General features: G+C 59.0%; 51 protein-coding genes (1 of these 51 running past the window's edge). 24 read left to right on the top strand and 27 right to left on the bottom strand.

What is annotated here, in order from left to right; genetic code table 11:
* Positions 1–50: 50 nt before the first annotated feature.
* A complete protein-coding gene (locus tag BY454_RS01185) occupies positions 51–794 on the bottom strand; it encodes a hypothetical protein (protein WP_104414808.1) in 744 nt (247 codons plus the stop codon).
* On the bottom strand, positions 791–1,771 hold the full coding sequence (locus BY454_RS01190) for a substrate-binding domain-containing protein (RefSeq protein ID WP_104414809.1): 981 nt from the start codon (positions 1,769–1,771) through the stop codon (positions 791–793). Before BY454_RS01190 ends, BY454_RS01185 begins: the two co-directional genes overlap by 4 nt.
* Positions 1,772–2,103: 332 nt before the next feature.
* Here BY454_RS01190 and BY454_RS01195 point away from each other — a divergent pair, with 332 nt between their 5' ends.
* The 3 genes from BY454_RS01195 (at position 2,104) to BY454_RS01205 (ending at position 5,269) form a co-directional block, all read left to right on the top strand.
* Entirely contained in the window at positions 2,104–3,069 is a 966-nt protein-coding gene (locus BY454_RS01195; RefSeq protein WP_104414810.1) for an ABC transporter substrate-binding protein, read from the top strand.
* 96 nt (positions 3,070–3,165) lie between these two features.
* The gene (locus tag BY454_RS01200) at positions 3,166–4,200 is read left to right on the top strand and encodes an ABC transporter permease (RefSeq protein ID WP_104414811.1); all 1,035 of its coding nucleotides are present in this window, start codon (positions 3,166–3,168) and stop codon (positions 4,198–4,200) included.
* A 10-nt stretch (positions 4,201–4,210) separates the two neighbouring features.
* On the top strand, positions 4,211–5,269 hold the full coding sequence (locus BY454_RS01205; RefSeq protein ID WP_104414812.1) for a quaternary amine ABC transporter ATP-binding protein: 1,059 nt from the start codon (positions 4,211–4,213) through the stop codon (positions 5,267–5,269).
* Positions 5,270–5,297: 28 nt separating this feature from the next.
* Here BY454_RS01205 and BY454_RS01210 read toward each other — a convergent pair whose 3' ends face one another.
* Positions 5,298–8,360 carry a bifunctional diguanylate cyclase/phosphodiesterase gene (locus BY454_RS01210; protein WP_104414813.1) on the bottom strand — a complete coding sequence of 1,021 codons (3,063 nt, stop codon included), beginning with the start codon at positions 8,358–8,360 and terminating at the stop codon, positions 5,298–5,300.
* A gap of 195 nt (positions 8,361–8,555) precedes the next feature.
* Between BY454_RS01210 and nfsA the strand changes: the two genes are divergently transcribed.
* A complete protein-coding gene (gene nfsA / locus BY454_RS01215) occupies positions 8,556–9,293 on the top strand; it encodes an oxygen-insensitive NADPH nitroreductase (RefSeq protein ID WP_104414814.1) in 738 nt (245 codons plus the stop codon).
* Positions 9,294–9,298: 5 nt separating this feature from the next.
* Here the strand turns inward: nfsA and BY454_RS01220 are convergent, their stop codons facing one another.
* The 3 genes from BY454_RS01220 to BY454_RS01230 are packed head-to-tail and all read right to left on the bottom strand — an operon-like array spanning position 9,299 to position 12,248.
* On the bottom strand, positions 9,299–9,970 hold the full coding sequence (locus BY454_RS01220) for a LutC/YkgG family protein (protein ID WP_104414815.1): 672 nt from the start codon (positions 9,968–9,970) through the stop codon (positions 9,299–9,301).
* The gene (locus BY454_RS01225) at positions 9,967–11,424 is read right to left on the bottom strand and encodes a LutB/LldF family L-lactate oxidation iron-sulfur protein (protein WP_104414816.1); all 1,458 of its coding nucleotides are present in this window, start codon (positions 11,422–11,424) and stop codon (positions 9,967–9,969) included. The genes BY454_RS01220 and BY454_RS01225 overlap by 4 nt, the downstream gene beginning before the upstream one ends.
* On the bottom strand, positions 11,421–12,248 hold the full coding sequence (locus BY454_RS01230) for a (Fe-S)-binding protein (RefSeq protein WP_104414817.1): 828 nt from the start codon (positions 12,246–12,248) through the stop codon (positions 11,421–11,423). The genes BY454_RS01225 and BY454_RS01230 overlap by 4 nt, the downstream gene beginning before the upstream one ends.
* A 250-nt stretch (positions 12,249–12,498) precedes the next feature.
* On the opposite strand from BY454_RS01230, the gene BY454_RS01235 reads away from it, so the two are divergent.
* Positions 12,499–13,284 (top strand): GntR family transcriptional regulator, encoded by a 786-nt coding sequence (locus BY454_RS01235; protein WP_104414818.1) that lies wholly within the window; start codon positions 12,499–12,501, stop codon positions 13,282–13,284.
* Here BY454_RS01235 and BY454_RS01240 read toward each other — a convergent pair.
* Complete coding sequence (locus tag BY454_RS01240) at positions 13,281–14,036, bottom strand: putative 4-mercaptohistidine N1-methyltransferase (RefSeq protein ID WP_258075510.1); 756 nt, start codon at positions 14,034–14,036, stop codon at positions 13,281–13,283. The two genes, BY454_RS01235 and BY454_RS01240, sit on opposite strands and share 4 nt — an antisense overlap.
* A gap of 265 nt (positions 14,037–14,301) precedes the next feature.
* Between BY454_RS01240 and BY454_RS01245 the strand changes: the two genes are divergently transcribed.
* The 5 genes from BY454_RS01245 (at position 14,302) to BY454_RS01265 (ending at position 18,386) form a co-directional block, all read left to right on the top strand.
* The gene (locus tag BY454_RS01245; protein ID WP_104414820.1) at positions 14,302–14,625 is read left to right on the top strand and encodes a high-potential iron-sulfur protein; all 324 of its coding nucleotides are present in this window, start codon (positions 14,302–14,304) and stop codon (positions 14,623–14,625) included.
* A gap of 233 nt (positions 14,626–14,858) precedes the next feature.
* A complete protein-coding gene (locus BY454_RS01250) occupies positions 14,859–15,893 on the top strand; it encodes a TRAP transporter substrate-binding protein (protein WP_104414821.1) in 1,035 nt (344 codons plus the stop codon).
* 102 nt (positions 15,894–15,995) lie between these two features.
* Complete coding sequence (locus BY454_RS01255; RefSeq protein WP_104414822.1) at positions 15,996–16,589, top strand: TRAP transporter small permease; 594 nt, start codon at positions 15,996–15,998, stop codon at positions 16,587–16,589.
* Positions 16,590–16,625: 36 nt separating this feature from the next.
* Complete coding sequence (locus BY454_RS01260; protein WP_104414823.1) at positions 16,626–17,912, top strand: TRAP transporter large permease; 1,287 nt, start codon at positions 16,626–16,628, stop codon at positions 17,910–17,912.
* A gap of 30 nt (positions 17,913–17,942) precedes the next feature.
* Positions 17,943–18,386, top strand: a complete 444-nt coding sequence (locus BY454_RS01265; protein WP_104414824.1) for a universal stress protein — start codon at positions 17,943–17,945, stop codon at positions 18,384–18,386.
* Positions 18,387–18,391: 5 nt separating this feature from the next.
* Here BY454_RS01265 and BY454_RS01270 read toward each other — a convergent pair whose 3' ends face one another.
* The 8 genes from BY454_RS01270 to BY454_RS01305 all read right to left on the bottom strand — a co-directional run bounded on the left by BY454_RS01270 (position 18,392) and on the right by BY454_RS01305 (position 25,805).
* On the bottom strand, positions 18,392–18,721 hold the full coding sequence (locus tag BY454_RS01270) for an antibiotic biosynthesis monooxygenase family protein (protein WP_104414825.1): 330 nt from the start codon (positions 18,719–18,721) through the stop codon (positions 18,392–18,394).
* An 85-nt stretch (positions 18,722–18,806) separates the two neighbouring features.
* The gene (locus BY454_RS01275) at positions 18,807–19,004 is read right to left on the bottom strand and encodes a hypothetical protein (protein ID WP_104414826.1); all 198 of its coding nucleotides are present in this window, start codon (positions 19,002–19,004) and stop codon (positions 18,807–18,809) included.
* Positions 19,005–19,193: 189 nt separating this feature from the next.
* Entirely contained in the window at positions 19,194–20,234 is a 1,041-nt protein-coding gene (locus BY454_RS01280; RefSeq protein WP_104414827.1) for an ABC transporter substrate-binding protein, read from the bottom strand.
* Positions 20,231–21,001, bottom strand: coding sequence for a spermidine/putrescine ABC transporter permease PotC (gene potC / locus BY454_RS01285; RefSeq protein WP_104414828.1), 771 nt, complete (start codon positions 20,999–21,001; stop codon positions 20,231–20,233). Before potC ends, BY454_RS01280 begins: the two co-directional genes overlap by 4 nt.
* Positions 20,998–21,855: a spermidine/putrescine ABC transporter permease PotB gene (potB, locus tag BY454_RS01290; protein WP_181049620.1), complete on the bottom strand. Its 858-nt coding sequence runs from the start codon at positions 21,853–21,855 to the stop codon at positions 20,998–21,000. Before potB ends, potC begins: the two co-directional genes overlap by 4 nt.
* Positions 21,848–22,969: a spermidine/putrescine ABC transporter ATP-binding protein PotA gene (gene potA / locus BY454_RS01295; protein ID WP_104414830.1), complete on the bottom strand. Its 1,122-nt coding sequence runs from the start codon at positions 22,967–22,969 to the stop codon at positions 21,848–21,850. Before potA ends, potB begins: the two co-directional genes overlap by 8 nt.
* Before the next feature lie 74 nt (positions 22,970–23,043).
* Positions 23,044–24,114, bottom strand: a complete 1,071-nt coding sequence (locus BY454_RS01300) for a TRAP transporter substrate-binding protein (RefSeq protein ID WP_181049621.1) — start codon at positions 24,112–24,114, stop codon at positions 23,044–23,046.
* Between the two features lie 17 nt (positions 24,115–24,131).
* Positions 24,132–25,805 (bottom strand): methyl-accepting chemotaxis protein, encoded by a 1,674-nt coding sequence (locus BY454_RS01305; RefSeq protein WP_104414831.1) that lies wholly within the window; start codon positions 25,803–25,805, stop codon positions 24,132–24,134.
* 231 nt (positions 25,806–26,036) lie between these two features.
* Here BY454_RS01305 and BY454_RS01310 point away from each other — a divergent pair, with 231 nt between their 5' ends.
* Entirely contained in the window at positions 26,037–27,404 is a 1,368-nt protein-coding gene (locus tag BY454_RS01310; protein WP_104414832.1) for a CHAD domain-containing protein, read from the top strand.
* On the opposite strand, the gene BY454_RS01315 is transcribed toward BY454_RS01310, so the two are convergent.
* Positions 27,385–27,609 carry a DUF3565 domain-containing protein gene (locus BY454_RS01315; RefSeq protein WP_104414833.1) on the bottom strand — a complete coding sequence of 75 codons (225 nt, stop codon included), beginning with the start codon at positions 27,607–27,609 and terminating at the stop codon, positions 27,385–27,387. The genes BY454_RS01310 and BY454_RS01315 overlap by 20 nt on opposite strands.
* 29 nt (positions 27,610–27,638) lie before the next feature.
* On the opposite strand from BY454_RS01315, the gene BY454_RS01320 reads away from it, so the two are divergent.
* The 3 genes from BY454_RS01320 (at position 27,639) to BY454_RS01330 (ending at position 29,807) form a co-directional block, all read left to right on the top strand.
* Positions 27,639–28,370, top strand: a complete 732-nt coding sequence (locus BY454_RS01320) for a sulfite exporter TauE/SafE family protein (RefSeq protein ID WP_104414834.1) — start codon at positions 27,639–27,641, stop codon at positions 28,368–28,370.
* A 64-nt stretch (positions 28,371–28,434) separates the two neighbouring features.
* Positions 28,435–28,815 (top strand): rhodanese-like domain-containing protein, encoded by a 381-nt coding sequence (locus tag BY454_RS01325; protein ID WP_104414835.1) that lies wholly within the window; start codon positions 28,435–28,437, stop codon positions 28,813–28,815.
* Positions 28,816–28,829: 14 nt separating this feature from the next.
* A complete protein-coding gene (locus BY454_RS01330; RefSeq protein WP_104414836.1) occupies positions 28,830–29,807 on the top strand; it encodes a GGDEF domain-containing protein in 978 nt (325 codons plus the stop codon).
* Positions 29,808–29,827: 20 nt separating this feature from the next.
* Here the strand turns inward: BY454_RS01330 and BY454_RS01335 are convergent, their stop codons facing one another.
* The 3 genes from BY454_RS01335 to BY454_RS01345 form a co-directional block, all read right to left on the bottom strand.
* Positions 29,828–30,658, bottom strand: coding sequence for a substrate-binding periplasmic protein (locus BY454_RS01335; protein ID WP_258075511.1), 831 nt, complete (start codon positions 30,656–30,658; stop codon positions 29,828–29,830).
* Between the two features lie 57 nt (positions 30,659–30,715).
* Positions 30,716–31,141 (bottom strand): hotdog fold thioesterase, encoded by a 426-nt coding sequence (locus BY454_RS01340; RefSeq protein WP_104414837.1) that lies wholly within the window; start codon positions 31,139–31,141, stop codon positions 30,716–30,718.
* 84 nt (positions 31,142–31,225) lie between these two features.
* Positions 31,226–31,996, bottom strand: a complete 771-nt coding sequence (locus BY454_RS01345; protein ID WP_258075512.1) for a substrate-binding periplasmic protein — start codon at positions 31,994–31,996, stop codon at positions 31,226–31,228.
* A 177-nt stretch (positions 31,997–32,173) separates the two neighbouring features.
* Between BY454_RS01345 and BY454_RS01350 the strand changes: the two genes are divergently transcribed.
* The 4 genes from BY454_RS01350 (at position 32,174) to BY454_RS01365 (ending at position 35,185) form a co-directional block, all read left to right on the top strand.
* On the top strand, positions 32,174–32,857 hold the full coding sequence (locus BY454_RS01350; RefSeq protein ID WP_104414839.1) for a type 1 glutamine amidotransferase domain-containing protein: 684 nt from the start codon (positions 32,174–32,176) through the stop codon (positions 32,855–32,857).
* Between the two features lie 93 nt (positions 32,858–32,950).
* Positions 32,951–33,367: a YkvA family protein gene (locus tag BY454_RS01355; RefSeq protein ID WP_104414840.1), complete on the top strand. Its 417-nt coding sequence runs from the start codon at positions 32,951–32,953 to the stop codon at positions 33,365–33,367.
* Between the two features lie 66 nt (positions 33,368–33,433).
* Positions 33,434–34,210, top strand: coding sequence for a MotA/TolQ/ExbB proton channel family protein (locus BY454_RS01360; RefSeq protein WP_104414841.1), 777 nt, complete (start codon positions 33,434–33,436; stop codon positions 34,208–34,210).
* A gap of 3 nt (positions 34,211–34,213) precedes the next feature.
* Positions 34,214–35,185, top strand: a complete 972-nt coding sequence (locus BY454_RS01365; RefSeq protein WP_104414842.1) for a MotB family protein — start codon at positions 34,214–34,216, stop codon at positions 35,183–35,185.
* Positions 35,186–35,214: 29 nt separating this feature from the next.
* Here the strand turns inward: BY454_RS01365 and BY454_RS01370 are convergent, their stop codons facing one another.
* Positions 35,215–38,376, bottom strand: coding sequence for an efflux RND transporter permease subunit (locus tag BY454_RS01370; RefSeq protein ID WP_104414843.1), 3,162 nt, complete (start codon positions 38,374–38,376; stop codon positions 35,215–35,217).
* Positions 38,373–39,614 carry an efflux RND transporter periplasmic adaptor subunit gene (locus tag BY454_RS01375; RefSeq protein ID WP_104414844.1) on the bottom strand — a complete coding sequence of 414 codons (1,242 nt, stop codon included), beginning with the start codon at positions 39,612–39,614 and terminating at the stop codon, positions 38,373–38,375. The genes BY454_RS01370 and BY454_RS01375 overlap by 4 nt, the downstream gene beginning before the upstream one ends.
* Before the next feature lie 128 nt (positions 39,615–39,742).
* Here BY454_RS01375 and BY454_RS01380 point away from each other — a divergent pair, with 128 nt between their 5' ends.
* Entirely contained in the window at positions 39,743–40,189 is a 447-nt protein-coding gene (locus tag BY454_RS01380) for a potassium channel family protein (protein ID WP_104414845.1), read from the top strand.
* Here BY454_RS01380 and BY454_RS01385 read toward each other — a convergent pair whose 3' ends face one another.
* The 3 genes from BY454_RS01385 to BY454_RS01395 form a co-directional block, all read right to left on the bottom strand.
* On the bottom strand, positions 40,190–43,420 hold the full coding sequence (locus tag BY454_RS01385) for an efflux RND transporter permease subunit (RefSeq protein WP_104414846.1): 3,231 nt from the start codon (positions 43,418–43,420) through the stop codon (positions 40,190–40,192).
* A gap of 6 nt (positions 43,421–43,426) precedes the next feature.
* Entirely contained in the window at positions 43,427–44,494 is a 1,068-nt protein-coding gene (locus BY454_RS01390) for an efflux RND transporter periplasmic adaptor subunit (protein WP_104414847.1), read from the bottom strand.
* A 239-nt stretch (positions 44,495–44,733) separates the two neighbouring features.
* On the bottom strand, positions 44,734–46,740 hold the full coding sequence (locus tag BY454_RS01395) for a TonB-dependent receptor domain-containing protein (RefSeq protein WP_181049622.1): 2,007 nt from the start codon (positions 46,738–46,740) through the stop codon (positions 44,734–44,736).
* Between the two features lie 228 nt (positions 46,741–46,968).
* Here BY454_RS01395 and gdhA point away from each other — a divergent pair, with 228 nt between their 5' ends.
* From gdhA to BY454_RS01420, 5 genes are all read left to right on the top strand, one after another.
* Positions 46,969–48,318, top strand: coding sequence for an NADP-specific glutamate dehydrogenase (gdhA, locus tag BY454_RS01400; RefSeq protein WP_104414848.1), 1,350 nt, complete (start codon positions 46,969–46,971; stop codon positions 48,316–48,318).
* Positions 48,319–48,325: 7 nt separating this feature from the next.
* On the top strand, positions 48,326–50,917 hold the full coding sequence (locus BY454_RS01405; protein WP_104414849.1) for a PEP/pyruvate-binding domain-containing protein: 2,592 nt from the start codon (positions 48,326–48,328) through the stop codon (positions 50,915–50,917).
* Positions 50,918–50,960: 43 nt separating this feature from the next.
* Entirely contained in the window at positions 50,961–52,238 is a 1,278-nt protein-coding gene (locus tag BY454_RS01410; RefSeq protein WP_104414850.1) for a sensor histidine kinase, read from the top strand.
* Between the two features lies 1 nt (position 52,239).
* Entirely contained in the window at positions 52,240–52,773 is a 534-nt protein-coding gene (locus BY454_RS01415) for a response regulator transcription factor (RefSeq protein ID WP_104414851.1), read from the top strand.
* Between the two features lie 208 nt (positions 52,774–52,981).
* Positions 52,982–55,129, top strand: a complete 2,148-nt coding sequence (locus BY454_RS01420) for a putative bifunctional diguanylate cyclase/phosphodiesterase (protein WP_104414852.1) — start codon at positions 52,982–52,984, stop codon at positions 55,127–55,129.
* On the opposite strand, the gene BY454_RS01425 is transcribed toward BY454_RS01420, so the two are convergent.
* The 3 genes from BY454_RS01425 to BY454_RS01435 form a co-directional block, all read right to left on the bottom strand.
* A complete protein-coding gene (locus BY454_RS01425) occupies positions 55,050–55,709 on the bottom strand; it encodes an energy-coupling factor ABC transporter permease (protein WP_104414853.1) in 660 nt (219 codons plus the stop codon). The two genes, BY454_RS01420 and BY454_RS01425, sit on opposite strands and share 80 nt — an antisense overlap.
* Before the next feature lie 70 nt (positions 55,710–55,779).
* On the bottom strand, positions 55,780–57,522 hold the full coding sequence (locus BY454_RS01430; protein ID WP_104414854.1) for a SulP family inorganic anion transporter: 1,743 nt from the start codon (positions 57,520–57,522) through the stop codon (positions 55,780–55,782).
* Positions 57,523–57,529: 7 nt separating this feature from the next.
* Positions 57,530–57,671, bottom strand: partial view of an MBL fold metallo-hydrolase gene (locus BY454_RS01435; protein WP_104414855.1) — the end only. The gene runs 725 nt beyond the window's last position; only the last 142 of its 867 coding nucleotides appear in the window; its start codon lies beyond the right edge, outside the window; its stop codon occupies positions 57,530–57,532.

Raw genomic sequence — 57,671 nt, forward strand, 5'->3', positions numbered from 1 at the left:
CAGAAATTGCCAAAGCTATTGAAATCGTTTTTCGGTCATCCGGACCTGGCTTATATCTCCGGGTAATGTTCGCTTACTTTATTTCGGATTAGTAACCCACGAATCTCGCGATACTGCAGATCCGGCACGGGCTGAAGGGGAATACCTTCTTCGTCACGATGCCTTATCGCCAAATCAATCCGTTGTAGGGAATGCAGGAAATAACGTCGCAACACCGCGATTAACAACAGCGAAAGGGTCACCGAAAGAACGAGTATAGTGAGAAGCTCTTCAACAATAACCTTGTGAAGCTTCGCGACCAGAGGAGCATCCGACGCATATACCGACACCTGTCCAAGCGCCTCTCCATCTGCGCCGGTAATTGTAGCCGTATCCGACATGTAAGCCTGCCCCAATCGCTCATTCAGCGCGGCACTGTCTTTCTGATAGGCAACGTACCCACCCTCCTCTGAGCGAATCCGGCCGGAAACGTAATAGGGCTCGCCGATGATCTCCCCCATTTCCCGGTCCTTCACCACCACGGCGAAATGCTCTTTCAGTGCCGTTTCCGTAGCCACCAATTTTTCGTATTCATTGACAGAATAGGCGGCCATGAACGGGGCAATATTTTCGCTCAACCGCTGCAGGCTTTCGTTGATGTCATCTTTCGTCGCATCAATAATCTCGGCACGCTGTGAGGTGTACACGTAAACAGCGTGCAGCAGGAACACCAGCAGGATCACAGAAATCATCGCCAGCGTTGCCCGCACAATCAGGGAAGGCGCTCTGTTATCTCCCGCCACAGTCGAGTTCATTGCGATTCCATCCCATGACCCAACACGTTTCGCATTATCAGGGGCAACCACTGATCCAGGTTCCTTCCGGACACCGGCAGCACGTCCACTTGCTGAACTTTTTTGACCTTACGACCATGTAAATGAAGGTCCATTGTATCAACGGCTTTTTCGCCCATGAGGAACGGCTGCTGCATGCCAGCTCCCACCAGTTCACCACCGGCAATCATGTCCAAGAATTCCGGTTCAGCGTCAAAGCAGATCAACAGTAACTGGTCCGCCTTGCCAGCATCAGCCATGGCGTCCAGGGCTGCCTGGTATCGGTTCGACCCCTGCAGCCAAATAGCGCGAAGGTCCGCGTGACGGGCAATCAGCTTGCGAGTGAAATCGTAGGTTTCACGGTAGGAAAAGTCTGACTGTTGAAAGATGCCGGCAGAACCGATGCCCTGCTCTTCCAACGCATTCAGAAAGCCCCTGGTTCGAGCCTTACCATTATCCCGCTTTTGCGGAATCGCGATGATGCCCACGGTGCCGTTTGACCAGCCCTTGTCCTCCATCTTCAGAGCCAGCATCTCTCCAAGATCGTAGGCACCCTGGTAATTGTTGGACTGTATGTAGCTGACGTAATTATCGGAATCCGCACCAATATCCGAAATGACCATCGGAATCCCGGCCTGCTCGGCAAGCTTCAGGACAGTGACCGCCGCCGAAGAATTAGTAGGCGACAAAATGATGCCGTCCACTTCCTCCCGGATCGCCCTGGCGGTGAACTCCAGTTCTTTTTTGGCTTGGTTTTCGGCACTGTAAACAGAGATACGGTAATCAAGCTCTGCCGCCTCATGCCGGATACCATCTGCCATGATATTCCAGAAAGGGATCCGTGCGTCGGGCACCAGATAGGCAAGGTGTTTTTCCGCACCATGTACCTTAGACACAAAAAGCAGCACCACGAACAGAGGAAACACAAAGGAAAAACGGGAGGCTCGAATGGCTTTCATGCAAACATTTTCACGAGAACAAGGGGAGGTCTAATCTTATTCCTGTATCTTAAGAATACAGGGGGCACATAGTGAAACAGAAAACTAAGAGGGTAGGCCTACTCCCCACACCACAAGCAAAAAGCATGTCTGATTAAAGGCGCATCCGGAATACGCCCTTGCAACTACTCAGTGGTCCGTTATCCTAATTGTAGGTATTAACCGAGATTCACTGGTTTGTCACATCACATTCGTGAACAAAACATGGCAGTTATCCCGATCCGCCCGGATCGCGGCTTCCCATTATCGGAACGACATTCCAATCATAAAAAACCCGAAAGAGGAAAGTGACTATGCGAAAGCTTACGTCTGCTGCAATGCTGTGCGCGCTCTCAGTTCCCGGACTGGCACAAGCCGAGTGCGGCGAGGTATCCATCACCGAAATGAACTGGGCTTCCAACACCGTGGTGACCAACGTGGCCACCTTCATCATGGAGCAGGGCTACGGCTGTGACGTCACCATTGTGCCTTCCGACACCGTACCGGCGGTAACCTCCGTTGCCGAAAATGGTGAACCAGACATTATTACCGAACTCTGGCTGAACTCCGCTGGCGAAGCCTACCTGCGCCTCGAGGAACAGGGCAAAGTCGAGCGGGTCAGCAAGGTACTGGACCCGGGCGGCGTTGAAGGCTGGTGGATCCCCACCTATCTGGCCGAGGAACATCCGGAACTGACCACCATCGAGGGCGTCATGGCCAATCCTGAGCTGGTCGGCGGCACCTTCAATAACTGCCCGGATGGCTGGGGCTGCCGTGTGGTCAGCGACAATCTGATTCGCGCCCTGGATCTGGAAGAATCCGGCATTGAAGTCTTTAACCACGGTTCCGGCGAAACCCTGGCCTCGTCCATGGCCTCCGCCGTTCAGAACAAAGAGCCATGGTTCGGCTACTACTGGGGCCCGACCGTACCTCTCGGCAAGTACGACATGACCCGTGTCGAGCTGGGTGAGTACAAACAGGACGTTCACCAGAAAAACCAGACCCCGGATGCGGACAACCCCGGCGTTTCCGAATTCCCGGCAGCAACCGTCCTGACCTCGATCACCACCGACTTCAAAGAGCGTGAGCCGGAAGTCGCTGAGATGCTGAGCAAGATGACGTTCAAGACCGCCACCATGAGCTCCATCCTGGCGTGGATGGATGAGAACAACGCCACCGGCGAGGAAGCGGCCGTCTACTTCCTGAGCAACAACAGTGATGAGTGGTCCACCTGGCTGAACGATTCGGCAACAAAACGGCTGGCTAAAATCCTTAACTGATTAACCTGCCCTGCCCGGGGCATTCCCCTCCCATGCCCCGGGCTGTTTTCCGACAACCACCTAATTTCTGATGTGCGCAGGAGACACTGACCGCCCATGGCAACCTACGACCCCCTGTTTGAAACTCTCGGGCTCAAGGAATGGTGTTCCGAAGGCAAAAGCAGCGGCCCGATGTCGATGGCCGACCTGCTGAATAAAACCAGCGGAGGCAAAACCGAAGACACTTCGCTCTGGGATACGCCATTCCCTTCCATGGATGCGCTCAATGAATCCTGCGCCGCCTTTCCCCAGTCAAGAGAACTGACCAAAGGGCTGGAGCAAGGCTTCCTGGCCATCAAGGACAGCCTCAGCCTGGTGCTCGATCCACTGACCCAGCCCCTGAGCTGGTTTCTGGACGGCGCGCTTTACGCCATGCTCAACACCCCATGGTGGATTGTCATCCCCGTGCTGTTGGCCGTTGTATTCGTGGTCACCAAATCCTGGAAACTGGTGGCATTCGTGGGCGCCAGCATCGTCGCGATGGCGTTTATTGACCACTATGACTACGCCATGCAAACGCTGGCCATCATCATGGTGTGCGCCTTTCTCTGCGTACTGTTCGGGGTGCCCATTGGCATTGCCATGGCGCGGAGCGACGGCCTTCAGCGCATCGTCACCCCGATACTCGACATGCTGCAGACGCTGCCACCGTTTGTGTACCTGATTCCGCTGATTTTTCTGTTCAGCGTGACCGAATCCAAGCTCTACGGCATCGCGATTATTCTCTATGCGATCGTGCCCGTCATCCGCCTGACCAACCTGGGCATACGATTGGTGGACAAAGACGTAATCGAAGCCGCCGATGCCTTCGGCATGACGCCCCGGCAAAAACTGTACAAGGTGCAGATCCCACTGGCCCTGCCCAACATCATGGCGGGCGTGAACCAGACCATCATGATGAGCCTTGCCATGGTTGTTATCGCCTCCCTGGTATCCGCACCGGGTCTGGGCGTACTGGTACTGCGAGGCATCCGTAATCTGGAACTGGGCGTCGGCCTGGTCTCCGGCCTGGGCATTGTGATTCTGGCGGTCATCCTGGACCGGGTAACAAAAGCATCCCTTGCACGCATCGACGTGTCAAAAGAGCACTGAGGTACGGCACATGACACGCAACGTGAAGATTTCCATCAAAAATCTCTACAAAATTTTCGGCCCCACCCCAGAGGTGGCACTGGAATACGCACGTGAGGGCATGCATAAGGCGGAAATGCTTGAAAAGCATAATCACGTTCTGGGCCTGCGTGACATCAATGTGGATGTCCATGAAGGTGAGATTACCGTCATCATGGGTTTGTCCGGTTCGGGCAAGTCCACCCTGATCCGCCATCTCAACCGCCTGATTGACCCCACCGCGGGCGAGGTACAGGTGGAAGGCGATGACATCATGAACTACACCGAGGAACAGCTTCGCCAGTTACGACGGGAGCGCATGTCCATGGTGTTCCAGAAATTCGCTCTGCTACCGCACAAAACCGTGCTGGAAAATGCCGGCATGGCAAAAGACATTCGCGGTTATACCACCGACGATTTTGAAACGGACGCCAAAAAGTGGCTGGCCAGGGTCGGACTGGAAGGTAACGAGAACCAGTATCCTCACCAGTTGTCGGGCGGCATGCAGCAGCGGGTAGGCATCGCCCGCGCCCTGGTTTCCGATGCCCAGATCATGCTGATGGACGAGGCTTTCTCGGCGCTGGACCCACTGATTCGGTCCGACATGCAGGATCTGCTGTTGGAGCTTCAGGAAGAGCTGAAGAAGACCATCGTGTTCATCACGCACGACCTGGATGAAGCACTGAAACTCGCGGACCATCTGGTGATTCTCAAGGAAGGGGAGGTGGTTCAGCAGGGCGACCCGCAGGATATCCTGCTCCACCCGGGCGACCCGTACATTGTCGACTTCATCAGTGACATTAACCGGGCACGGGTGCTGCGGGTACGCTCCACCATGAGCAAGCCCGATCCTGAGGAAACCGAGTATGCCGGTGATATCTCCGAGAAAGACAACCTGGAGGAGGTACTGCGGAAATCCGGTGGCGATATGACGCTCAGGTTCCGCGTTATGCGCGGTGACGATCAGGTCGGCACGTTGCATATGAAAGACCTGGCACAGGCGCTGGTGCCAACGGACGCCTCGGAAAATCGCGGAAAAACCGCTGCCTGACCTCCCCGGCCGCCGGCAACCGAGTTCCTCAGTTGTCGGCGGGCAATGGTCCCGGCCGGCCAAACAGGTAACCCTGAAAATGGCGGCAACCGTGTTCCACCAGCCAGTCCCTCTGCGCCTCTGTCTCCACACCTTCGGCAATCACCTGCAAACCCAGGCCATTGGACAACCCGATGATCGAGTCAACAATGGCACCACTGGCGTTGTTCTCACCCAAATCCCGGGTGAAGGACTGGTCAATCTTGACCTGGTCCAGCGGCAGGCGCTTCAGGTAGCTGAGCGATGAATAGCCGGTACCAAAATCATCCAGGGAGAAACGGATGCCCAGAGCTCGTAAGTCATTCATTACCTGAGTGATGTACTCGGGATCGTCCATCAGCAAGCTCTCGGTCACTTCCAGCTCCAGCAGGTGGGGCGGCGCGCCGGTCTCCTCCAGGATGGCAGCCACCTGCTCGGTAAACTGACGGTTCTGGAACTGGTAAACACTGACATTCACGGCCAGGTAGAGGTCTTTCGTCGCCGGGTCGTCCTGCCAACGCGCCAACTGCTCACACGCCCGGCGCAGCACCCACTCACCGATCGGCACGATCAGGCGATTCTGCTCGGCCAGGGGAATGAATACGCCCGGCGAGATCAGTCCTTTCTCGGGATGCTGCCACCGCAACAACACTTCATACCCCTGCAACCGGTCCGGGTTACGTATTTGCGGCTGAAAAAACAGTTGCAGCTGGTCGGCAGACAGGGCATTTCGCAGCTCGTCTTCCAGGAGAATGTTCGCTACCGTACGGGCCTGTATTTCCGGATCGAAGAAGGCAACCGGTCTGGCACCCTGCTGCCTGGCTTGCTGTTTGGCCTGCTGGGTGGCCTGTTCCGCACGCTGGATCTGCTGATCCCATGGGGTCTGTTGACCACTCATCAACGTGATGCCAATGCTCACGCTGATCGGCACGTTGTAATCAGCCACCGCCACCGGGTGCTCGAACAGGTTCAGGACCTGATTTGCCATCAGCTCGGCCGCCCGGGCCGCCGCTTCCTCGGTGGGGCCAAGGCTGAGCAGGAGGATGGCGAATTCGTCGCCCCCGATACGGGCAAGGGTGTTACTACCACGCATCAGCTTACCGAGACGGTCCGCCACTGTTTTCAGCACCAGGTCCCCAACCTCGTAGCCACGGGTGTCGTTGATGGCCCGGAACTGATTCAGCTCCAGCTGCAGAAGGGCTGCGTAGGTTTTCTGCCGCACGTTGCTTTTCACGGCTTCGGCTATCCGGTCTTCCAGCAAAACCCGGTTGGCCAGTCCGGTCAGGGAGTCGTAAAACGCCAGCCGATGGGCACGGCGTTCGGCTTCCTTCCGTTTGGTAATGTCATGGAAGGTACCAACATAGTTGAGGACCTGGCCTTCCTCGCCCCGGACGGCGGTTACGGTCAACCACTCGGCGTAGATCTCGCCGTTCTTTTTCCGGTTCCAGATTTCTCCTTCCCAGGAGCCATTCTCCTTCACCCTGGCCCAGAAATTCTGGTAAAAGGCGCGGTCCTGCAGCCCGGACTGCAACACCGCCGGGGTTTTGCCCACCACTTCGTGCTCTTCATAACCGGTGATCTTGGTGAAGGCCCTGTTGGCCCGGAGAATCACCCCGTGCTCGTCGGTGATCACCATGCCCAGATGCGTTTCAAAGGCCGTGGAGGCAATGCGCAACTCCGCTTCCTGGATTTTGCTCTCGGTGACGTCCCGCACCACCGCCAGGAACCCGTTGTTACGGTTTTCCTGGTCCACCAGCACCGTGATCCTGGCGGAGAACTCTCGCACTTCCCCTTCGTGTTCCAACTGGTACTCCAGCTCCGCCGGCTCGCCGGTTCGCTCCACCTGCTCCCGGGTTGCATCAAGCCGGTTCGCCAGCTTCGCAGGCAGCACCTCCTGGTAATGGGCTCCCAGTAGTTCTTCAACCGGTCCCAGCAACATTGACTCATCGGAGGCATGAACAAACACAAACCGACCTTGCTGGTCGAACACAAAAATCAGGTCTGGAATGGAATGGATCAGCGCCCGCAGGCGGGCTTCGTTGGACTGCGCGGAATTCTGAAGTGCCTGACGCTCCCGGTTCTCGGAAATCAGCTTCTGCTCGGCGGCCTGGCGCCGCAGTAACTGACAAACGAGCACCAGGCCGACGATTCCCACCAGCAGAACCCCAATCACGATAACCCACAGGCTCTGCCACCAACCGTGCATTACCACGGACATTTTTTCGCCCACAATAACGATGTAGGGCGCGCCACTGACCCGTCGAAACGCATAGAACCGCTCTTCGGAATCGACGGGGGAGCTGGTCAACACCTGACTCCGGGCCTGGCCACTCTCAATAAACTCACTGGTATGGGGTTCCTGCACCCGGGTGCCGGTGTGCAGGGTTCCGGGGGTACCGGGAAGTCGGCCAACCACGGTCATGTTCTCATCCAGAACGGCGAGGCTCTGGCCCTCCGACAACGACAGATGGCCCATGGATGACGTCAGCAGCTCCGTTGTCTGTCTGGCAGCTAGATAAGCAGTGACGGCGCCGTTGGACGCATAAAGTGCCCGGAGGTGCCAGATCGACAACTGGCCCGTGGTGGGATCTTTATAGAGCGGTGTGATCAGTTGGCTACCGGACATCCCGCTTAACTGCTGGCGCAGGAACGACCAGCCGGGCACCTGGTCACCAGGCAGGCTCTCAGAGCTATACAGTGCCCGCCCCAAGGGACCCATGACAAAAAGCCCGTCCAGGTACTCCAGCAGATCCCGCTTCTGATCCAGCGTTTGCTCCAGGCTTTCCAGCCCGCTCCCAGAAACAATGCTGGCCTGCTCCGCCAAGGGTTCAATAAAGCCCGCGAGGGTACGCAGGCCGTAGTCGGACGTCATGAAGGCCTGGGTGACCAGCTCGGTCGCCAGATCCGCCCGGGCGTTCAGGCGGCTCACGGCCGCTTTCCGGGTCTGCTGATGGGTCTGGAAAACGACAACGGCGGCCCCCCCCACCAGAACCAGCATCATTAGCAGGTAAACAATGATCACTTTGTTCCGTGCTGAAGGGGTAGGAGTTGCTCGACTCGCCGATTCCGACATTTAAAAGCGTCCTGCGTATTTTTATTTGAATCTTAACCCACGGATATTACTACATTAGCAGTGATTCCCAGTAACCGCTTGCTGCTGGGAAACACCCGATGCATTACAGCCATTTCCGATGCATGGCCCTCTTCCCTTGCCTCCTGCCGGACAACAAGGCTATCGTTATCTTTTTCCTGACGAAGACGAGGACCCATGAACCCGACCATCGAGCTTCTCAAATCCCACCGTTCCATTCGCAAGTTCAAGGACCAGCCCCTGCCCGAAGGCGCCCTGGAAGAGTTCATCCGGGCCGGGCAGAGCGCCGCCACCTCCAACCAGGTGCAGGCCTACTCCATTATCCGCGTGACCAAACCGGAAAACCGGGAGCAACTGGCGGAGCTGGCCGGCGGGCAGCCCTGGATCAAGGCCTGCTCCGAGTTCCTGGTGTTCTGTGCCGACATGAAACGCGCCACCGAAGCCGCCGAGAGGGCCGGCGCCGATGTAGTACGCGGCATGACCGAGCAACTGCTGGTGGCCAGCATCGATACGGCGCTCATGGCGCAGAACGTGGTAACGGCCGCGGAGTCCCAGGATCTGGGCATCTGCTACATTGGCGGGCTGCGCAACAACCCTGAACAGGTCAGTGAATTGCTGAAACTGCCAGACCACGTGTTCCCGGTATTTGGCCTGTGCATTGGTTACCCGGACCACAACCCGGAGGTCAAACCCCGCCTGCCGGTGGAAACCATCCTCAAGCAGGACTACTACGACGACAGCCAGGATGAAGCGCAGGTTGCCGCCTTTGACGACACCATGCACCAGTATTACCTGGCCAGAACCGGGGGCAAGAAAGACAGCACCTGGTCCCAGGAGCTGAAGCCGCTGTTCACCAGCAAGCTTCGCCCCCACATGAAGGAATTCCTGGAAAAACGAGGTTTCGGCGTCAAATAAGCCGTCTACTGATCCTCAAGGATGAGGACCACCAGTTCCTTCGGGCCGTGGGCGCCATACGCCAATACCTGCTCAATGTCGGCGGTTTTCGATGGCCCGGATACCAGCAAAAGGTTAGTGGGCAGCCCCGCCGACCAGTTCTGCTTCTGCATGATGGCGTAGAGATTATCCTCAATCTCGCTGGCCTTGAGCAGCGCAATGTGCAGAGGCGGCAACAGACTCATCAACCGTGGCTCGTGCCGATCCGGCCACAACACCAGTGACCCGGTGGCCGCGATGCCTCCAACCGTGCCCGTGACACTGGCATCCACTTCCCAGAACAGCTCTTCTTTCCACGCTTCCACCGGCCGGTCGTAGGCCACCAGGTCCTGCCGTGCTCCATGGGCCTGCCAATGCTCGGCCAGTTTCTGGCCATGATCCGTACCGGGAGCGTAGAGGACGTTGGACAGATTTCGGCTTTCCAGCAACGCCTGTACTTTTGCCGGCCACTGTTCACCGGGCAGTTGATGGACTTCGGTCTGCACCGCTTCCATCAGTGCCCGCAGTCGCTGGATACGGCTATCCGGCGTGTACTGCCAGGGCTCGGTGACCAACGTTTCGTTAAAATCATCCGGCCGGGGTTCGGTGCCGGCCAGACTGGTCCGGAGCCGGTTCAGAATATTGTTCCGGGCGCTCATGACCGGCCTCCTTTTGTACCTTGCGAGCCCAGGTGATCCCGGGCCAGATCATGCAGGGATCGGCGGGCCGGGACAGGCGCCGAATGATTCTGGGTCCAGGGACCCACGTTTTTGGGCGTCAGTTTGCCAAAGCGCGTTGCACCCCAGAGGAACAGCCGGTAGATGGTTGGACTGGTATTCAAGCCGGCCCATAGTCTCCAGACGGCCCGCTCCGTACGCGAGTACTTCGCCCCGCCGTCTTTCACCTTAGGGTGCTCTTTGGGGCTCTTCACGTTTTCCTGGCGCAACCGCTGCAACAGTTCGGGAATGGGAATCTTCACCGGGCAGACTTCTCCACACGCGCCACAGAGTGAGGAGGCGCTGGGGTGATCCGGCACCTGCTTGAGCCCCACCATGTGCGGGGTCACGATTTTCCCGATAGGCCCGGGATAGACTTCGCCATAGGTGTGGCCACCCACCCGGGTATACACGGGGCAGTGGTTCATGCAGGCGCCGCAGCGAATGCAGTTGAGGGTCTGGCGCATCTGGGCGTCGGCAAAGGCGCGGGTACGACCGTTATCCAGCAGCACCAGATGTACCTCTTCCGGGCCGTCCAGTTCGTCGGGTTTTCGCGGGCCAGAAATGAGATTCACGTAGGTGGTAATGGGCTGGCCCAGGGCCGAGCGGGTCAGAAGGGATACCAGTGGCACCACATCCCGCAGGTTTTCCACCACCTTTTCAATGCCGGTCACCGCCACATGCACCGGGGGTGCGGTAGTGCTCATGCGGCCATTGCCTTCATTTTCCACCAGCAGCAGGGTGCCGGTCTCGGCGATGGCAAAGTTAACGCCGGACACCCCCACATCGGCCTCCATGAATTTCTTGCGCAGGGTGCGCCGGCCGATGCGGATCAGCTCGTTCACATCGTCGGTTTCCTCCACCCCCAGCTTGTCATGGAACAGGCGGGCGACCTGGTGCCGGTTCTTGTGGATGGCCGGCATGATGATGTGCGAGGGTTTTTCACCATCCAGCTGCACAATGTACTCGCCCATGTCCGACTCCAGGCACTCAATGTGACGCTCGGCCAGGTAGTCGTTCATCTCCATTTCTTCGCTCACCATGGACTTGCCCTTGACCACCTGTGAGCCCTTCTTGGCCTCGATGATCCCATGGACAATCTGGTTGGCTTCCTCGGTGGTTTCAGCCCAGTGCACCTTCACGCCGTTTTTGGTGAGCCTGGTCTCAAGCTGCTCCAGCAAATCCGGCAGTTTTGACAGGGCGCGTGCCTTGATGTGATTGCCCAGCTCCCTAAGGTCTTCACGCTCGTCCGGGTCGGAGAAGGCGTCCGCCCGTTTACGCATCAGCGAATCCATGGCGGTGCGGAAGTTGGTGCGCAACTGGCTGTCCGCCAGCGCCTCGCTTGCCCGACCGCGGAAGCTGTTCTCCAGTTCGGTTACCGGTATGCGCTGGCTCATGATGCTTTCTCCCCGCTGACACGCTCCCACAGGAAACTGGCCAGGTGCCGGCCCCGGAAAGCTACTTCCTGCTTTTCCAGTGAGCCATTGATGTTCATCAGGCAGCCGCCATCGGCGGTGACCATTTCCACCGCCCCGGAATCCATCAGCGAGCGGGTCTTGTCCTGAACCATGGCACCGGCCACCTCCGGCATGCGCACCGAGAATGTGCCACCGAAGCCACAGCACTCGCTTTCGTGGTCGTGTTCCAGTCTTTCCACTTTCTCGAGCTTGCCCAGCAGTTGCCGGGCGTGCAGGTGGGTGTTCATTTCCCGACGGGCGGAACAGGAGGTGTGCAGGGCGATCTGCGTGGGCTCGCCCAGATCCTGCCACTGCACCTGACACACGTGCAGCAGGAATTCGGTCAGTTCAAAAGTACGCTCGGCCAGATCCTCAACCCGTTTAAGGGTCTCGGGCTCGTCGGCAAAGACTTCCCGGTAGTGCTGTCGGAACATGCCGGCGCAGGAGCCGGAAGGCACCACGACTGGCCGGCCATTATCCAGCAGATTCAGCTGGGCCAGGGCCACCTCGCGGGCCTCTTTAACATAGCCGGACGTCCAGGCTGGCTGGCCGCAACAGGACTGCTCCTGGGGGAAATGCACCCGAATGCCTTCGCGCTCCAGCAGACGAATGGCGTCCAGGCCAGCTTCCGGGAAAAACAGGTCCATCACGCAGGTGCCAAACAACGTCACTTCGGGTGGCTTGTCCGGGTAGTTCCTGACTTTCGGCCGCTCGGGGGCCACACGGGTGGCGTTGGGAGCGGCATCGTAGAACAGTTCACTCATCAGTCATCGCCTCTGGGCGTTCCTCTAACAGGTGGGTGTCGCCGCCTAGTCGGGGCATGCCGGGCTCACCCACAATTGGTAAGACCACTTTACAGCTATATGGCATCTACATTATTGGAGGCGCCTCGGCCTGTCAAAGGTCAGCTTCAAGACCTTAGTCTAGGAATTATTCAAGAGACTGCAAAACAGAGCGCGAATGGCGTACCATTTATTGGTATGACCAATTTCAAGCAGTGAAGGAAGGCGACACATGCCCATCAATCAGATTGCCCCGAAACGGCTGGCCGACACCATTGTGGAACAGCTGGAAAGCATGATTCTGGAAGGCACCCTGCAACCTGGGCAACGGTTACCTCCGGAACGGGCCCTGGCGGAACAGTTCGGGGTGTCCCGACCCTCTCTTCGGGAGGCCGTGCAACGATTGACAGCCAAGGGCCTTTTGAACAGTCGGCAGGGTGGCGGCAATTATGTGACCGAAAACCTGGGCGCAAGCTTCAGTGACCCACTGATCACGCTGCTCGAAAGCCACCCGGAAGCGCACCGTGATCTGCTGGAGTTCCGGCGTACACTGGAAGCAGACTGCGCCTATTACGCCGCCCAACGTGCCACGGAGATTGACCGGGAGTACCTGGCGCAGGCCTGGCAAGAACTGGAAGCCTGCTACCAGAATACGACGGACTCGCAACAGGACCCTGAACGGGAAAGCATGGCCGATGCCCGGTTCCACCTGGCTATTGCCGAGGCCAGCCATAACGCCGTGCTGCTGCACACCATGCGCAACCTGTTCAGCATGCTCAAGAACAACATCCTGACCAGCATCAACGGCATGTACGCCCGGGAAACCAAAACCCGCCAGGAACTGATTGAGCAGCACCGCAAGCTGTACGCCGCCATTGGCGAAGGACGTGCCGATGACGCCCGCGCCATTGCCGGCCGACACATCGAGTTCGTGCAACGGGCCATTTCCGAGCACAGCGAAAGCGAACGCCGACGCGAACGGGCCCTACGGCGCGAAAGCCGGGGCAATACCCGCTAACCGGGCAGCTTTTCCCAGATGGTGAGTTCCGAAAAGCTGTGCTGGTACTTGTTCCGGGTCTCCCGAATAACAAACGGCAGACTTCGGGGGCCCGCAAGCAGCTGGAAGTGGGGCGACAGTGCGTCGGTCAAACCGTCCAGGGTGGTGTAGGGCTGGCCGTCTTTCAGGTAACCGCCCAACCACTCCTCCCGGGGCGTATGATCTTCCAGCCAGGTGTAGGGAGACGCAATCACCAATAGCCCCAGATCGTTAATACGGGAGCGGATGCTGTCCAGAAACGCGGTTGGTTTGTACAGCCGGTCAATCAGGTTGCCAGCCACCACCACATCGTATCCGCCAAGCTCCGGATCAAGAGCACAGGCATCGCCCTGGTGAAAAACCACCTTGTTGGTGTAGGGCTGCAGGCCCATTGAAGCCAGTGAGCGTTCCTGGTAACTGACCAGCTCTCCTTCCTCCGGACGGGCGTAACGGGCCACACCATCCCGGATAACCTCACGGCATTTGTCGATAAAACGATGGGAATAATCCACGCCGTCTACATGATCAAAATACCGGGCCAACTCCAGCGTGGTCCGGCCGCAGGCACAGCCCACATCCAGCGCCCGCCTGGTGGGCCGGCCATCCAGTGCGGCGACAGCGGCATCGGCAAGCTCTTTGGGGAAATTGCCCTCCCCGTGCCAGGACTCGCCGAAATGGAATTCGAGATATTGCGCCAGCGTGGTGTTGCTCTCGTAATACTCTGTATTGGACACGATAACTCCTCCAAAGGGTCGCCTATCCCCATGAGAATACCGATTCTCCAGGGCAATAAATAGCGAATACCGCCAAGCCTGGACCACCAGCTGAAGGATTACCCGCGCATTAAACATCGGAAATAATTGCCGTTTGAAGCCGCCACACTTCGCAAGCTATCAAACCAATTTGATACGGTGAAAAGGCGGCCCTCCCCTAGTAAAAATGAAAGCCCGGGTGGGGGCGACCGTTTGGCACAACCAAACCGATGAGAGAGGACCAACCATGAGTGATTTCAATAAAAGCCGCAGAGTGTTTTTGCGTACCGCCGCACTGGGTGCCGCTGCCGTCCCCTTGGCAGGTCTGGCCGTGGGTTCATCCAACGCCTACGCCGCCAAGCCTCACGCTGAAGACGGCCATGCACTGGGCTACGTGAACGATTCCACCACCACCGACAGCGCCCGCCACCAAAAAGGTCAACACTGCTCCAACTGTGTTTTCTGGGCCGGTGAAAATTCCGGTGGCTGGGGTAACTGTCGTCATCCCAAGTTTGCCGATGTTCAGGTCAACCAGAATGGCTGGTGTAACTCTTACGCCCCTGCAGCCTGACGTTCTCAGGGCGGCCAATACGGCCGCCTGTCTTACTTCCCCACAAGCCTCCCCGATAGCCGCAGCCCGGCATTGCCTTCTGAATAAATCGAAAATTCATGAACTTGCAAGGCGCATAAGACGAACCAATGAATTTCAGTTGTTTTCGCCATTTTCTTGCGAAACGGTCATTGTTTTGCCAATCTTTAAAAACGTAACAACAACTTAATCAAAAAAAGATCGGAGAGAAGACGATGAGCAGCACAGCGAAATTCCGTAAATTGGGCATCGTTTCCGCCGTGGCATTTGCCGGCCTGACGGCCGCGAACGCAGTCCATGCTGACAACTGGCGCTACGCCCACGAGGAATACGAAGGCGACGTTCAGGACGTTTACGCCTATGCCTTCAAGGAATACATCGAAGATAATTCCGAGCACACCCTGCAGGTTTACCGCTTCGGCGAGCTGGGGGAGTCAGACGACATCATGGGGCAGACCCTCTCTGGCATTCTGCAGTTCGTTAACCAGTCTCCCGGTTTTACCGGCTCCCTGATTCCTGAGGCACAGATCTTCTTCATTCCCTATCTGATGCCTACCGACATGGACACCGTGGTCGAGTTCTTCCGTGAGTCCGAGGCCATCAACAAGATGTTCCCGAAATTGTATGCGGACGCAGGCCTTGAGTTGCTGCAGATGTATCCGGAAGGCGAAATGGTGGTTACGGCCAACGAGCCCATCGAAAAACCGTCCGACTTCAACAACAAGAAGATCCGGGTGATGACCAACCCGCTTCTTTCGGCAACCTACGAGGCCTTCGGTGCCACACCAACTCCCCTGCCCTGGGGTGAGGTTTACGGTGCCCTGCAGACCAACATGATCCAGGGCCAGGAAAACCCGATATTCTGGATCGAGTCCGGCGGTCTGTACGAAGTATCACCGCACCTGACCTTCACCAAGCACGGCTGGTTCACCACCGCCTCCATGGCCAACAAGGATTTCTATGATGGCCTGCCTGAGGAAGATCAGCAGTTGATTCAGGATGCAGCGGACTATGCCTTCGACGAGATTATTGTCCACATCAACGGCCTGGCTGAGAAATCCCTCGAGAAGATCAAGGAAGCCAGCGATGAGGTAACTGTAACCCGCCTGAACGATGAACAGATCGAAGCGTTCAAGGCCCGTGCACCTCAGGTGGAAGACAAATTCATTGAGATGACTGGCGAGAGCGGCAAAAAGCTCTTGAACCAGTTCAAGGAAGACCTGAAAGAAGTTCAAAGCGACAAAGAGTAAATCAGAAGGAATGCCGGGAACCCATAGCGGTTCCCGGCTCGCTTTAACCCCGCCCCGCCGGGGACTTTCCCGCCGGGAGCGACATGTTCTGGAGCAGAATCCATGTCCGAGAAATCCCCGGAGATCGAAGACGATACCGGCCACTTTGAGTCCGGCTTGCCCGGTTTCCTGGGCACCATAGATGTCTGGATATCCAAAATCGAAGCCGTCATGCTGTCAGCCGGCGTCGTCCTGATGGCTATCAATACCTGTGTGAATGTGATCGCGCGATTCGTGTTCGGCGAAGGTCTGTTCTATACCGGAGAGGTCAACCGGATTCTGATCATCCTGATCACCTTTGCTGGCATCGGCTATGCCGCACGGCACGGTCGCCACATCCGCATGTCAGCGCTCTATGATTCCTTTCCTACCAAAGCCAGAAGGGTGCTGATGATCTTCATCGCTCTGTTTACCTCGATGGTGATGTTTTTCCTGTGTTACTACTCCTTTGAGTATATACAGACACTCTATCAACGAGGGCGGATCCTGCCGGCCCTGGGCTTTGAGATCTGGTGGATCTACATCTGGGCACCCGTTGGTCTTGCCATTACCGGGATCCAATATCTCCTGACCGCCATAAAAAACCTCACTAGTGAAGATGTCTATCTGTCGACTGGTGTGGCAGACGGCTATGCCGATACTGAAAAAGAAGTCTGAAGCAGCAAGAACGACCAAGGTTAAGGAAAGCACACCATGGCAACAATAATGATGATCGTCATGATCGGGCTGCTGCTTCTCGGCTTCCCGATGATGATTCCTCTGACCACCGCAGCGGTGATCGGCTTTGTAATGATGTTTGATGGCTTCGGCCAGATGAGCACGTTCATCCAGCAGATGATGGGTGGCATCCGGCCGGCGTCGTTGATTGCGGTCCCCATGTTCATTCTCGCCGCCGATATCATGACCCGCGGCCAATCCGCGGACCGGCTGATTAACATGGTCATGGCCTTTATCGGCCATGTGAAGGGCGGTCTGGCGATCAGTACCGCCGCCTCCTGCACCCTGTTTGGCGCGGTCTCCGGCTCCACCCAGGCGACGGTGGTGGCGGTGGGCTCCCCGTTGCGCCCCAAGATGCTGAAAGCGGGCTACTCAGACCCGTTCACCCTGGCGCTGATCATCAACTCGAGCGATATCGCCTTTCTGATTCCGCCCAGTATCGGCATGATCATTTACGGGGTTATCTCCGAAACCTCCATCGCCGAGCTGTTCATTGCCGGCATCGGGCCCGGCATCATGATCCTGATCATGTTCTCTATCTATTGCCTGATCTACGCTTATAAAAACGATGTCCCGACCGAGGAAAAGTCCACCTGGAAGCAGCGTGCGTTGTCGGTAAGGGATGCCTTGTGGCCCCTGATGTTCCCGGTCATCATCGTCGGCGGTATCTACGGCGGCATCTTCAGCCCGACCGAAGCGGCGGCGGTCTGCGTGCTGTATGCTTTCCTGCTGGAATTCATTGTCTTCCGGTCCCTGCAGTTCCCCGACATTCACAAGATCGCCAAGTCCACCGGCCTGATTACCGCTGTGGTGTTCATCCTTGTGGCGGTCGGTAATGGTTTCTCCTGGATTATCTCCTTCGCCCAGATCCCCCAGGCCATCATGGAAGCGGTTGGCGTCAACGAGGCCGGCCCGATTGGCGTCCTCATCGCCATCTGCGTGTCCTTCTTCATCGCCTGTATGTTTGTGGACCCGATTGTGGTGATTCTGGTGCTCACACCCATCTTTGCCCCAGCCGTGGCTTCAACCGGCCTGGACCCGGTACTGGTGGGTGTACTGATCACCCTGCAGGTGGCCATAGGCTCCGCAACGCCACCCTTTGGCTGCGACATCTTCACCGCCATCGCGATTTTCAAACGCCCTTACATGGACGTGATCCGGGGCACGCCGCCATTCATTTTCATGCTGGTGGCGGCAGCCGGTCTGTTGATTGCCTTCCCGGACATTGCCCTGTTCCTGCGTGACGTTGCGTTCAGAGACTAGTCCAGGCCAACTATCAAATAGGAGAAGACTATGTTCAATCGCATTCTGGTGGCGGTGGATGGTTCAAGGACGTCCCTCAAAGCACTGGACAAGGCCATCGAACTCCAGAAGCTGATCCCGGCGGCGGAGATCTTCATTCTGTGCGTCTACAAGCATCACAGCCTGTTCGAGGCATCGCTGTCCATCGGACGGCCGGATGACATGGATATTCCGGACAAGGTGTTGTCCCAGTACGCCAAAGATGTGGTGAATCATGCCAAGGAATTGGCCGTGGAACATGGCGCCACCAAGGTGCGGGGCTTCGTGAAAGCCGGCCGGCCCTCCAAGGTGATTGTCCGTTTTGCCAAGGAAAAGGAAGTGGACCTGATTGTGGTTGGCACCAAAGGTACCAACAGCGACAAGGACGGTATGTTTCTGGGGAGCGTGTCGCACCGGGTGGCATCCAACGCAAAATGCCCGGTACTCGTCGTTTAGCCTGGTTATGACTCCCGGGTCTTTCGGCCCGGGGGCATCACCACCCACTCCGGATCTTCGAACTCACCAATCGGCGTTATTTCCACATAGGGGGCAGCCCGCCGGATGATGTCATCCACTTCCGGGGAAGGCTCTTTCTCCATCGCATCCCGCTGCTCCTTGCTTTCCCAGGACGCAATCGCGATCAGCGTGTTGGGATCACCAATCTTTCGATGAAGCTCCGTGCCCCGGGCTCCCGGCGCCTGCTGAATAATTTTACTGGCCCGGACCCAGGCCTCGGCGTACTCCTCCGCCGTGTGGCCTTCCTTCACGCGCACTTCAAAAAGAAACTTCACGGGTTGTCACCGATAGGGTTGAGACTGCCGTTCGGCCGCCCTTTAACGTGCGGGCGGCGCGAAGGTCTGAGAGTGGGGTCAGGATTTATTCGTGCGTCACACCGTGACGATCAAAGATCTCATACACTTCCCGGGCCTCTTCCGGTGGCAGCATCACCCGGATCGTCTGCTCCCCTTCATCGATATAAATCAGATCCTGAGGAATTTCACTGCCAATAAGATCGTTTTTCGTGTTGCGTGCCTGATCCATGCTTTGGAATTTTCCGTTCACTGCCTTGCTCATAGACACTCTCCTTTTTGTTGGTTTCCTCCCTGAGTATAGAAACCTTGTGACTATGTGCAAAAAAACGACAGCCCGAACGCCCTAAATCGGTGCCAGAACAACAGCTTTTGTGCATCCATTAACAAAAAAGGGGCCGTTCGGCCCCCGAGTGTACGGCTCTCCGGCTGCTGCCGAATTGGCAACAACTATTTATTGGCCGGACTTCAACATTTCCCAGTACTTGGCATAAACCTGCAGGGCCTCATCGCCAATGTCGGTCTGAAACTCGGCATTGACCATATCCGTGGCGTTCGGATAGCTGGCCCGGTTATTGGCCACTTCCTCAGGCAGCAAATCCCGGGCCGCGAGGTTCGGGGTGGCGTAGCCAATCTCTTCACTGATCAGGGCGGAGATTTCAGGCTTCAGCACAAAATTGATGAACTTATGGGCCGCTTCGGGATTCTTGGCGTTTTTCGGAATCACGAAACTATCCAGCCAGGCAATGATGCCTTCTTCCGGATACACGTATTCCAGCGCTGGCATGGTGTCCTGGGCCATGACGGCCTCACCGTTCCAGATCATACCCACATCGGTTTCTCCTTCCAGGTAGGGCATGCGTGGGGCGTCGGAGTTGAAGGTGCGCACAGAGGGCATCAGCTCGGTCAGCTTCTCATAGGCCGCCTCGATCTCCTCCGGGTTGGTGCTGTTGCCGGAGTAACCCAGCACCCGAAGCCCCACGTGGAACACTTCACGCATGTCGTTGGTGAGCATCACGCGGCCTTCAAAACGCTCATCCCAGAGGTCTTCCCAGGCAGTCACTTCGCCTTCCACATCGGCGGTGTCCACGGCCAGGCCGGTGGTGCCCCACAGGTATGGCACGCTGTACTTGTTGTCCGGGTCGACATCCAGGTCCACCAGTTCCGGGTCCAGGTTATCGAAACCGTCGATCTTACTGCGGTCGATCGGCATCAGCAGGTCTTCCTGGCGCATCTTGCTGACGTAGTACGTAGACGGCACGGCCAGATCGTACGCGGCGCTGTCATCAAGCAGTTTCAGGCGGGCGTACATGGCCTCGTTGCTGTCGTAAGTGGTATAGACCACCTGGATACCGGTTTCCTCGGTGAACCGGTCCAGCACTTCCTGGGGCATGTATTCCGACCAGTTGTACAGATTCAGGACTTCCGGTTCCTCTGAGCCACCACAGCCTGTCAGGCTCACGGCCAGCAGGCCGGCGAGTGCGATCTTTTTCATTGCTTACTCCTTGTAAGTATCCATTGCGACATTATCAGCATGACCATCGAAAACATGAGCAACAGCGTGCCCAGAGCATTCACCTCGGGTTTCAGGCCCACCCGTACCATGGAGTAGATACGCAGGGGCAGAATTTCATAACTGGGCCCACTGACAAAGGTGCTCACCACCACATCATCCAGTGACAGTGTAAAACCCAACAGCCAGCCTGCCAGTAACGCGGGCATAATCACCGGAATCAGCACGGTGCGTGTCATGGTGAAGTCACTGGCCCCAAGATCCCTGGCCGCCTCTGGCAGCCGCTCATCAAAGCCACTGAGCCGGGCCATGACGGTAATCACCACAAAGGGAAGGCAGAAAGTAACGTGCGCCAGCAGGAGGGAGACATACCCCAACTGCAGCCCCACCAGGAGAAAAAGTGCGAGCAGGGAGATGGCCAGTACGATTTCCGGCGACATCATCACCACGAACAGCATACCGTTAAGCGCCTTCTTGCCCCGAAACCGGTAACGATGCAGCGCCAGGGCGGTCAGTGCACCGATCAGTGTCGAGATGGTCGCGGCAGACAGGGCCAGCCAGAGGGAATTCCACATGGCTTCGACCATGGCGCGGTTGTTGAACAGGGATTCGTACCAGCGCCAGCTTAGCCCACCCCACTCATAGCCGGTACGGGAATCGTTAAACGAGAACACCACCAGCACAGCAATAGGGGCATAAAGCAACAGGTAGACCAGGGTCAGGTAGGTTCGGGGCAGCCAACGGGTCATGCGCCTTCCTCCCCAATGCGACGTTTACTGAGCCGGTGGGCAAACATCAGGAAGGCCATGGTCAGAGTCAGTACGATACTGGCGGCGGCCCCAAACGGCCAGTTGCGGGCATCCAGAAACTGGTTCTTGATCACGTTGCCCACCAGCAGGTTTCGTGAGCCACCCAGGATATCGGGCACAAAGAACAGGCCCATGGCCGGCAGCAACACCAGCATGACCCCCGCCAATACACCGGGCAGGGTCAGAGGAACGATGACGTGCACAAAGGTGGCGAAATGTCCCGCGCCCAGGTCATGGGAGGCCCGCAGCAGGTCCTCGCGCAAATCCTCGAACACCGAATACAGCGGCAGGATCATGAACGGCAGCAGCAGGTAAACCAGCCCGATAATCACCGCCCCCTCGGAGTAAAGCAGCTTCAGGGGTTCTTCGATCAGCCCCAGGGACATCAGCGCATTATTCAGCAAGCCGTTCGTGGCCAACATCAGCTTCAGGGCATAGGTGCGGACCAGGGAGTTGGTCCAGAAAGGCACAATCAACAGGAAGATCAACAGTACCTGGCGCTGCCGGGGCACCTTCGACAATGCCCAGGCAAAAGGATAACCAATGACCAGGCACACGAGAGTGGTCATACTCGCCATATACAACGAGTGCAGGAAAACATCCAGGTACAGCGGATTAAGCAACTGCCGGTAGGCGTCGAGGGTGATGGGCAGTGATATAAAGGAGCCTGGGTCCCGGGTCATGACACTGGCACCCACTACCAGGAGGTTGGGTGTGAACACCAGGAACAGCAACCAGCCCCAGACCAGCACCAGCACCGCCGTCTTGAACGGCTGTTGCAGGGCGCTACGCATCAACGTTGGTTTCCTCGCCGACGGGGCTGGCCTCTTCCGGCAGCAGCCATTCCCAGCCATCGACCCAGCTCACCCGTACCGGTTCGCCCAGCCGGTAATCGAAAGCCGGATCGTCCTCATCGAAGAACTCCGAGGCCAGAACCTCGGTGCCATCGTCCAGGTGAATGACGGAATCCAGGGTACTGCCCTTGTAGTTACGCTCCACTACCTTGCCGGACACGCCGTCACTGGCTTCAGGAGACAGTACACGAATGTCCTCGGGGCGCAGGAGCACATGCAGCGACTGGCCATCCCGGAGGGGAAAATCCGGCTTGGCGAAGGTCCGCTTGAGGCCAAACACATCCACCGTCACGGTATCGTCGCCGTTGGTCTTCTCTACAAGCCCGGGGAATAGGTTGGTCTCGCCGACGAACCGCGCGGTAAACAGGTTGGCCGGCCGCTCGTAGACTTCCCGGGGGGTACCCAGCTGCTGGATCTCGCCATCTTTCATTACCGCGACACGATCCGACATGGACAGGGCTTCTTCCTGGTCGTGGGTGACAAAAACGAAGGTAATGCCCAATTCCCGCTGAAGGCGCTTGAGCTCCACCTGCATGGTGCGGCGCAGCTTATAATCCAGCGCCGACAGGGGCTCGTCCAGCAGCAGCATCCTCGGGCGCTTGACCACCGCCCGGGCGATGGCAACCCGTTGCTGTTGTCCGCCGGAGAGCTGGTGCGGCTTGCGTCTGGCGAAATCCTGCAGTTGCACCATGGCCAGCGCTTCCTGAACCCGCTCGCGGATTTCCTCCTTGGGACGCTTTTCCATTTTCAAGCCATAGGCAACATTGTCGAATACCGACATGTGCGGGAACAGGGCGTAGTTCTGGAAGACCGTGTTAAGGGGACGGTGTTCCGGGGGCGTGTGGGTCAGGTCCTGGCTGGCCAGGGTAATGGTGCCGCCGTCCGGATGCTCAAACCCGGCCATCAGGCGAAGGAGGGTGGTTTTGCCGCAGCCGGAGGGGCCCAGCAAGGTAATGAACTCCCCGTCCAGAATATCCAGATCCAGGGAGTCCAGCACCGTTTTGCCGTCAAATTGCTTGCTAAGGTTGCTCAGCGATAGCAGTGTCTGTTTCATGAGCCCGCCCCATAGGATGAGCGGCCTATTTTTCCAGAAACAGGAACAAACAAAAAGACTTGAGCCGCTTCTGGCTACTGATCAGCCACGCTGTTCAGATAAGCCTTATCGGAGATGTTTGTCCATTTGCGCACCTTTCTAAGGTACTCCTGCTGGGAGGCGATGATTTCCCGGGCCAGCGGATCGTTCTTCGCTTCTTCGTTCAGCAGCCGATGCGTCGTTTCACGCAGGGCGTTGATGACTTCCGGCGGGAACACCTTGTGCTCCACGTTCGGATACTCCTCCTTCATGCGGCCCCAGGCCTCGGCACTGTCGTTTATGCTCTTGGCGTACATGTCATAGGCAGCGGTGCGCATGGCCACCCGCAGGATTTCCTGAAGCTCTTTGGGCAGCTCGCTCCAGGTCTCCTGATTCACCAGGAACTGCACCTCCGCGCCCGGCTCCTGCCAGCCGGAATAGTAATACTTGGCGATCTGGTGGAAGCCCATGGGGAAATCCAGTGCCGGTCCCACCCACTCCAGGGCATCAATGGTGCCCCGTTCCAGCGCGGTATAAAGCTCACCTGGCGGCAGGTTGGTGACCGCTACGCCCAGTTCCGACATCACCTCACCGGCGAAGCCCGGGGTGCGCATTTTCAGGCCTTTCAGGTCTTCCAGGGAGTTGATCTCCTTGTTGAACCAGCCACCCATCTGATTGCCGGTATTGCCGCCCGGGAAGGACAGCAGGCCATAGGGCTCATACACCTTCTGCATCAGCTCCATGCCACCGCCATAGTAGAACCAGGCGTACTGCTCTGGCGCCAGCATGCCAAAGGGCACGGTGGTGAAATACATGGCGTTGGGAATGGTGCCCTTGTAGTAATAGGAGGCGGTATGGCCCATGTCGTACTGGCCATGGCGCACAAGGTCGAAAATGCCAAAAGGCGCCTTGTGCTTGTTGGACGAGTCAATGCGGATCTGAAGACGCCCACCGGACATGGTTTCCGCCATCTCCTCAAAGTGGCGGGTGGTCTCGCCCAGAATCGGCGAGTTTGGCCCCCAGGTCTCCGCCAGACGCAGGGTATAGGTTTCCTTGGAGACAGCGGGGCTGCTGACCGCCGAAACAGCAACGGCAGCAGCAGCCAGCAGGATGGTGCGAATGCTCATGGAACTCCCTTTATGAATCAGAACTTGAACTGGTTGACCAATTCTCGCAGATGCTCACCCAGCCGCGCCAGCTCGTTACTGGCTTCGTTGGTCTGAGTAACGCCGGTATCACTGCGCTGGGCGGCATCGACAATGCGCACCACGTTCTGATTGATTTCCTCGGCCACCTGGCTCTGTTGCTCAGCCGCCGTGGCGATCTGGGTCACCTGGTCGTGAATGTGGCCCACGGAGCTCACGATGGTATTCAAGGCACTGGTGGCGTGATTGATCCGCTCCACTGTCTCTTCCGAGCTCTTACGGGAGTGGCTCATACGCTCAACGGAAGCTTTGGACTCTTCAACAAAGCCATCGATCATCTCGCGAATCTGGTCAGCGGATTCGGCGGACCGCTTGGCCAGTTGGCGAACTTCATCCGCCACCACAGAGAAGCCACGGCCATGCTCACCGGCGCGCGCAGCCTCAATGGCGGCGTTCAGCGCCAGCAGGTTGGTCTGCTCGGTCACCGCATGGATCACGTCCAGCACCTGCTGAATATCGCCGGATTTCTCGGCCAGCGCGTCGATACCCTTGGCGGTGTTTTCAATCTCCTCTGACAGGTGATTAACGGAGTTCTGGGCGCTGGTAATGGTTTCGCCACCTTCACGCGCCATACGGTCGGCATCGGAGGCCGCACCTTCCACCGAGTTGGCGTTGCCGGCAATCTGCTGGATGGTCGCGGCCATTTCGTTAATGGCGGAGGCAATCTGGTCTGTCTCGCTGCCCTGCTCCTGCACCGACTGACGGGTTTCCGTGGCCACACTGCTCAGCTCTTCCGCTGCGGAGGCCACTTGATCGGTGGTCGCACCCACTTCCCGCACGGTGTCCTGAATCTTCACAATGAAATGGTTGAAGCGTTTACCCAGCACCGCCAGTTCGTCGTTGCCGTCTTCCGGCAGCCGGTGGCGCAGGTCGCCATCGCCATCGGCGATTTCACGCATCATCTCACTGACCTGACGGATCGGCCCGGTCACGGTGCGGCCTACCAGCATGCCGATGATGACAGACAAGACAATAACCGCCACGGTCACCATCAGGATAAAGCTGAGAGCCCGGGTCATGGCTTCATCGATTTCCTGCTTGGTCGCAGCCAGGACCTCCTGGATATCCGTCACGTAAACGCCGGCACCGACCATCCAGTTCCATTCCGGGATGATTCGGGCGTAGGAGACTTTAGGCTCGACATTACCGGAGGCGGGATTGGTCCACTCATAGCGGTGGAAACCATCACCCCCGGCGGCGTTATAGATATTCCGGAGCAGTTTGCGGGTATCGGGATTGGTCACCGGGCCTTCCTTGGAGGGATCCGGCGCATACGCCAGGTTATTCAGGTTTTCATCGTAGACAAAGATGTAGTTGGTCTCGTCGAAGGTAATTCCACGAATCCGCTCCCTTGCCTCGGCCTTGGCCTCTTCCTCTGTCCAGGCATTGTTCTTGGCCTCCAGCACAACGTCCCGGGCCGTCTCCACCAGGTTTTTCAGCCCTTTCTTGTGGGTTGCCAGCAACTGCTGCTCAAGCCGCTGAAGCTCTTCCTGGCCGTTGGCCTGGATCTGGCTGGCCGTGATCCAGGCAATGACGCCAGCGGTGATAAGCACCGGCAACACAATGCCGATCAACAACCGGGTTCGGATTGTGAAATTGTTCAGGAAGGACATGTTTCTTGCTCCGGATCAATGTTTCAGGCCGTGGAATTATGCACAGCTGCCCGCAAATGGCTATTCCAGTTTGTTAACAATTGTTCTTCAAAGTTACACAGCGTCGTCGACGCATCGGCCGCGAGGCCTGATATATCGAGTGTCACGTACAATTAGGCTATCGGCAGACCTGTAAACAACTTTAAGCTGTGTCAGACTAAAGTTACATGACACTCACTGCAGGAGAGCGCCATGAAACACCTGTTACTTGTTCGCCACGCCAAGTCCAGCTGGCAGGAAGAGGGCCTGCAAGATCGATGCCGCCCGCTAAACAATCGAGGCCAGGAACAACTGGAACCCCTTCATCGGGCACTATTACGTAGTGGCGCATTGGGAGGGGACATCTACTCCAGCGACGCCAACCGGGCCCGCAGCACGCTCGCCGGTATAGTGCCGCCGCAATTCCCTGAAAACCGGATTCACATCGACGCCGCTCTCTACACCTTTGATTGTCAACAATTATTGGGCTGGCTTAAAAGCCTTGATGATAAACAGGATACAGTGACGATAATCGGGCATAACCCGGCCCTGCTGGAGCTGGCATGCCACCTTTTGAAGCACCCGCCAGCCCGGCTACCTACCGCCGGCATCCTATCCATCGTTTTTTCAGACAAACCGTGGCGCAAGCTGGCCAAAAGCAAAGGCAAGGGCAAACTGGAGGCTTTCCTGACGCCCCGGGACTACAGCTATCGTGAGTTCAGCCGCAAAAGCCGGAAACGGGTTGCCGCGAAAGGCGAAGAGCCGGCAAAAAATCTCCAGGCCGAACTGCAACATCAATTAAAGCGACTTCGGGATCTGGAGTCAGGCGTCAGAACCGGCCTGGACGACGAATTCCTGCACCAGTTCCGCATTGCTATCCGTCGCAGTCGGGCGATTGCCGAGGCCTTGCTGGACGTTACCGACAACAAAACCCTGGCCAAAGCGTCAAAGCCGCTCAAGCGGCACGCAGCCCGCACCAGCGAGCTTCGGGATCTGCACGTTTTCCTGCAGGACCTGCCCAACCTTTGCCAGGGCAACGATGAGCTACACAGCGCCCTGGGCACCTGGGCACAGGGTGAGGCCGAAAAGGCACACCATGCCGTTGTAGAACATCTCGACAGTAAGTCCTATCGAGCCGACATGCACGACTGGGAAGACTTCATCCATTCCGGCACCCTGAAAAAACTGGCGACCCGAATGCAGACCGAAGACATCCGCCGGGCAGCTCGGAATCGGCTGGAAGGCTTCAACCGGCTTACCGCTGAAACACTGCATGATTCGCCGGATGAAGACATACATCGCCTGCGCAAACAGCTTAAGCGCATTCGCTACCTGATGGAGCTGGACGCCCAAAACTGGAAAAGTGCCCTGAAGGACCTGAAGTACCGCCAGGAGCTCTACGGTCGCTTCCAGGACCTGTGCGTCCAGATTGACCTGGTTCGCCACTTCCAGGACCAGGCCCCGGAAACCATGCCTGCCGCCATTCAGAACCTAATGGAACACCTTCGTGGGGCAAAAACGGACACTAGACGCCAGATTCTGTCGCTGGGGGGCCTGGGTATTAACGAGACGGAACGCTAGGCCAAGCGTCTGGAGGTGCGTGCTGGTCGCACTTCTTACAATTCAACTCAAACCCGAGCATCGATTCGCGCCCGGTTCTGGTCGTCACCCACGGGCGGTTCACCCAGGGTGGATCATGGCGAACATGCTGGTTATGGCCGCAGGCAAGCTGCGCCACCCAGTGGTTTTCATCGTCTTTGTGATAACCGATTATTGCTTGTTTCATTGCCTCCCCTTTTCAAAAGGATACTCGCCTTGCCAGACATTTCCCTGATTCAGCTTGTTCTAGCCAACGTAGCCATCGCTGCCGGTGCCTGCCTGCAAGGGGTGGCCGGTTATGGCATTGGCACACTCTCGGCACCGCTGCTGTTTTTGATCAGCCCAGTCTTGTTGCCCGCACCATTGGTTCTGAACGCCACCCTCCTGACCATTTTCATGCTGGTACGCAATCGGGCCGCGCTGGAAGTCCGTCAGGTACGTTTTGCCATTGGCGGCGGGGTGATTGGGGTCGTGCTGGCCGGCCTGACTCTCTCGGTGCTTTCATCCAAAGGCTTTGAGCTGATTTTCGGCATTCTGATCCTGGCTGGCGTGGCATTGAGCGTCGGCGGCCTCCGCCCACGGCTTAACGCAACCAGCAGCACCATCGCCGGCGCAGCCTCCACTTACATGGGAACTATTACAGCGATTGGCGGTCCTCCTATTGCCCTTATCTACCAGAACGAAAAGGGGCCGCTGGTTCGGGCCAACATGTCCGCCTTTTTTCTGGTCGCCAGTTTTCTCAGCCTGACAGCCCTGCTCTTTTCCGGTTATCTCGGGCGTCAGGAGCTGATCCTGTTCGCGGCAACCTTTCCCGGCGTGCTCGTAGGATTCTGGCTATCCGGGCGCTTGGTACACCGGGTACCGTTTGAGCGCCTGCGGCCGCTGATCCTCGGGATCGCGGCCGTGGCGGGCATCGCCGCCCTGACAAGGGGGCTACTGACACTCTGAGCCCACAACACTCGCATAATTAATCTATCTGGTTCATGCTGGACCAATCAAAAGGAGGTGCCTCATGAAAACAGCACATGACTTTGTAGAAGACGCCAAACAGCAGATTGAAGAAATCTCACCGGAACAGGCCGAAGGTGCCATCAAACAGGCCGACTTGCTACTGGATGTCCGGGATGGAGACGAGTACCGTGCCGGCCACATTCCGGGTGCGGTCAACATTTCCCGCGGCATGCTGGAGTTCAAATTCAGTAATGACCCATCCCTGGAAAACCGCGACATGAAGATTGTCCTGTACTGCAAAACCTCCGGTCGGGCCGCACTGAGCGCCAAGGTCCTGAAAGAAATGGGCTATCGCAATGTGCAATCCATTGCCGGCGGTTTTGATGGCTGGCAGGCGGAAGGCAGGGAAACCACCAAACCCGAATTGCCCGAATTCGAATAACGCCCCGGAGCTACATGACATCTGACACTACGCCCCTCAACCTGCCGACCCACGAGGGTCCGGCGGGTTCCAGCGAGATCACCTCTGCAGAGGGGCTTCAGGCCATCCTCGATAATCTGGATGCACTGGTTTACGTGGCCGATTTTGACACCTACGAGTTGCTCTACATGAATGCCTACGGCCGGCAGATATGGGGCACCATCAAGGGGCGCAAATGCTGGGCGGTGCTCCAGAATGGCAACGGCCCTTGCGAATTCTGCAGCAACCAACTGCTGATCAATGACGATGGCTCGCCCGCAGGCCCACACGTCTGGGAGTTCCAGAACCAGCTGGACAAACGCTGGTATCAGTGTCGGGACCAGGCCATCCGTTGGACCGACGGTCGCCTCGTGCGCCTTGAGATTGCCACGGACATCACCGAACGCAAGGAAATGGAGCTGGAGCTCCAGCGTGCCCACGAGAAGGCTCGCCAGGCCGCACTGACCGACGAGCTGACAGGCCTTCATAATCGTCGGGCGTTTTTCTCATTTGGGCGTCAACTGCTGAGCCAGGCCCATCGTTACAAGACACCCCTGGCGCTGATCACCATGGACCTGGATTTTTTCAAACAGGTCAATGACACCCACGGTCACGAGGCCGGCGATGAGGTGCTAAGGCATATTTCCGGCCTCCTGCGCGAACGCATACGGGAATCGGATTGCGCCGCCAGGATGGGCGGGGAAGAGTTTGCCCTGTTGCTGCCCGAGGCGGACACCGCCAGGGCGACAGACATGGCCGAGCGTCTGCTGCAGATGATCAGGGAGTCCCGCGTGCATTACCGGGGCCACCAGATTCAACCCAGCGCCAGCTTTGGCCTGACGGTGGCAACCGGCAGCGATCAACACCTGGAAGACCTTATGGTTCGTGCAGACCGGGCGCTTTACCGGTCAAAAGAGCGGGGGCGCGGGCAGGTCAGTGTCACCATTGCAGAGACGCCGCCATCCGGGCAGTAAAGGCTGTCGGATAATAAATCCTATGGGGTGTTGACCAGGTACTTTACAGCGTATTCTTCCAACAGACTGTCGATTCGCCTCTGACCGGTCAACACCTCCAGGCGCCGGGTAAAGGCGGCCCGGAAGGCCTCGGTGTTACAGGCTGACTCTTTGGCGAACGCAAAGTACAGCGGTTCGCTGCTGATTGGCGGCTGCAAATCCACGAATTCATCAGCAAGCCCCATCTTTTCCAGCTTGATGCGACCCTGCGGGCGCTCATAGAGCACGTAATCCACGCGACCGAGCCGGGCCATCCGGAACGATTGCTCAATCGTGCGGATACCTTCGATGGACAGATACTGTGCGGCAAACTCGTCAAAATCCTGGCCAGAACTGCTACCAATCAGGGTACTGCCCAACTTGCCCCGAAGATCCGTCCAGTAGCGATACTTGAACTCCTTGCCACGGGGCACCCAGATGTTGGTTGGCTGCCACGTGATAGGAGGCAGCACATAATCGAGGAATTCGCGGCGCTCGTCGGTCAGGAACGCCCCGGCCACCACGTCAATCTTGCCCTGGCGCGCCATGTGCAGCACCCGTGCCCAGGGGCCCACATCCCGAACGACTACTTTAACGCCCAATGGCTCCACAATTTCCTGCAACAGCGCCGGCACGGCGCCCGTGAGGAAACCCGGCTGCTCGACCGACTGCCAGAGCATCGGGGGATATTCGGGATTACCACCGACCACCAGGGTATCGCACAACCGATCGGTGTCCGCCTGAGCAAACGAAAACATACCTACGGCCACCAGCATCAGGGCGAATCGGAAACTGCGAAACACAAACCAATAAGCTGCGCGGCCCTCAGGCATCACGTTTTGAGCCTCCCAAACAATCCCATGATCTGATTGATAAACTCAATCACTTTATCAGTGTCGCTTGGTTATCGCCATGGTCAGGCGACACATACAGGTCAACTTGCCCTGTTCATTCTCCAGACGGATTTCCCAGACCTGGGTAGCAGAACCCAGGTGCAGGGCTTTTGCCGTGCCATAAACCCAGCCGCTGGCTGTCGGGCGAATGTGGTTCGCGTTGATATCCAGCCCCACGGCCATCATCCCCTTATCGCGGACACACCAGTTCGCCGCCATGCTGCCCAGGGTCTCCGCCAGCAGGACCGACGCACCCCCATGCAGAATACCGAAAGGCTGCACGGTGCGCTGGTCCACCGGAATGCGACCTTTCAGGTAATCATCACCAACTTCAAGATATTCAATACCCAAGTGACTGACCGCCGTGTTGCGGCTCAGTGCCGTCACCTGCTCAAGGGTCGGGGTTGCTGTCCAGATTGCCATGGTGGATTTTCTCCGGGTTGAACTTTACGCTCTTATAGCTGCCAGGAGAGAGGGCCTCGTGTCCCGTCTGGTTAATTCGCTGACCTACTTGACCGCCAGGTTGGAATATTTGGTGACCAGGCGATCCATCAGACCTTCCTGCCGAATAGCCTCCACCACTTCGGCGATTTCATCGGCGTATTCAAGAATGGGCGATTTCCTGGAGATCGCTATCCAGGAGCGCTCCCCCGGAACACTAAAGGGCGAAATCTCAACCTGGACCTGAACGTTCCGGGCGGCCGAAAGGCCCGCCAGCTCCGGCGCCACCACCACATCAACCCGGCCTTTCTCCAGCATCAACATCAGGTTCTGATAGCGTGGCGCGGTGGACTTCTTTAGCTGATCGTCCTTGTCGAAGCGCTCAAAATACCGGGCACCTTCAAGCACCCCGATGGACTTTCCATACAGGTCACGGTACCGGGTAACCCGGTTCTCCGGCTCGGTGTAGAAAAACAGGCGTCGCTCGGGGGGAAAGGCCGGCGTCGCGTAGGCCATGTAGGCTGCCCGGTTTTCCGTGCGCACCGGTCCCAGCATGACATCCACCTTGCCCTCCTGCATCAACAGCAGAATACGGCGAAACGGAACCCGCTCATACTCCACCTGCCAACCGAGCCGGTCTGCCACTTCGTTGAATATATCCAGATACAGCCCCGACTGTCGGCCGGCATCCAGAATCCGGTAGGGAGGGGAATGATCCACCCCCACAACCACGGTCTGCGCTCCTTCGTCTCCAGCATCACCCGTTTGCCCCCAGGCTGCCACGGAAAACAAGCCGAGCAATGCATATAAAACCACGCTCTTGGACAAATACGTCATAAAAACTGCAATCCCTGTCCTTTTTAAAAACTCTATTCTAAGTGTAGCCGGAATAGGCATCCATGGGGTTGTTTTATCCGTACCCTGTTGAAATTCGCATAGCGCAACACAACGTCGGTTTAGAGAGAGCGTTAAACGGCAGAAACTCCCGACTCCAATCAGAGGAGGCTAGATCTCATGAAAATACTGATGGTTCTCACATCCCACGACCAGATGGGCGACACCGAGCATAAGACCGGTTTCTGGCTGGAAGAGTTCACCTCGCCTTTTTACGTGTTCAAGGATGCTGGCGCGGACATAACCCTGGCCTCGCCCAAGGGCGGCCAGCCTCCCGTCGACCCGAACAGTGAAGCCGAGGACGCCCTGACCGAGTCAACCCGGCGGTTCGCTCAGGACACCCACGCCCGGGAAATGCTGGCGAGCACGAAAAAACTGGCGGATGTCGACATGAACCAGTACGACGCCATATTCTATCCCGGCGGCCACGGCCCCCTGTGGGACCTGGCCAACGATGAGAAATCCGCCGAGCTGATCAAAACCGCCTATGAACAGGACAAAGTCATTGGCGCGGTTTGCCACGCACCGGGTGTGTTCAAGAACGTGTTCATCAAACCGGGCCAGAACCTGGTTGGTGGCCGCGAGGTTACCGGCTTCACCAACACCGAGGAAGAAGCCGTACAACTGGACAAGATTGTGCCCTTTCTGGTGGAGGATATGCTCAAGGACAATAATGCCCGCTACAGCCGGGGCGATGACTGGGGTCCGCACATTGTGGTGGACGGCAAGCTGATCACCGGCCAGAATCCGGCATCCTCGGAAGGCGCGGCCAAGGCCGTGCTGCAGGCCCTGCAGGAGCAGTAAACCCACCCAGCCGTCTATCCATGCGTGCCGCCGTGTCCCCCATGCCGAAAACGGGACACGGCCGCTCCGAAGGCGTTCACAAGAGGCACCAACATGGGACTGTTTTCACAAAAGATAGCCGCCAAGGAATTGAACAGGGAATCGGCGAAAATCAGCCAGGCTGACCTTGAGGCGTTGTTGGCCCGGCAGAAAACCATTGAAGAGAAGGTTCGCAACAGCGGCCGACTGAATCGTTTCAACACCGCCATCAAACTGATGTTTTCCCTGTTGCGGGATTACTGGCAGGGCAATTACCGGGCCGTGCCCTGGAAATCCATCGCCGCCATTGCCGGCGCGCTGATTTACGTACTCAATCCACTGGATGTCATCCCCGACTTTCTGGCCGGTCTGGGCTTTCTCGACGATGCCAGCGTGGTGGCGTTTTGCCTGAAGCTGGTGGAATCGGATCTCCACCGCTATGCCGCCTGGAAAGAACTCCAGGACTCTCCCTCCAGCACGGATACAAATTGATCATCGATTGCGCAACGGGTATCATGCTGCGCTTCGAACCCCACCCTTTTCGTTAATGGAGTAACCGTGGATTTCGCCACCCTCATTGGCCTGGCAGGCGCCATTCTACTGATTGCCTCCGCTGTCATTCTCGGCACTTCTCCGGGCGTTTTCATCAATCCTCCATCCCTTTTGATTGTCGTGGGGGGCACCTTGCTGGTGGTGTTGTCAAAGTTCAGTTTCGGTCAGTTTTTCTGGGCCTTCAAAGCGGCCGTGCGCGCCTTCAAGTTCAAGTTGCCGGAAACCCAGGACAGCATCGATGAGCTGGTGGAGATCGCCCAGATCGCCCGCAAGGAAGGGGTGTTGGGGCTTGAAGGCCGGGAGGTGGGTTCACCGTTCCTGTCCCAGGGCATCCAGATGCTGGTGGACGGCCAGACCGCCGGCACCATCAAGCAACTACTGAGCAAAGAACGGCTGATGACCCTGGATCACAACCGGTCCGGCGCCAAGGTTTTCACTGCGATGGCCGATGTGGCGCCGGCCATGGGCATGATCGGCACCCTGATCGGCCTGGTGCAGATGCTGTCGAACATGGAAGACCCCAAATCCATCGGCCCGGCCATGGCGGTGGCACTGCTGACCACCCTGTACGGCGCCATGATCGCCACCATGATCGCCAACCCCATTGCCGACAAACTGTCGTTGCGGATGACCGAAGAGGCCCGCATGCAATCACTGTATATCGATGCCCTGGTCGCCATCCAGGAAGGCACCAACCCGCGAATCATCGAACAGATGCTGTCGAGCTATCTGCCACCCGGCGAGCGGGAGAAAAACAACGAAACGGAAGCGGCCACGGGATAAGCCATGGACGACTTACCGGAAGAGGAAAAGCCGGGCATACCGGCATGGGTGGTCACCTTCGCCGACCTGATGTCGTTGTTGATGTGCTTCTTCGTGCTACTACTGTCTTTCTCGGAGATCGACGCCCAGAAATTCAAGCAGATTGCGGGCGAACTGTCCCAGGCCTTTGGCGTGCAGAGAGACACGCCGGTCCTGGAAATCCCCAAAGGTACCAGCCCGATTTTCGATAAATTCTCCCCTGCGCCCCCCGAACCCACCCTGGTCAATCAGGTCAAACAGACCACCACGGACGAGCAGCCGGAACTGAAGCTCCTGGAAAGTGCAAAGGACCAGGCGATTCAGGAAAAAATCCAGCAGAAAGTAGACGCCAACATGGCGGAGATTATGGAAGTGCTGGAACCGGCGATGCAGGAAGGTCGCATCAACGTTTCCGAAAACCAGCAACGTATTGTGATCCGGGTTGAGGAAAAAGGCTCCTTCTCCTCCGGCTCAGCCCAGCTGACCTGGGATTTCGAGGGGATGTTGCTGGATATGGCCGAAGTACTGGCGGGCATCCCCGGCGACCTGGCCGTGGAAGGCCACACCGACAATCTGCCCATTCACACCGACCGTTTCTACAGCAACTGGGATCTGTCGGCCGCCCGTGCAGCTGCGGTGGCGAATGTGTTGCTGGCGAAAGAGGAAATCAGCGCCGATCGCCTTCGGGTGACCGGCCTTGCGGATACCGAACCACTCGCGCCCAATTCCACTCCTGAAAACCGGGCCAAGAACCGGCGGGTTGAAATCATCATCGACATGGCCGGCCCTCTCAAGGAAGAGGAAATGCGGTTGCGGGAAATGGTGAACAACCGTCCGGGCGAGCAGGAAGCGATCATTGACCTGACCCAGGAAGCCCCGGCACCGGCCAGTGAATCTGAACAATCCACTGACCCCAAAGTTCCAGAAGAAGAGCCTACGGGCGAACTCACCTGGTAAACCCGCCCATTAGCGGCTATCGGACAGCATTACTCGCCCAGCGGCTCTGCATGTTCACCATGGCGCTGGGCCCGCCACTCCCGGAACTGCTCCAGCCAGCTCAACAGGGCCGGAATCACCAGCAACACCAGGAAGGTTGATAACCCCAGCCCAAAGGCAATCGAAGTAGCCATGGGAATCAGGAACTGGGCCTGGAGCGACGTTTCAAACAGCAGGGGCAACAAGCCGCCAATGGTGGTCAGCGAGGTCAAAAGTACCGCCCGCACCCGTTGCACCGCCGCCTCGTTCAGGGCATCGGTAATGCCATGACCTTTCTGGCGGTGGTGATTATAGAAAGCCACCAGGATGATGGCGTTGTTCACCACAATGCCCGACAACCCAAACAGACCAAACAGGGAAAGAATGGTCAGTTGCAGCCCCATGAACCAGTGCCCGAGCAGGGCGCCGACCAGGGCAAAGGGGATGATTGCCATGACGATCAAGGGCAGCGACCAGGAGGCAAACACCCAGGCCAGGACCACGTACATCAGCCCCAGGCCAATCAGAAGGCCAGTCCTCATGTCTGCCAGGGTTTCCCGCTGATCCGCTGACCGACCCTCGAAGCTATAGCGAATGCCGTAGCGGGCCGCGATATCCGGCAACGCTTCTGCCTGCAGGCTCGCCAGAACCTGGTCGGTCGTCGCCACATTGGTGTTCAGTGCCGAAGTCACCTCCACGGCCAGTTTGCCGTCGGCGTGGCGCAGCGCCTGGAAGCCCTGGCGATGATCCAGGTTCATCACCTGGGTCAAGGGCACAAAGCGGCCATCAGGCACTCGCACCGTCATCCTTTCCAACGTGGTGTAGCGCTCACGCTGTTCGCGGGGTAGCTGCACACGCACTTCCATTTCGTCCCGCCCATCCTGATAAATCTGGGCAATCCGGCCATCGAAGGCCGCACGTAACTGGCGGCCAAGATCCACGGTGGTAAGTCCCAGGGCCTGGCCGAAGGCGCTGACCTGGTAAATCAGTTGCTCGCGACCCCAGGGCATGTCGTCTTCCACGTTCAGCACGCCCGGTAAGGCGCCAAGTGCCTGGCTCAATTCACCAGCGGCACGCTTCAGCTCTTCGGCGTTATCGCCGGTCAGCCGCACATTCACATCCCGTCCCGGCGGACCGGACTGGCGCTCATTGATATTCAGGGTGTCCAGGCCAGCCGGCAGGTTCATGCGCTCCCGCCATTCGGCCATGAACCGGGCGTTGCGCACCGAGCGCTGGTCGGAAGGCACCAGTTCCACCAACATGGAGCCAAGTTCATCACCGTTACGGGAACTGGCCTCAGCTCCCTGGGTGGCGCCGTACGTGGTCACGGCGTGGCGGATCAGATCACCACCCAACGCTCGCTCGGTCTCATTGAGGCTGCGCTGCATTTGCTCCATGAAATCAGCCACCGTGTCTTTATGGGTGCCGGCGACAAAGCTGACATTGGCATAGAGCACCGACGGCTCCGGTGTGGGGAAGAAGTTGAACCCCAGCCGGCCACCGGCGAGCAGACCGACGGTCGCCACCGACAGGGCAAGGGCGGCGGCCACAGTAACACCCCGGTGTTTGAGGCTGTAACGGGAGAAGCGCCGGAAGGGCCCTTCACGAAAGGCATCAAAACGCTGCTCAAAACCGCCACGCAGGCGAGCAAGTGGGTTGTTCCGGATGAGCGACCCGGTCTCGCTGTCCCCGTCTTTCCGTTTTTTCTGTACGAACGCCGAGCGCAGGTGCACCGGCAGCACCACAAAACACTCCAGCAACGAGGCCACCAGAACACAGATCATGACCAGGGGAATATCGCCCAGGATGTTGCCGATAATACCGCCCACGACCAGCAGGGGCATGAACGCTGCCACCGTGGTCAATGAAGACGCCAGCACCGGCCAGACCATCCTTTTGGCCGCACCCTCGGCCGCATAGATGGAAGGCTCGCCCATGCGGGCATGGGCGTCGGCGTCTTCGCCCACCACAATGGCATCGTCCACGATCACACCCAGGGCCATGATCAACGCAAACAGGGAAATCATGTTGATGGACCCGCCCACCAGCCAGAGCACGCCCATGGCCGCCAGAAAGGCGGTGGGAATACCAACGGCCACCCAGGCCGCCACCCGGCCGGGCAGAAACAGGTACAGCAGGCCGATAACCAGCACCAGACCGCTCAGGCCGTTGCTGACCAGCAGGGAAATGCGGTCCTCCAGCAGCTGCCAGGTCTCGTCATACACCTCCAGTTTAATGGTCGGAGGCAAGGCAGGGCGGGTGTCCGCCAGCCAGGTTTCCAGCACCCGGGCCGCGGCCAGAGAATTGCCGGTTTCCGACCGCTGCAGCTGCAACTCAATGGCGGGCATGCCCTCATTGGTCATCACGGTCTGATTGTCCCGTGCTTCCTGGCGAATGATGGCCACATCGCCCAGTTTAAGGCGAATCCGTTCCCCGCTCAGTACCGGTACCGTCTCGAAAGCCTGGGGACTGCGCCGCTGTTCCACCGAGCGCAATTCCCGCGTCGCGTCTTCCTGGGCCATCATGCCCGCCGGCAGGTCGCGGGACAGCGCCGCCACCCGATCCGCCACCTGTTCCAGTGACAAGCCCAGGCTTTCCAGGCGTTCCACGGGAACCTCAATACTGATCTGCTGTTCGGGCATACCCCGGAGATTGATCCGGTCGATGCCCCGGTCCAGCAATTCATCCTCGAAGCGGTGGGCCAGGTGGCGCAATTCACTGCGTTCAACGTCGCCGTAAAGCAGCAGGCGGGCCACCGGCTCGTAACGCTCCACCCGGGTGACCTGGGGCTCCTCGGCATCGGCGGGCAGGTTATTGAACTCATCCACCTGCTGGCGCACATCGTCCACGGCCTGGATGGGGTCCGTGCCTTCGTGGAACTCCAGACTGATGGAGGCCACCCCCTGGGCCGAGGTGGAGGTCATTTTCTTCAGACCATCAACGCTGCGCAGCCGCTGTTCCAGCGGGTCGGTGATGCCGCGCTCAACGTCCTCGGCGGAGGCCCCGCTCCACACTACCCGCACGCTCACCACATCCAGGGCGAAGGTGGGGAAGAACTGGATGTTCATACGCATCAGCCCCAGCGCACCACCCAGCAGCATCACCAGCATGACCAAATTACCCGCCACGCGGTGGTGTACGAAAAAGCCGATGACCCCTTTCTTGCGCGTCATGAGGCCGACTCCGACGCCGGTGTGGCCTCCTCGACCTTCAGCCCGGTCACGGCGTTGGGCAGGTGGGTGGTGATCAGGCGCATGCCCGCTTCCAGCTGGTCGCTGGCAATCAGCAACTGGCGTTCGCCATTGTCACTCTCAGCCTCGCCAATGCGCTCGACCCGGATCTGCCGCATGCGGTTGTCCGGGGTCATGACGTACACACGGTCGGCCCCGTACAGGGCACTGAAAGGAATCGCAACGGTGTTATTCCGGGCGGGGCGTTGCAAGGTCAGGGTTTGCAGGCCGCCCGGTCGCAGTCCTCCCGGGTCACCCTGCAGTTCCAGTACCGCTTCGGTACCCGCCGGGTCAGACACACCAGCAAAGCGCTTTAGCACAAAGGCCTGCTGCCCGGATTCGGACCGTGCCGTCAATGTTTCTCCCCGAGCCAGGGCCGCCATCAATTCGTCCTGAAACGCCCGCGGCACGCGGGCCCGAACCTCCAGACCATTAACCGGGTACAGGGAAAACAGAGCCTGGTTGCGTGACACCTGGTCGCCAACAGCAACCTGTACATTGGTCGCGATACCCTCAAACGGTGCCCGAACCCGGGCCCGGTCACTGTCCAGTTCCACCGCTGCCAGGTTGGCGCGGGCCTGAGCCAGCCGGGCTTCCAGACTTTGCAGGCGGGCGGGATGCTCGGCGATGGCACGTTCACGGTTGGTTACCGTGAGTTGGGCCCGGGCCAGGGCATCGGTAGCCATCTCCAGGTCCTCCCGGGAGGCCAGGTTACGCGCAACCAGGGATTGGATGCGTTCATGCTGGCGCCGGGCGTTGTCCAGGATGGCCCGTTCGCTCTTCAGCGCCCGCTGGTCATTGCGGTAGCGCACCTCTTCGGAACGGACCTGGGCTTCGAGGTCCGCCACCTGGGATCGGGCCTGGGCCAGTACCGGCTCAATGTCGGCTGTGTCCAGGGCCATCAACAGCGCGCCTGCCGCAACCCGCTGACCTTCTGCCACGGATTTCTCGGCAATACGTCCGGCCAGTGTGGCCGTGACGGTTTGTTGTTCCGGAGCCACTACCTCGCCGTACAGCCGCAAGACGGGCACATGCCTGGCTGGCTCAACGTTCTGTACCTCTACCCGCCAGCTCCGTTCGGTGGCGCTCGCCTCGGGCGGTTCCGGCCGGGTCGCCTTGAGGGTGATGAACACCGCAATACCGAAAGCGACAATCAACAGGGGCAGCAATTTTTTGACCATGGACAAACGTGACTCTGGTTGGTTGGGGTGCGGCTAACCGCTGAACTACTATACAATCTTCAGTTAATCCCTGATGAACCCACTTCAGATTTGCCGGCAACGCCACCTGACACTCGAGAGCCCATTGAATGGAAAACGGTTATCACACACTGCTGAACGTGACTCTTCTGAACTGTTTTTTGGTCTGTGTGGTGGTCGTTATTCATAACGAGGCGTTGATGCGTTTGAGCCGGATGCTGCCCAAAATGCGCCGCAGCCATCACTTTCGCATCACCTTTGCCGTTCTCGGCTGTCTGACCGCCCATGCCCTACAGGTATGGATCTTCGCCACCGCATTCTACTTCATGCACCATGCCGAAGGCTGGGGTCATCTGGCGGGCAATTTCAGCGGCAGCCTGCTGGATTCCGCCTATTTTTCCTTCACCACATTCACCACGCTGGGTTACGGCGACATTGAAGCTTTGGGCCAACTGCGTTACCTGACCGGTATTGAAGCGCTGACCGGGTTTCTGCTGATCACCTGGAGCGCCTCCTTCCTGTTCCTGGAAATGCAGCGTTACTGGCCCACCCGCTGATCACAGCCAGCGACAGCGGGCCAAAGTGTAGTACAGCAAAGGCACAACAATCACCGTCAGCAGTGTGGACATCAGCAGACCAAAAATCAGCGAGATGGCCAAGCCGTTAAAAATCGGATCACTGAGGATGAAGTAAGCCCCAACAATCGCCGAAATGGCGGTCAGTGCAATGGGTTTGATGCGCACGGCACCGGCCAGCACCACGGCCCGGTCAAGCTCCATGCCTTCGTCCAGCAACTGTTTGATAAACACCACCAGCAGGATGGAATTACGCACGATGATGCCCGCCAGGGCAATCATGCCGATCATGCTGGTGGCGGTGAACTCCTTCCCCAGCAACGCGTGCCCGGGCATGATGCCAATCAGCGTCAACGGGATCGGCGCCATGATTACCAGCGGCAGGATGTAGGAACGGAACTGCGCGACCAGTAACACGAAAATCATGAACACGCCGACACTGTACGCAATGCCCATGTCCCGGAAGGTTTCATAGGTGATCTGCCATTCGCCATCCCACTTCAGGGTGCCTTTCTCGGGCAACACCGGCTGTTCGATGAAATACTGTTCCGGGGCCTCGGCCTGCTGTTTCAGGCGATCCACCGTTCGGAACATGCCATAGAGCGGGGAATCGATCTCGCCGGCCATGTCCGCTGTTACGTAGGTCACCGGCAACAGATCCTTGTGGTAGATCGCCCCCATCCAATCGGCCTCCTGAACCTCGGCAATGCTGGCCAGGGGCACCAACTGGCCGCTGCGGCTGCGAACCTTGATCGACAGCAGGGCCGAGGGCTGCGCTTTGTCGCCCTCACCCAGAATGACCCGGATGGGCACCGGGTATTTGGCCTGATCATCATGCAGAAAACTGACACCCGTGCCATTCAGAGCCGCTTGCAGGGTGGTTACCACCTGCGCCTGGGAGACGCCAAGCCTGGCGGCGCGGTCACGGTCCACAACCACTTCCCACTCGCGGGTCGGCGCTTCCAGGGTGGTGTCGACCTGAACAACCCCTTGCGCCCGGGCCAATTCCCGGGCTACCAGTTTGGCCATATCGGCACGTCGTTCGGCGTTCACGGCATACACTTCCGCCACGATGGGCGAAAGAACCGGCGGCCCCGGCGGAACTTCGACTATTTTGACTTCTGCGCCATACTTCTTGCCAATCGCGGTCAGGGGCTCTCGCAAAGCCTGGGCTATGGTGTGCGAGGCACGTTCACGATGCTCCTCACTGGCCGGGTTCACCTGAATATCACCCTGGTAGGGCTCACTACGCAGGTAATACTGGCGCACCAGGCCATTGAAATTGATGGGTGAAGCGGTGCCGGCATAGGCCTGCCAGTCAGACACTTCGCCTACGGTTTCCAGGTGATGGCCCATTTCCGTCAGCACCCGCTGGGTCTGCTCCACGGGTGTCCGCTCGGGCATATCCACTACCACCTGGAGCTCCGATTTGTTATCAAAAGGCAGCATCTTCAGAATCACTGCCAGGAAAACCGGCAGGGAGGCCGCTGCAAGTGTGAGCAGGACGACTCCCAGCCCCAGAAAACGCCTGCGCCAGGGATGTTCCCCCAGAAACGGGGTTAACACGCCGTTGAACAGGGCGAGCGCCCGGGGGTTCACACCATCGGCCGAGCTGGTGGCCTCGGCATTTTCTTCAATGGCGTCCCCCTTCTTGTGCCGGAGCAGGCGAAGCGCCAGCCAGGGCGCCACCACAAAGGCCACAATCTGGGACATGACCATGCCGGCGGAGGCATTGATGGGAATCGGGCTCATGTACGGCCCCATCAACCCGGTCACAAAGGCCATGGGCAGCAACGCCGCCATAATGGTCAAACTGGCCATGATGGTCGGTGTGCCCACTTCGTCCACCGCAACCGGAATAATTTCCTTCACCGAGCGCCGGGTATTCTGGATACGCCGGTTGATGTTCTCGGTGATGACAATGCCATCGTCCACCAATATGCCGATGGAGAAAATCAGTGCGAACAGGGACACCCGGTTGAGGGTAAAGCCCCAGGCCCACGAGAAAACCAGCGTCAGCAGCAGAGTGATTAACACCGAGACGCCCACAATCACGGCCTGGCGCCAGCCCATAAAGGCCAGCACCAGCACCATCACCGCCAGGGTCGCGGAAATCAGGTCAGAAATAAGCTTCTGGGCCTTGTCCGAGGCGGTCAGGCCGTAATCACGGGTGACCAGTACCTCAACATCGGGGGGAAGTGCACGGTTGCGCAACTGATCCAGTCGCTCCTCGATCGAGGTGGTGATGTTAATGGCGTTCTCACCCGGCTTTTTGGCGATGGCCAACGTAACGGCCGGGTAGACGTCACCCGGTTCGCCCCCCACCGCTTCGGGATGGGCCGGCCCGAAGCCGACCTGGAGACTCTGGTCGGGCACGGTGCCACCACGCCGCACCTGTGCCACGTCATCCAGATGCACGGCAGCGCCGTTGTGCATACCCACCACCAGCCGCTTCACGTCGGCCACCGATTCCAGCAACGTACCGGCCTGCACGGGAATAGAAACGTTGCCCTGGGTGACCCGGCTTTCCTGGCTGGAGGCATTGGCCGCGTTCAGGGCATTGGCAATGTCGGCGGTGGTCAGCCCGAAGCCGGACAGTAGCGCGGGATTAAAGACAACATCCACGCGGTCGGGAATGCCGCCCACGGTGTAAATGTCCCGGGTACCGGGCACCCGCTTGAGGGCCACTTCCAGCATGTGCGCCAGACGCGTGAGTTCCTCACCGGCGTGGGTGCCTGTCGGATCGTAAAGAGTCAGCGTCATGACCGGCACGTCGTCAATGCTGCGGGGCTTGATCAAAGGCTGGGACGCACCCAACCCGGGCGGCAGCCAGTCCTGGTTGGAGTACACCTGGTTATAAAGTCGGACCAATGCCTCCTGGCGCTCAATACCGACCTCAAACTGCACCGTGATGACGGCCTGACCCTGACGGGAGACGGAGTACACGTGCTCCACCCCCTTGATTTCACTCATCACCTGCTCGGCGGGCGTGGCAATGACGCTTTCCACTTCCCTGGTACTGGCACCGGGCAAGGCCACCATAATATCGGCCATGGTGACGTCGATCTGGGGCTCTTCTTCCTTGGGCGTGATCACCACCGCCAGCACACCGAGGATAATGGCCAGCAGGGCCAACAGGGGTGTCAGGTGATTATTCTGGAACGCGCGGGCGATGGCACCGGACGGGCCAACCGGGGGCAACTCCTGACTCATGGCAACTTACTCCCCGCCCTGGTTCGGTGAATCGGGCAGGGCCAAACGCTTGCTGCCCACCAGCACGGACGGGTTGGCCACCACTCGCTCACCCTCGGAGAGCCCGGCGAGTACTTCCAGCCGATTGTCCTGATGAACCCCCACTCGGATCTGGCGCAGGCGGGGCTGCCCCTGCTCATTAAGCGCGAATACCGCCCGTAGCTCGCTGCGCTGAACCAATGCCGACTCTGGAATCCACAATGCCTCGCGGGTGGCCACCGGCACCCCCACTTTCACCAGCATGCCCGGAAACAGCGTGCCATTGGGCTCGGTCAGACGCATGCGTAACCGGAAGGTGTGAGTTTGCGGATCGGCATAGGGGTAAAAGGTCATCTCGCCGGTGTCCAGCACCCGCCCGTCGGAGAGGGTGACGGTGGCCTGTTTTTCACTTCGCGCTATGTCGGCGTATTGCTGTGGCAGGTCCACCACCACTCGCAGTTGCTCCAGGGACAGGCCGCTCATCAACGGCTGGCCCGGGCTGACCGACTCCCCGATCTCAACATGGCGCTCGGTGACAATCCCACCGTAGGGCGCAACCACGCGGGTGTAATCCAGCTGCTCGCGGGCCTCCTCAACGGCAGCCTGCGCCCGCTCAACCCGCGCCTGCGCCGCATTCAGATTGTTGCGGGCGGTATCGAATTCCTGCTGGGAGACCAGCCCCCGCTCTCGAATGGCAGCGATACGCTGGTATTGCTGGCGGGCATCCTGCAGCCCCGAGCGGGCTTCCTCAAGGCCCGCCTGGGCCTGATTCAGGCGTGAGCGCTGCTCGGTGTCATCCAGCCGTGCGATCAGGTCGCCGGCGGTGACCGAGTCATCCACATCAAAGGGCAATTCAACCACGGTGCCGCTGGTCTGGGCCGAAACCGTGCTCTGTTTGACGGCTTCAATCACGCCATCCAGGTGCACCATCTCCTGAAGCGGCGCAGGGCGAACCTCGACCACATCCAGCTTTTCAGGTTCCTGGGCCGCCGCAGCTGCGGTCAACCAGACAATGGCCATGGCGAAACTTGCACGAACAAACAGTCGGATGCCCATGAGCACTTAATTCCTTATAGTTCTTTGCTAATAACTACATCTCAATACCCATAGTAGCAGCAGATTCACCTGCGGAAAAACGCCCTACAAAGAGAGATCTCAACGTCTCAAGCATAGCCCATCAGGCCTGTGACACCTTGATGTCCCACAAAAAAGCCCCGCAGGAAACCAATGACTCCCTACGGGGCAAGAAAGTCACCCACCGGCCATGAAAGCGGGCAACCTGACAGTTCCGTTAATTACCAGCGAGCCGTGAGGGCCAATCGGAAAGTGCGACCCGGCTCATTCACCCGGTAACTCTCACCCGTCACCGTGTCTTCGCGGCTGACATGAGGGGCCCAGGTCTTATCAAACAGGTTATCCACCGCCCAGCTCAGGTTCAGGTAATCTGTCAGCGGATGGGTACCGTTCACATTGAATACGCCGTAACCGGGCGATTCACTTGGGTCCAGGCCGGAGTCTTCATCGATGCGATCCTGCCGACGGGCCAGTTGCCACTCAGCCTCAACGGTATGGCCCTGGTGCTGCCAGGCCAGTGTGTGGGTGTACATCAGGGGCGGGATTTGCGGCAACGGCTGGTTCTCGGTTTTGTTGGTACCGCGCACGCTGGCCAGGGCACCGGTGCTGCTCCAGGTGCCGTTGCTCCAGCCCAGTTCGGCTTCTACGCCGAGCAGGCGGGCGTCGATGTTTTTGTAGCGGATGTCGCCGTTCTGCGGCTCGTAGCGGTAGACATAATCGTCCACTTCATCGATCCAGGCCGCCGGACGCCAGTGCCAGTTATCGGCCTGGCCGTTAAGGCTGAGCTCGAGCTTATGGTGTTTCTCGGTATCCAGGCCCGGGTTGCCAACCCAAGTCCCCTTCTTGGTTTCTTTTGCCACATAGCGTTCATTGACGCTAGGGCTTCGAACACTGTGGCTGGCGATCACTTCCAGGGTGTTATATGACGACAGACGGAACTCACCACTGACAAAAGCGCTGACGTTGTCGTCCGTGGCTTCAAAATCATTAACGCCATATTTCTGAGCGTATAAAGTGGCAGGACTGCTCATTCCGCTTCCCATAACCATATAGGTCTGGTCCGCCTCGGTGGCGTCCATTTCCACCCGGTCGTAACGCAACCCCGCGCCGAGTTTGGTGTTGGCCCGGATCTGGTGGAACCCTTCAACAAACACACCTATCCGGTCACGCTCTACACCCGGCCACATAAAGGATGCAATGCTGGTGGGTGGAGGTGTGCCCATGCCACTGTAAAGGGTTGCGTCCCAATCATTGCTCTCAACATCTACGCCGAACGACAATTCCTTTGTGTAGTTAAATACCTGATCGACTACCAACCGGGCACCCTGTGTGCGGGTTTCTGACAGGGTCTGCATTTTCATCATGTCCGGCTCACGCAGGCTGAAGTTGTCCATCACGTGATCCACATCCGCCTGCCAGGCCATCAGGCTCCAGTCGCCATTGGCCACCGGTGAGCCGATTTCCAGCTTGTACATATCGGTGTCGGTCTTCGGCGCATCCATCATCGAGGCGTACTTCACATCGCGCTCTTCCTGGCGGCTCGCCGAACCTTTCACATAAAACCCGTTATCGGCCTTCCAGGCGCCATCCACGCGCCCTTCGGTGTTTTCGAAGGCGCTGCGAACTTCATCGCCATCGCCGTCCTCATAATCGTCGGCTTCTTCATAACCGCCGGATAAACGCAGATAGGCGTCGTCATTGCCCACCGCCGCACTCGCCGCGGCCAGCTTGCCATTGCCGTTATCCGAGCCACCCACCGTGACATGGCCGGTGCTGATCTTGCCGTCGAATTCCGGGGCGGCGGTGGTCGCGACCACCTGACCACCGGCGATTGGCCCCCAGCGCAGGGTACGGTTGCTGGTGCGCACCTCAAGCACCTGCGGCAAGGCCGTGCTCAATCGGCTGGTGGGCGGATCCATGCGGTTCGGGCAGGCGCCTTCCACCCGCATGCCATCCAGCAAAACGTCCACTCGCTCCTGGCTCTGGCCACGTATGACCGGGTCCAGCCCACGTCCCCCAAGGCGGGAAAGAGAGACAGAGGGGCTTTCATCCAACCGACTGACCGGCTCTGAGGCCAAAGCTGCCTCGGACAGCCTTGCCGCTTCTGCCGACTGACCTTCGGTCACCCGAATCAACATGCCTTCCTCGGTCTGGGCCTGAGCCGCCGGGGCAACCGCACTCCCGGTCAGCGCCAGGGCAATACAACGAGCCAGAGGGGTCCTGATCATAACGCCGAAATCCTTGTGTATTGATGTAGGAAGATGATTTGTAAGGAGCGGGCATTATAAAAAGGCAGGGTGCCCGAGGCTTGAGACACATTGCCGCACCTGGCTAAAAACCGAGGGCCCAGCTGCAAGCTTGCCAATCCCTACCCGCTATGATTCAATCGATGCACTATTTTTGGGCATATGCACCGACTCTGTGCATATGACTTATGCATATTGAGGTTACTGACCATGCCAGCCACACTTGACGAAAAACTCGAACCGATTTTCCAGGACGTACTGCACCGCAATCCCGGTGAGAAAGAGTTCCACCAGGCCGTCCACGAGGTCCTGGAAACCCTGGGCCCCGTCCTGGTGAAATACCCGGAGTTCGCCGAGCAGAAGATCATCCAGCGCATTTGTGAGCCGGAACGCCAGATCATCTTCCGCGTGCCCTGGCAGGACGACAAAGGCGAAATCCACATCAACCGAGCCTTCCGGGTGGAATTCAACAGTGCCCTGGGCCCCTATAAAGGCGGCATGCGTTTCCACCCGTCTGTTTACCTGGGCATCATCAAGTTCCTGGGCTTCGAGCAAATCTTCAAGAACGCCCTGACCGGCCTGCCCATCGGCGGCGGAAAGGGCGGCAGTGACTTCGACCCCAAGGGTAAGTCCGACTCTGAAATCATGCGTTTCTGTCAGAGCCTGATGACCGAGCTGTACCGTCACCTGGGCGAATACACCGACGTACCGGCCGGCGACATTGGCGTGGGCGGACGTGAAATCGGCTACCTGTTCGGCCAGTACAAGCGCATCACCAACCGCTACGAGTCCGGCGTGTTTACCGGCAAGGGCCTGGACTGGGGCGGCAGCCGCGCCCGTACCGAGGCCACCGGTTACGGCACCGTGTTCTTCACCCAGGAAATGCTGAAAGCCCGTGGTGACTCGCTGGACGGCAAGACTGTGGTGGTCTCTGGTTCCGGCAACGTGGCCATCTACGCCATTGAGAAGGCACACGAACTGGGCGCCAAGGTCATTGCCTGCTCCGACTCCCAGGGCATCATCGTGGACGAAAAGGGCATCAACCTGGATACCGTCAAGCGCATCAAGGAAGTGGAGCGCCGTCGCATCAGTGCCTACACTGAGTTCCACAAGCACGCCAAGTACGTGGAAGACGGCAACATCTGGTCGGTGAAGTGCGACGTGGCCCTGCCTTGTGCCACCCAGAACGAACTGAACGGCAAAGACGCCAAGACCCTGGTGGAAAACGGCTGTATTGCCGTGGCCGAAGGCGCCAACATGCCGACCACGCCGGAAGGCATTGTCCTGTTCCAGGAGGCGAAGCTGGCCTACGGTCCGGGCAAGGCCGCCAACGCCGGTGGCGTGGCCACCTCGGCGCTGGAAATGCAGCAGAACGCCAGCCGTGACAGCTGGAGCTTTGACTACACCCAGAGCCGCCTTGAGGAGATCATGATCGATATCCACAAGAACTGTTTTGAGACCGCCGCCGAGTTCGGCGCCGAGGGCAACTACGTGCTGGGCGCCAACATCAACGGCTTCCTGCGGGTGGCTCGCTCCATGAACGCCATGGGCGTAATCTGATCCGCCCATGAACCACGAACCTCACCAGTCCGATGAGCGGGTATCCACCGGCCTCGCCGGACTGGATGAGGTTCTTGATCACCTTCGAATCGGCGACAACGTGGTCTGGCGGGTGTCCGACCTGGACGACTACCGCCGATTCGTCCTTCCCTTTGTCAATGCCGCCGCCCGCTCGGGCCGCCGGATCATCTACCTGCGCTTTGGCGAACACGCGCCGGTCATCGACGCGCAGCACCCCTCAGTCCAGACCATCCGCATTGATGCCCTCGGGGGCTTTGAAAGCTTCACCAGCCGGGTCTGGCACCTGATCGAACAGCACGGGCCGGGTGCCTTCTACGTCTGCGACAGCCTGAGCGAACTGCTCAACGCCTGGGCCACCGATGCCATGGTGGGCAATTTCTTCCGGGTGGTGTGCCCGCTGCTGTTCGAGCTGGATACCGTGGCCTGGTTCGCCCTGCACCCGGAACGCCATTCCCGCATGACCCTGGACCGCATCCGCGAGACCACCCAGGTATTGATTGACGTTCACCGGCATCAGCAGGATGTGCAGATTCATCCCATCAAGGCCTGGCGCCGGCAGTCGCCCACCATGTTCCTGCCCCACCGGGAGCAGGACGGGCACTTCCAGCCCATCACCGACAGCACCGACGCCACCCGCCTGCAGGCCAGCCTGGAACAGGAACTGCTGCACCGCCAGCCGCTCCTGGATTACTGGGACCGGCTGTTCCAGGACGCCAGCCGGGCCATTGCCACCGGCGACCGGGCGGCCACCGAGCGGCTCCAGGAACAGGTGCTCCAGGTCCTGATCAGCCGCGACCCGCAGATACTGGCACTGGCCCGGCGCTACCTGTCGCTGGCGGACCTGCTGTCGATCCGCAGCCGGCTGGTGGGCAGCGGGTACATTGGCGGCAAGGCCACCGGCATGCTGATTGCCCGCAACATCCTGATCGCCGAGCAGCCCGAGCTCTGGCAGGAACATCTCGAGCCCCACGACTCCAGCTACCTGGGCACCGACGCCTACTACGCCTTTCTGGTACACAACGGACTCTGGCCAGCAATCATGCGCCAGCGCTCGGCGAGCGGCTACCTCTCCGAAGCCCCGGCCCTGCGCGAAGGCATCCTGGCCGGCAGTTTCCCGGCGGAAATCCGCTGCGAACTGGAACGCCTGCTTGACCATTACGGCCAGTACCCCATCCTGGTGCGCTCCTCCAGCCTGCAGGAAGACGGCTTCGGCAATGCTTTCGCCGGCAAGTACGACAGCGTATTCCTGGTCAACCAGGGCTCGCCCGAGCAACGCCTGGCGGCCTTTGAGGACGCCATCCGGCAGGTCTACGCCTCCTCCATGAGCGAAGATGCCCTGGTGTACCGCCAGCAACGCGACCTGGACCAGCGCGAGGAACCCATGGCCCTGCTGATCCAGCGGGTGAATGGCCGCTTCCACAACCGCTACTACCTGCCGGACGCCGCCGGCGTTGGCGTCTCGCGCAACACCTTCACCTGGGACAGCCATATGGACCCGAAAGCCGGCATGGTCCGGCTGGTCATGGGGCTGGGCACCCGGGCGGTGGACCGCATTGAAGGCGACCACGCCTGCGTGATGGCACTGGACCACCCCGGCCGGCAACCCTTCCGTAACCAGGACGAGAGCTATCGCTTTTCCCAGCACTTGGTGGATGTGCTTGACCTGGCCGACGGCAGCCTGGCCACCCGCCCGCTCAGCCAGTTGCTGGAGTCCACGTCCGACCTGCCCATGACCCAGTTGGCGGAGGTGGACCGCAGCGCCAGCGAGCGGGCCCGGCAGATAGGCCTGGCCGGGCCGGTGTGGCGCCTGACCTTCCAGCCCCTGGTGCACAAGACCGCGTTCATTGACCGCCTCGCCAGCCTGCTGCACACCCTGGAGCAAGGCTACGAGCACCCGGTCGACGTGGAATTCACCCTGCACCTGGACCGCCACGGCGAACCGGCCTTTAACCTGGTGCAGTGCCGGCCACTGGCCACCATCGGCGATACCGGTCCTGTTACCGTGCCCGAAGGACTCCAGACCCGCCAGTTGTTGTTCCGCACCGAAGGGCACTTCATGGGCGGGAACATCAACCTGTCCATTGCCCGGGTGATCCGGGTCGACGCCAGCGTGTACGCCGATCTCAGCACCAGCGAACGCCATGAGGTGGCCCGACTGATTGGCCTTCAGGTACGGACCGAAAATGCCAGAACGCTACTCATCGGCCCCGGCCGCTGGGGTACCAGCAGCCCGGATTTGGGAGTGCCCGTGCGTTTCTCCGACATTGCCGGCGTCAGTGCCCTGGTGGAAGTGTCGGAGAAATCCGGGGAAATGGTGCCGGATTTATCTTACGGTTCCCACTTTTTCCAGGACCTGGTGGAAACGGGCACTGCCTACGCCGCCCTGTTCCCTGACAGCTCCCACTGCCAGTACTATCCGGACCACCTGCCCGAGCCGGACCCGGTTGATTCCGACGCCAGCGCCGTCGAACAGGCCGTGCGGGTATATCACCTGGGCAACCAGCCGTTGCAGTTGTCTGCGGACGTGGCTTCCCAGCAACTGGCCTGTTATTTTCCCGCCCGACGTGCGACAGAATGACACTGCCCGCCCCTTTGTGCGGGCTTGCTGCTAGAATCGCGCTATGGAATGGCTCACTCACTCTCAAACCGGCTACCGGCAGGCGGCGCGCTACCTGCTGGCCATGCGTCTGGCGATCATTGCATCAACGCTGGTGGCCGTTGCCGTGGCCGAGACGGTCATCGCCTTGCCCTACCGGGCCGAGGCCCTGCTGCTTTGCCTGCTCTATGCCGTGCTCTCGATCCTCGGTTGGCTCTGGTTCAGCCGCCGACCGCCAACCCGTTCTCTGGCCGTCACCCTGACCCTGGCGGGGGACCTCGCACTGATCAGCGCCTGGCTGTACTTCACCGGCGGCTATACCAACCCGCTGGTCTCCTTGTTGTTACTACCCATTGCCGTGGCCATCATTCTGGTACCCCTGAGCCAGAGCATCGCCCTGACCCTGGCTGGCATCGCCGCCTATACGGTGCTGGTGCTTTGGCATGCGCCGGTGATGTCCGGCAACCACATGCACCAGGGCAATGTGGGCAACCTGGCGGAACTGCACCTGGGGGGAATGTGGGTCACTTTTGCCCTGACCGCTGCCATTCTTCTGCTCGTCGTGGGCACGCTGGCGCAGCGTCTACGACTGCAACAAACCCAGCTGGCCCAGTTCCGCGAAAACCGCCTGCGCGACGAACAGATCATCTCCCTCGGTCTTTCGGCTGCTGCGGTGGCTCACCGTCTCGGAACCCCCTTGAATACCGTGACCCTGTTACTGGATGAAATCCGCAATCAGCTGGACGAACCTACCGCCAAAGCGGTGGAAGACGATCTGCAACTGATGGAACAACAACTGACACTGTGCAGCGGGCATTTACAGCAACTGACGAAAGCTGCGGTGGAGGCCCGGGGCGCGCAGCGGGAAACCCTGTCCTTCCCACAATGGGTGGCCCGCCTGCGGGAATCCGCCACATTGCTTTGGCCCGCCGGCCCAATCCACTGGCCGGACAACGTACCTTCTGCCCCGGTGGCCGTGGATGCGACACTTGACCAGGCCATCCTGAACCTGTTGGCCAATGCCCTGACGGCCAGCCCGCTCTGGGTGAAGGTCAGTACGCGCACTACCGAAGAACGCGTGGAGCTGGTGGTTGAGGACCACGGCGATGGCCTTGAGGCAGCCCTGCAGGGAGCACCGGGAGAAGACATCGTGGAATCTCGTGATGGGCTGGGGGTGGGTCTTTTCCTGTCCAACGCCACCATCCAGCGACTGGGCGGGACACTGAGAGCAAGGGCCGACGACAACGGGACCACCATGGTAATTGACCTTCCGGTCTCTGTCGGTCAAACGGGAGAAGTCTAGTATGGCAGAGCAGGAACACTGGCTACTGGTGGACGACGACCAGGCGTTTGTCCAGATTCTGGCCCGATCGCTTGACCGCCATGGCATTACCAGCAGCCAGGCCCACAGCCGGGAACAGGCGCTCGATATATTGAAAACCACCCAACCGGATCGCTGCGTCCTGGATCTCAACCTGGCCGGCGACAGTGGCCTGCAGCTGCTGCCGGAGCTGCTAACCCAATGCCCGGAACTGGATGTGCTGGTGCTGACCGGCTATGGCAGCATCGCCACCGCAGTCGAAGCCATGCGCCGGGGCGCGGTGAATTACCTGTGCAAGCCGGTCACCGTGAACCAGTTGCTCAGTGGCTTCGAACCGCTGGAAAGCGCGCCGGATCTGCGGGCGGAGCCACCGTCCGTCGAGGAAATGGAGTGGGAACACATCCAACGGGTTCTCAATGAAAATGACGGAAACATCTCCGCCACCGCACGGGCATTGAACATGCACCGCCGCACACTCCAACGCAAACTGCAAAAGCACTCCCGCTGGCGACAGTGATGCTTTCTGGTGCATAGCACCCTATATGCACCAGAATTGACCCTCATCAACAAATCACCCGTCATGCGACATGTTCTCAATTATGGCAATCAGGTAGCATCCGCTGCCCGTCACGATTCTGCAATAAATTTGCAATGGATGTATGTTCGCGACGCAATCTCACAAGGACGGAGAGAGATTAATACCATCAACCGCTGGAACCGTTTTTATGCCGCCACGCCCAGAACCTCTGCAGCCTCTTCCGGGCATTGACCCCAAAAGACTGGCATTGGTGGCCACCGCCACCCGCAACATGGTTCTTGTGCTGGACGGTAGCGGACGCATCCAATGGGTTAACCGGTCGTTTGAGGAACACACGGGATACACCCTCAAAGCCGTCACCGGCCAGGACCCGGAAGCCATCCTGGCCGGACCGGACACCTGCCGGGAAACCATCGATGCCATCCGCCAAAGCGTACGCAACGGCGATGCCTTCGAGGAAGACCTGCTGCATTACACCGCCGAGGGCAAGCCTTATTGGGTGCACACCTACTGTGTCCCCATTGGCGAACCCGAAGGCGTAGCGCCAGGATTCGTGGTGGTCCAGACCAACATATCCGACCGGAAAAATGGTGAGCGCGGCCTGCGAATCGCCGCCAGTGTGTTCGACCGCAGCCACGAAGCCATCATCATTACTGATCATCACAACCACATTATCGACGCCAACCCGTCCTTCTCCCGCATTACCGGTTACAGCCGGGAGGAAGTCCTGGGCCAGAACCCTTCCATTCTCAGCTCCGGCCGGCACTCAGACGATTATTACCGGTCCATGTGGCAAGCCATTGAGGAAAACGATCATTGGCGCGGCGAGATGTGGAACCGGCGCAAGAACGGCGAGGAGTTCGTGGAGCTGTTGTCCATCAGCCGGGTGCACCTGGAAGAACCGGGGCGCTGTTACCATGTGGCGGCGTTTTCGGACATCACCGCCCTCAAGAACCACGCCAAGGAGCTGGACCGGGCGGCCAACTACGACGACCTGACCGGCCTGCCCAACCGGCAGTTACTGGAAGAACGACTGCGCACCGCCTGTGGCCACGCCGACCGACAGGGCCATTCGCTGTCCATCTGCTATCTGGATCTGGACAACTTCAAGTCCCTGAACGACTTCCATGGCCATGAGGCCGGCAATCATGCCCTGAGAACCATTGGCGAGCGTCTTTCCCGCACCGTACGCAGTGGCGATACCGTGGCCCGGATCGGTGGTGACGAATTTGTTCTACTGCTGCAGTCCGAGCATTGCGAGACAACCTACCAGCGCATTCTTGCAGCGGTGGGCGAACCAGTCCCAATCACTGAGGACACCAACCTGACACTGACGGCCAGTTTGGGCATTACCCTCTACCCGGACGACCATACCGACGCCGAAGCCCTGATCCGTCACGCTGACCAGGCCATGTACGCGGCCAAGGAAAAGGGCCGAAACCAGTTCCAGGTGTTTGACCCGGGCCAGCATGCGTCACGCCGGCTACGCCGTGAGCGCCTGACCGAAATCAGCCAGGCGCTGGAGAACAATGAATTCGTGCTGCACTTCCAGCCTCAGGTTCGCATGGCGGACTGTGCGGTGGTGGGCTTTGAGGCTCTGATCCGCTGGCAACATCCGGAAAAGGGACTCATTCCGCCGGGGCAGTTCCTGCCAGTGGTGGAAAACAGCCACCTGGAGATACCCATGGGCCAGTGGGTGTTAAAGGAAGCCATTCATCAGATGAACCTGTGGCGGGAAGCGAGCCAGAACCTCGCGGTGTGTATCAACATCAACTCTGCTCACCTCATGGACCCGAGCTTTGAGGCCTACCTCAAACGCTATCTGCAGAGCCATCCGGAAGTCTGTCCCAGCCAGATCACCCTTGAAGTACTGGAATCCACGGCACTCGAAGACACCAAGCGGGCCGGTAACGTGCTGACCCGTTGCCGGGAGCTGGGGGTCCAGGTGGCGCTGGACGATTTTGGTACCGGCTTCTCATCATTGACCTACCTGCGCACCCTGCCGGTGGATGTGATCAAGATCGACAAGAGCTTCGTGATGAGCATGCTGGCCAGCGACAGCGACCGGGCCATCGTGGAGAGCGTGATTTTCATGGCACAGCGCTTCAACCACACCGTGCTGGCCGAAGGCGTGGAAACCATGGAGCACGGACGCGCCCTGCGGGAAATGGGCTGCAACCAGGTGCAGGGTTTCGGTATTGCGCGCCCCATGCCGGCCAGCGAGGTACTGCCGTGGCTGGCAAACTGGACCGCAGTCAGCGGTAACGCCGCTGGTCAAGAGTGGTCAGACGGTCCGGGTGAAACACCATCAGCCCCGTCACAAAGACGCCATTGATAAAGCCTTCGGGCAGCATGAACAGCGGCAGGTAACGGATGTATTCGTGCACCAGCTCGTCAAAGTCGTAGGTACCGCTGGTCCACAGCAACAGGCACATGCTCAGGCCGGCGATGGCCACCGAGATGCCCGCGCCGAAAAAGCCGCAGAAAAAGATGTAGGCGAAGAAGTTGCGGAAATTACGCCGTCGCTCCCAGCGCATGATGGCGTGGGTCACTAGCGCCGGGATCATGACCGTGATCAGACCGTTGGCGGCGTACATAATCGGCGGTTCCTTGCCGAGAATCACCGTGATCACCAGCGCCAGCAGGCCGCTCAGGACCGCCAGCCCCCAACCCAGCATCAAGGTGATCACCGTCAGGCCAAAAATATGGATGGCCAGCCCCGGAGAAATGCCCGCGCGCAACTGCCAGAGAAACCCAAGGACCACCGCGGCCCCAAAAAAAGAGTGCTGCAGGGCCTGATCCTTGCGGAGGGCCTGCCAGTCAATGCTGCGCAGGGCGGCAACCAGAATCAGCACAAACAGTACTGCCGTCACCAGCCACTGACCGGTGGACAGCAAGTTCTCAGTCATACCCATGGCGGCTTACCCGTATCTGGCGTCGAAATCTGCGGGATGGTCATTCATACCCCCGTTTCGGTCAACCCGATCACCCCACCCGGCTGATTTCCGGTTCCGGGTCCGCCTTGTCAGTCAGGGCCTGCCAGGCGTCATAGGTACTGAGGAAAATCCGGCCGCTCAGGTGTTCAAGAAGCTCCGTGCCCTTAAGGCGATCCATCACCGGGCCTTTCACCTCTGATAAGTGTAGTCTGACGCCGGCATCATGCAGACGCTCATTGATGGCCTCCAGGCTTTCCAGTGCCGAGGCATCAATCAGGTTCACCGCCGGACACACCAGCACCAGATCGGTCAACTTCCGCTCTTCGCTGACCAGATCCATCACCGTTTCCTCCAGAAACCGCGCATTGGCGAAATACAGGCTTTCATCCACCCGCAGAAAGGTGACTTTCGGACACAGTTCCACGTCATGGCGCAGCACGTTGCGAAAGTGCTCGGTGCCAGGCACCCGACCCACCACGGCGCTGTGAGGACGACTGGTACGATACAGAAACAGCCCGATCGACAGGGCCACGCCGGCGATAATGCCGGCCTCCACGCTGTGACCCAACGTGAGCACAATGGTCGCCAGCATGGCGCCAAAGTCCGTGCGCGAATACCGAAAGGTGCGCCCCAGCGCCGGCAGATCGATCAGGGTGGTCACCGCCACAATGATGGTGGCCGCCAGCGTTGCCTGAGGCAAATAGGCAATCGCCGGAGTCAGGAACAGGGTGGCCAACGCAATACCCACAGCGGTATAGGCACCGGCTGCCGGGGTTTCCGCGCCGGCGTCAAAATTGACCACTGAGCGAGAGAATCCCCCGGTCACCGGCATGCCGCCGGAAAACCCGGCCCCCAGGTTGGCAGTCCCCAGACCAATCAGTTCCTGGTCCGGGTCGATGCGCTGTCGGCGTTTGGCGGCCAGGGTCTGGCCCACGGACACGGACTCCACAAAGCCCACCACGCTGATCAGCAGTGCGCTGACCGCCAACTGCGACCACAACCCGGTATCCAGCGGCGGCAGGGTGAATGCCGGAAGCCCGGATGGCACCTCACCCACCAGTCGGACCCCTTTCTCATCCAGGCTGAACACCCAGGCCACCAGGGTGGTGGCCACCACCGCCAGAATCGGGGCGGTTTTGGCGAGAATCTCCGCCAGCCGCGGCTTTGCGCCCAGGGCTTTGAAAAAGGGCTTGGCATGCTTGCGCGAAAGCAACAGGAAAGCCCAGGCAGCGACACCGATGGCCAGGGTATAACCGTTGGTGTTACCCACAGCCCCCATAATCGAATGCACAATCTCAATCAGGTTATGGCCGGAAGCCTGCACGCCAAGGATGTGCTTGAGCTGGCTGGCTGCAATCACCAGCCCGGAGGCGGTAATGAACCCTGAAATCACCGGATGACTCAGGAAGTTGGCCAGGAATCCCAGACGAAACACGCCCATGAGCGTCAGCATGATCCCGGACATCACCGCCAGCAGCACCGCACCGGCGATGTAGGCACTGGAGCCCGCTTCAGCAATCGGCGACAGCGCGGTGGCGGTCATCAAGGAAGCCACGGCCACCGGCCCTACCGCAAGCGTGCGACTGGTGCCAAAGACCGCATAAATCACCAGGGGCAGGATACTGGCGTACAATCCGACCTGCGCGGGCAAACCCGCCAACAAGGCATAGGCCAGGGACTGCGGGATCAGCATGACGGTCACAATAACCGCAGCCACCAGATCGCTGGTGGCCTGGTCGCGACCATAGGCCGGCGCCCATTCCAGAATGGGCAGGTAACGTTTTACGTTCATGCGCGACTCAGAACCGGTTGATGGGCACCTTCAGGTAGACCTGGCCATTGTCCTCGGCGGGAGGCATATGGCCGGCGCGCATGTTCACCTGCACCGAAGGCAGAATCAGGCGCGGCATATCCAGGGTGGCATCCCGTTCCGAGCGCATT

It is taken from the genome of Marinobacter persicus (assembly GCF_002934325.1).
GTDB classification, from domain to species: domain Bacteria; phylum Pseudomonadota; class Gammaproteobacteria; order Pseudomonadales; family Oleiphilaceae; genus Marinobacter; species Marinobacter persicus_A.

Excerpts from the sequence above, each read along its gene's own strand:
- BY454_RS01185 (WP_104414808.1), bottom strand. The coding sequence starts at position 794 with ATGAACTCGACTGTGGCGGGAGATAACAGAGCGCCTTCCCTGATTGTG.
- BY454_RS01190 (WP_104414809.1), bottom strand. The coding sequence starts at position 1,771 with ATGAAAGCCATTCGAGCCTCCCGTTTTTCCTTTGTGTTTCCTCTGTTC.
- BY454_RS01195 (WP_104414810.1), top strand. The coding sequence starts at position 2,104 with ATGCGAAAGCTTACGTCTGCTGCAATGCTGTGCGCGCTCTCAGTTCCC.
- BY454_RS01200 (WP_104414811.1), top strand. The coding sequence starts at position 3,166 with ATGGCAACCTACGACCCCCTGTTTGAAACTCTCGGGCTCAAGGAATGG.
- BY454_RS01205 (WP_104414812.1), top strand. The coding sequence starts at position 4,211 with ATGACACGCAACGTGAAGATTTCCATCAAAAATCTCTACAAAATTTTC.
- BY454_RS01210 (WP_104414813.1), bottom strand. The coding sequence starts at position 8,360 with ATGTCGGAATCGGCGAGTCGAGCAACTCCTACCCCTTCAGCACGGAAC.
- nfsA (WP_104414814.1), top strand. The coding sequence starts at position 8,556 with ATGAACCCGACCATCGAGCTTCTCAAATCCCACCGTTCCATTCGCAAG.
- BY454_RS01220 (WP_104414815.1), bottom strand. The coding sequence starts at position 9,970 with ATGAGCGCCCGGAACAATATTCTGAACCGGCTCCGGACCAGTCTGGCC.
- BY454_RS01225 (WP_104414816.1), bottom strand. The coding sequence starts at position 11,424 with ATGAGCCAGCGCATACCGGTAACCGAACTGGAGAACAGCTTCCGCGGT.
- BY454_RS01230 (WP_104414817.1), bottom strand. The coding sequence starts at position 12,248 with ATGAGTGAACTGTTCTACGATGCCGCTCCCAACGCCACCCGTGTGGCC.
- BY454_RS01235 (WP_104414818.1), top strand. The coding sequence starts at position 12,499 with ATGCCCATCAATCAGATTGCCCCGAAACGGCTGGCCGACACCATTGTG.
- BY454_RS01245 (WP_104414820.1), top strand. The coding sequence starts at position 14,302 with ATGAGTGATTTCAATAAAAGCCGCAGAGTGTTTTTGCGTACCGCCGCA.
- BY454_RS01250 (WP_104414821.1), top strand. The coding sequence starts at position 14,859 with ATGAGCAGCACAGCGAAATTCCGTAAATTGGGCATCGTTTCCGCCGTG.
- BY454_RS01255 (WP_104414822.1), top strand. The coding sequence starts at position 15,996 with ATGTCCGAGAAATCCCCGGAGATCGAAGACGATACCGGCCACTTTGAG.
- BY454_RS01260 (WP_104414823.1), top strand. The coding sequence starts at position 16,626 with ATGGCAACAATAATGATGATCGTCATGATCGGGCTGCTGCTTCTCGGC.
- BY454_RS01265 (WP_104414824.1), top strand. The coding sequence starts at position 17,943 with ATGTTCAATCGCATTCTGGTGGCGGTGGATGGTTCAAGGACGTCCCTC.
- BY454_RS01275 (WP_104414826.1), bottom strand. The coding sequence starts at position 19,004 with ATGAGCAAGGCAGTGAACGGAAAATTCCAAAGCATGGATCAGGCACGC.
- BY454_RS01280 (WP_104414827.1), bottom strand. The coding sequence starts at position 20,234 with ATGAAAAAGATCGCACTCGCCGGCCTGCTGGCCGTGAGCCTGACAGGC.
- potC (WP_104414828.1), bottom strand. The coding sequence starts at position 21,001 with ATGACCCGTTGGCTGCCCCGAACCTACCTGACCCTGGTCTACCTGTTG.
- potB (WP_181049620.1), bottom strand. The coding sequence starts at position 21,855 with ATGCGTAGCGCCCTGCAACAGCCGTTCAAGACGGCGGTGCTGGTGCTG.
- potA (WP_104414830.1), bottom strand. The coding sequence starts at position 22,969 with ATGAAACAGACACTGCTATCGCTGAGCAACCTTAGCAAGCAATTTGAC.
- BY454_RS01300 (WP_181049621.1), bottom strand. The coding sequence starts at position 24,114 with ATGAGCATTCGCACCATCCTGCTGGCTGCTGCTGCCGTTGCTGTTTCG.
- BY454_RS01305 (WP_104414831.1), bottom strand. The coding sequence starts at position 25,805 with ATGTCCTTCCTGAACAATTTCACAATCCGAACCCGGTTGTTGATCGGC.
- BY454_RS01310 (WP_104414832.1), top strand. The coding sequence starts at position 26,037 with ATGAAACACCTGTTACTTGTTCGCCACGCCAAGTCCAGCTGGCAGGAA.
- BY454_RS01315 (WP_104414833.1), bottom strand. The coding sequence starts at position 27,609 with ATGAAACAAGCAATAATCGGTTATCACAAAGACGATGAAAACCACTGG.
- BY454_RS01325 (WP_104414835.1), top strand. The coding sequence starts at position 28,435 with ATGAAAACAGCACATGACTTTGTAGAAGACGCCAAACAGCAGATTGAA.
- BY454_RS01330 (WP_104414836.1), top strand. The coding sequence starts at position 28,830 with ATGACATCTGACACTACGCCCCTCAACCTGCCGACCCACGAGGGTCCG.
- BY454_RS01335 (WP_258075511.1), bottom strand. The coding sequence starts at position 30,658 with ATGCCTGAGGGCCGCGCAGCTTATTGGTTTGTGTTTCGCAGTTTCCGA.
- BY454_RS01340 (WP_104414837.1), bottom strand. The coding sequence starts at position 31,141 with ATGGCAATCTGGACAGCAACCCCGACCCTTGAGCAGGTGACGGCACTG.
- BY454_RS01345 (WP_258075512.1), bottom strand. The coding sequence starts at position 31,996 with ATGACGTATTTGTCCAAGAGCGTGGTTTTATATGCATTGCTCGGCTTG.
- BY454_RS01350 (WP_104414839.1), top strand. The coding sequence starts at position 32,174 with ATGAAAATACTGATGGTTCTCACATCCCACGACCAGATGGGCGACACC.
- BY454_RS01355 (WP_104414840.1), top strand. The coding sequence starts at position 32,951 with ATGGGACTGTTTTCACAAAAGATAGCCGCCAAGGAATTGAACAGGGAA.
- BY454_RS01365 (WP_104414842.1), top strand. The coding sequence starts at position 34,214 with ATGGACGACTTACCGGAAGAGGAAAAGCCGGGCATACCGGCATGGGTG.
- BY454_RS01370 (WP_104414843.1), bottom strand. The coding sequence starts at position 38,376 with ATGACGCGCAAGAAAGGGGTCATCGGCTTTTTCGTACACCACCGCGTG.
- BY454_RS01375 (WP_104414844.1), bottom strand. The coding sequence starts at position 39,614 with ATGGTCAAAAAATTGCTGCCCCTGTTGATTGTCGCTTTCGGTATTGCG.
- BY454_RS01380 (WP_104414845.1), top strand. The coding sequence starts at position 39,743 with ATGGAAAACGGTTATCACACACTGCTGAACGTGACTCTTCTGAACTGT.
- BY454_RS01385 (WP_104414846.1), bottom strand. The coding sequence starts at position 43,420 with ATGAGTCAGGAGTTGCCCCCGGTTGGCCCGTCCGGTGCCATCGCCCGC.
- BY454_RS01390 (WP_104414847.1), bottom strand. The coding sequence starts at position 44,494 with ATGGGCATCCGACTGTTTGTTCGTGCAAGTTTCGCCATGGCCATTGTC.
- BY454_RS01395 (WP_181049622.1), bottom strand. The coding sequence starts at position 46,740 with ATGATCAGGACCCCTCTGGCTCGTTGTATTGCCCTGGCGCTGACCGGG.
- gdhA (WP_104414848.1), top strand. The coding sequence starts at position 46,969 with ATGCCAGCCACACTTGACGAAAAACTCGAACCGATTTTCCAGGACGTA.
- BY454_RS01405 (WP_104414849.1), top strand. The coding sequence starts at position 48,326 with ATGAACCACGAACCTCACCAGTCCGATGAGCGGGTATCCACCGGCCTC.
- BY454_RS01410 (WP_104414850.1), top strand. The coding sequence starts at position 50,961 with ATGGAATGGCTCACTCACTCTCAAACCGGCTACCGGCAGGCGGCGCGC.
- BY454_RS01415 (WP_104414851.1), top strand. The coding sequence starts at position 52,240 with ATGGCAGAGCAGGAACACTGGCTACTGGTGGACGACGACCAGGCGTTT.
- BY454_RS01420 (WP_104414852.1), top strand. The coding sequence starts at position 52,982 with ATGCCGCCACGCCCAGAACCTCTGCAGCCTCTTCCGGGCATTGACCCC.
- BY454_RS01425 (WP_104414853.1), bottom strand. The coding sequence starts at position 55,709 with ATGGGTATGACTGAGAACTTGCTGTCCACCGGTCAGTGGCTGGTGACG.
- BY454_RS01430 (WP_104414854.1), bottom strand. The coding sequence starts at position 57,522 with ATGAACGTAAAACGTTACCTGCCCATTCTGGAATGGGCGCCGGCCTAT.